The 50,981-nt window shown below is 56.4% G+C and carries 34 protein-coding genes; 15 read left to right on the plus strand and 19 right to left on the minus strand.

Going from position 1 to position 50,981, the window contains the following annotated elements:
* On the plus strand, nucleotides 1–575 hold a 575-nt coding region (locus tag PQR67_RS35590; protein WP_408467475.1), incomplete at its 5' end, for an SOS response-associated peptidase family protein.
* 66 nt (nucleotides 576–641) lie between these two features.
* On the opposite strand, the gene PQR67_RS35595 is transcribed toward PQR67_RS35590, so the two are convergent.
* The gene (locus PQR67_RS35595) at nucleotides 642–1,061 is read right to left on the minus strand and encodes a hypothetical protein (protein ID WP_408467476.1); all 420 of its coding nucleotides are present in this window, start codon (nucleotides 1,059–1,061) and stop codon (nucleotides 642–644) included.
* A gap of 280 nt (nucleotides 1,062–1,341) precedes the next feature.
* Here PQR67_RS35595 and PQR67_RS35600 point away from each other — a divergent pair, with 280 nt between their 5' ends.
* From PQR67_RS35600 to PQR67_RS35625, 6 genes are all read left to right on the plus strand, one after another.
* Nucleotides 1,342–4,110, plus strand: coding sequence for a type VI secretion system Vgr family protein (locus tag PQR67_RS35600; RefSeq protein WP_408467477.1), 2,769 nt, complete (start codon nucleotides 1,342–1,344; stop codon nucleotides 4,108–4,110).
* A gap of 2 nt (nucleotides 4,111–4,112) precedes the next feature.
* The gene (locus PQR67_RS35605; RefSeq protein WP_408467478.1) at nucleotides 4,113–5,669 is read left to right on the plus strand and encodes a hypothetical protein; all 1,557 of its coding nucleotides are present in this window, start codon (nucleotides 4,113–4,115) and stop codon (nucleotides 5,667–5,669) included.
* Complete coding sequence (locus tag PQR67_RS35610; protein WP_408467479.1) at nucleotides 5,666–6,760, plus strand: Imm72 family immunity protein; 1,095 nt, start codon at nucleotides 5,666–5,668, stop codon at nucleotides 6,758–6,760. The genes PQR67_RS35605 and PQR67_RS35610 overlap by 4 nt, the downstream gene beginning before the upstream one ends.
* A gap of 60 nt (nucleotides 6,761–6,820) precedes the next feature.
* Nucleotides 6,821–7,108: a PAAR domain-containing protein gene (locus PQR67_RS35615; RefSeq protein ID WP_408467480.1), complete on the plus strand. Its 288-nt coding sequence runs from the start codon at nucleotides 6,821–6,823 to the stop codon at nucleotides 7,106–7,108.
* Between the two features lie 197 nt (nucleotides 7,109–7,305).
* Entirely contained in the window at nucleotides 7,306–7,785 is a 480-nt protein-coding gene (locus PQR67_RS35620; RefSeq protein WP_408467481.1) for a hypothetical protein, read from the plus strand.
* Nucleotides 7,786–7,918: 133 nt separating this feature from the next.
* A complete protein-coding gene (locus PQR67_RS35625; protein WP_408467482.1) occupies nucleotides 7,919–8,887 on the plus strand; it encodes a DUF6708 domain-containing protein in 969 nt (322 codons plus the stop codon).
* Between the two features lie 152 nt (nucleotides 8,888–9,039).
* Here the strand turns inward: PQR67_RS35625 and PQR67_RS35630 are convergent, their stop codons facing one another.
* Nucleotides 9,040–10,110: a hypothetical protein gene (locus PQR67_RS35630; RefSeq protein ID WP_408467483.1), complete on the minus strand. Its 1,071-nt coding sequence runs from the start codon at nucleotides 10,108–10,110 to the stop codon at nucleotides 9,040–9,042.
* A gap of 653 nt (nucleotides 10,111–10,763) precedes the next feature.
* Here PQR67_RS35630 and PQR67_RS35635 point away from each other — a divergent pair.
* On the plus strand, nucleotides 10,764–11,873 hold the full coding sequence (locus tag PQR67_RS35635) for a hypothetical protein (protein WP_408467484.1): 1,110 nt from the start codon (nucleotides 10,764–10,766) through the stop codon (nucleotides 11,871–11,873).
* A 128-nt stretch (nucleotides 11,874–12,001) separates the two neighbouring features.
* Complete coding sequence (locus tag PQR67_RS35640; protein ID WP_408467485.1) at nucleotides 12,002–13,129, plus strand: hypothetical protein; 1,128 nt, start codon at nucleotides 12,002–12,004, stop codon at nucleotides 13,127–13,129.
* 549 nt (nucleotides 13,130–13,678) lie between these two features.
* Here PQR67_RS35640 and PQR67_RS35645 read toward each other — a convergent pair.
* Entirely contained in the window at nucleotides 13,679–19,879 is a 6,201-nt protein-coding gene (locus PQR67_RS35645) for a hypothetical protein (RefSeq protein ID WP_408467486.1), read from the minus strand.
* A gap of 373 nt (nucleotides 19,880–20,252) precedes the next feature.
* Between PQR67_RS35645 and PQR67_RS35650 the strand changes: the two genes are divergently transcribed.
* Entirely contained in the window at nucleotides 20,253–21,170 is a 918-nt protein-coding gene (locus PQR67_RS35650; RefSeq protein WP_408467487.1) for an H-NS family nucleoid-associated regulatory protein, read from the plus strand.
* Nucleotides 21,171–21,240: 70 nt separating this feature from the next.
* Here PQR67_RS35650 and PQR67_RS35655 read toward each other — a convergent pair whose 3' ends face one another.
* From PQR67_RS35655 to mblB, 9 genes are all read right to left on the minus strand, one after another.
* The gene (locus PQR67_RS35655; protein ID WP_408467509.1) at nucleotides 21,241–21,477 is read right to left on the minus strand and encodes a hypothetical protein; all 237 of its coding nucleotides are present in this window, start codon (nucleotides 21,475–21,477) and stop codon (nucleotides 21,241–21,243) included.
* 53 nt (nucleotides 21,478–21,530) lie between these two features.
* Complete coding sequence (locus PQR67_RS35660; protein ID WP_408467488.1) at nucleotides 21,531–21,824, minus strand: hypothetical protein; 294 nt, start codon at nucleotides 21,822–21,824, stop codon at nucleotides 21,531–21,533.
* Nucleotides 21,825–21,982: 158 nt separating this feature from the next.
* Nucleotides 21,983–23,872, minus strand: a complete 1,890-nt coding sequence (locus PQR67_RS35665) for a UvrD-helicase domain-containing protein (RefSeq protein WP_408467489.1) — start codon at nucleotides 23,870–23,872, stop codon at nucleotides 21,983–21,985.
* Nucleotides 23,869–25,839, minus strand: a complete 1,971-nt coding sequence (locus PQR67_RS35670; protein ID WP_408467490.1) for an ATP-dependent nuclease — start codon at nucleotides 25,837–25,839, stop codon at nucleotides 23,869–23,871. Before PQR67_RS35670 ends, PQR67_RS35665 begins: the two co-directional genes overlap by 4 nt.
* Nucleotides 25,840–26,046: 207 nt before the next feature.
* The gene (locus tag PQR67_RS35675; RefSeq protein WP_408467491.1) at nucleotides 26,047–26,685 is read right to left on the minus strand and encodes an SEL1-like repeat protein; all 639 of its coding nucleotides are present in this window, start codon (nucleotides 26,683–26,685) and stop codon (nucleotides 26,047–26,049) included.
* 142 nt (nucleotides 26,686–26,827) lie between these two features.
* Nucleotides 26,828–27,385, minus strand: coding sequence for a hypothetical protein (locus PQR67_RS35680; RefSeq protein ID WP_408467492.1), 558 nt, complete (start codon nucleotides 27,383–27,385; stop codon nucleotides 26,828–26,830).
* 172 nt (nucleotides 27,386–27,557) lie between these two features.
* A complete protein-coding gene (locus PQR67_RS35685; protein WP_408467493.1) occupies nucleotides 27,558–28,382 on the minus strand; it encodes a hypothetical protein in 825 nt (274 codons plus the stop codon).
* On the minus strand, nucleotides 28,369–30,603 hold the full coding sequence (gene cap2-3 / locus PQR67_RS35690; RefSeq protein WP_408467494.1) for an anti-phage 6A-MBL system cap2_3 protein: 2,235 nt from the start codon (nucleotides 30,601–30,603) through the stop codon (nucleotides 28,369–28,371). The genes PQR67_RS35685 and cap2-3 overlap by 14 nt, the downstream gene beginning before the upstream one ends.
* A gap of 11 nt (nucleotides 30,604–30,614) precedes the next feature.
* Nucleotides 30,615–31,772 carry an anti-phage 6A-MBL system MBL-fold protein gene (mblB, locus tag PQR67_RS35695; RefSeq protein WP_408467495.1) on the minus strand — a complete coding sequence of 386 codons (1,158 nt, stop codon included), beginning with the start codon at nucleotides 31,770–31,772 and terminating at the stop codon, nucleotides 30,615–30,617.
* 228 nt (nucleotides 31,773–32,000) lie between these two features.
* Between mblB and PQR67_RS35700 the strand changes: the two genes are divergently transcribed.
* From PQR67_RS35700 to PQR67_RS35715, 4 genes are all read left to right on the plus strand, one after another.
* Complete coding sequence (locus PQR67_RS35700) at nucleotides 32,001–32,324, plus strand: helix-turn-helix domain-containing protein (protein WP_408467496.1); 324 nt, start codon at nucleotides 32,001–32,003, stop codon at nucleotides 32,322–32,324.
* A 5-nt stretch (nucleotides 32,325–32,329) separates the two neighbouring features.
* Complete coding sequence (locus PQR67_RS35705; protein ID WP_408467497.1) at nucleotides 32,330–33,193, plus strand: ImmA/IrrE family metallo-endopeptidase; 864 nt, start codon at nucleotides 32,330–32,332, stop codon at nucleotides 33,191–33,193.
* Nucleotides 33,194–33,518: 325 nt separating this feature from the next.
* On the plus strand, nucleotides 33,519–34,742 hold the full coding sequence (locus PQR67_RS35710) for a GmrSD restriction endonuclease domain-containing protein (RefSeq protein WP_408467498.1): 1,224 nt from the start codon (nucleotides 33,519–33,521) through the stop codon (nucleotides 34,740–34,742).
* Nucleotides 34,743–34,746: 4 nt separating this feature from the next.
* Nucleotides 34,747–35,322: a HEPN domain-containing protein gene (locus tag PQR67_RS35715; protein ID WP_408467499.1), complete on the plus strand. Its 576-nt coding sequence runs from the start codon at nucleotides 34,747–34,749 to the stop codon at nucleotides 35,320–35,322.
* Between the two features lie 100 nt (nucleotides 35,323–35,422).
* Here the strand turns inward: PQR67_RS35715 and PQR67_RS35720 are convergent, their stop codons facing one another.
* On the minus strand, nucleotides 35,423–36,766 hold the full coding sequence (locus PQR67_RS35720; protein WP_408467500.1) for a PDDEXK-like family protein: 1,344 nt from the start codon (nucleotides 36,764–36,766) through the stop codon (nucleotides 35,423–35,425).
* Nucleotides 36,767–37,444: 678 nt separating this feature from the next.
* Between PQR67_RS35720 and PQR67_RS35725 the strand changes: the two genes are divergently transcribed.
* Nucleotides 37,445–37,864: a very short patch repair endonuclease gene (locus tag PQR67_RS35725; protein WP_408467501.1), complete on the plus strand. Its 420-nt coding sequence runs from the start codon at nucleotides 37,445–37,447 to the stop codon at nucleotides 37,862–37,864.
* Here the strand turns inward: PQR67_RS35725 and PQR67_RS35730 are convergent.
* The 6 genes from PQR67_RS35730 to PQR67_RS35755 form a co-directional block, all read right to left on the minus strand.
* The gene (locus PQR67_RS35730) at nucleotides 37,846–38,472 is read right to left on the minus strand and encodes an MAE_28990/MAE_18760 family HEPN-like nuclease (protein ID WP_408467502.1); all 627 of its coding nucleotides are present in this window, start codon (nucleotides 38,470–38,472) and stop codon (nucleotides 37,846–37,848) included. The two genes, PQR67_RS35725 and PQR67_RS35730, sit on opposite strands and share 19 nt — an antisense overlap.
* Before the next feature lies 1 nt (nucleotide 38,473).
* Entirely contained in the window at nucleotides 38,474–39,568 is a 1,095-nt protein-coding gene (locus PQR67_RS35735; RefSeq protein WP_408467503.1) for a GmrSD restriction endonuclease domain-containing protein, read from the minus strand.
* 187 nt (nucleotides 39,569–39,755) lie between these two features.
* Nucleotides 39,756–40,931 (minus strand): DNA cytosine methyltransferase, encoded by a 1,176-nt coding sequence (locus PQR67_RS35740; protein WP_408467504.1) that lies wholly within the window; start codon nucleotides 40,929–40,931, stop codon nucleotides 39,756–39,758.
* A 368-nt stretch (nucleotides 40,932–41,299) separates the two neighbouring features.
* Entirely contained in the window at nucleotides 41,300–47,149 is a 5,850-nt protein-coding gene (locus PQR67_RS35745) for a DEAD/DEAH box helicase (protein ID WP_408467505.1), read from the minus strand.
* A 14-nt stretch (nucleotides 47,150–47,163) separates the two neighbouring features.
* Nucleotides 47,164–49,257 carry a hypothetical protein gene (locus tag PQR67_RS35750; RefSeq protein WP_408467506.1) on the minus strand — a complete coding sequence of 698 codons (2,094 nt, stop codon included), beginning with the start codon at nucleotides 49,255–49,257 and terminating at the stop codon, nucleotides 47,164–47,166.
* Between the two features lie 20 nt (nucleotides 49,258–49,277).
* Nucleotides 49,278–50,981, minus strand: a 1,704-nt coding sequence (locus PQR67_RS35755; RefSeq protein ID WP_408467508.1) for a hypothetical protein, incomplete at its 5' end; no start/stop codon positions are given.

A 50,981-nucleotide genomic window follows, 5' to 3' on the forward strand; every position in this document is an offset into this window, starting at 1 on the left:
AGGCCCGCGATTCACGCATCTTTCCCGGACACTATGCGCCCGTGATGGTGATGGAAGACGGCCAACGCGTCATTAAACCGATGCGTTATCAATGCCGCATTGCTGGCAAGCCTGCCTCGTACGACATCAAGTATCCCGGCACGTACAACGCTCGGCGCGACAACCTCGAAGGTTTTTGGCGGGCCCTGTTTGGGTACTCACACGGCATCCTCATGGTCAATGCCTTTTATGAGAACGTCAGTCGCGCCAAGATGGAAGGCCGACAACTTGGCGACGGAGAGAAAGACGAGAACGTGGTACTTGAGTTCAAGCCCAACCCAGCTCACGATATGCTCGTCGCCTGCCTGTGGTCCCGATGGTCGGCACCGGGAGAGCCTGCGCTCCTGTCCTTTGCTGCCATTACGGATGAGCCACCACCAGAGGTTGCGGCCGCCGGCCATGACCGATGCATCATTCCAATAAAAGCAGAGAACGTCGATGCATGGCTTAACCCGGACGCTGCGGACCTCTCGACTCAATACGCGATACTTGATGACAGGGACCGGCCGTACTATGAGCATCGACTCGCGGCGTAAGTGCAGCACACAGGGCGAGTCCGCTTGAATTACTTCCTAGCCTGCGCGACCGAAAGTCTTCGGCTCTCATCGCTCGATGTGTTGCCACGGCGACATCTTGTCGCTTTGCGCGAAACGTGCGAGCCGCCTCTGTACTTTCAGCATGGCGCCAACGGGGACGTGCTCCAACTGCCAGTCATGTAGCGCGAGTACATGCTCGATTGCCACTGCGTCAGACTGGTCAATCTTCCAGATGTTCTCCTCCATGCCGCGGGCGCCGCAGCGAGCCAACACCCGTTCAGCTTCCCGGTAGATTTCCAGGTCGGTCGCATGGAACCCCGCCAACTGAAGGTACCAGGTAACGTAGACCACGCGGATGAGGTCGGTCAGTAGTTGGCCGTTTCCACTTCCGGCCTTCAGTGCTTCCAGCGCAAGATGGTGGCGCAATGATTGTGTCCGGGCAGACTTGGCAGTTTGTGGCAACAACGCGACTTTGGTCGCATGCATTCTTCCGGGCGCGTGTCGATTCAACTTTTTTCTATTCATATTGCATAAAACAGAGTTTCCTGATTTTCTGCGCGATTCTATACGGGGCCGCCCAATCTCATTTTTATTTTTTTATGACAAAATTTGCGGCGAAAATCATTAAATCTTCAAATTCATGCCTCTTCGAATAACAAATTCAGGAAGCTACGATGTTTAACATTTCGATGCTGTGAGTTTCATCTGAAATTTTGTAAAATCGCGCGGAGCGCGTCTGCGCTGTCAATCAATAAGAAGAGGCGGTATGGGTGCGCAGGACATAATCACGGCAATTTCCGGGGGGCTCGTTCAACAGAGCCGGCTTTTGAAGCTGGACACACCGTTGGGCAACAATGCCCTGTTGCCACAGCGGGTTGTGGCTCGCGCGCGGCTCGGTCGCCACTACGAATTCACAGTGGATGTCGTTTCGACAACGACGGCTATTGAACTCAAGGAACTGATTGCGCAGCCCGTCACATTATGGGTACAGCAGACCAATGCATCTTATTCGCCGCATCACGGATATGTCCATACCGCGCGCCGTCTTGGTTCGGATGGCGGGCTAACAAGCTTTCAGCTTGGATTTTCGTCATGGATGCACTTCCTGAAATTTCGCAAGGATGCTCGCGTTTTTCAGGACCAAACGGTCGACGAGATTCTCACTGCCGTGTTCAACTGCCATCCTCAGGCCCAAGGCGCGTTCCGCTTTGAACTACAAAAGCCGCTGCCGCAGCGGTCGTTTTGCGTTCAATACGAAGACGACTGGAATTTCTGCCATCGTTTGATGGAATCGGAGGGCCTGTTTGGTTATTTCGAGCAAGGCGACGACGGTAGGTCGCACACGCTAGTTGTAACCGACGATGTGTATTCGCTGAAGCCAATCGAACCGGAAACCGTGCAATTCTCTCGAGCGGGCACGAATACGTCATCTGACGCCTGGGTCCAATGGTCAGGCTCGCGCACGCTGCATAGTTCGTCGTTGTCTACGAAAACGTTCGACTACAAGTCCCCTGGCGACGACAAGTCAACCAACGTACCCACCTTGTCGACACATGGGAATCTTCCCGCCCAGGCTGAGGTGTATGAATACACTGGCGCGTACACGCATCTGACCCAGGACCGCGGCGACCACCTGTCCAAAATCCGGATGGAGGAATGGGAGTCGCGGGCGAAGCGCTTCACGGCCGTCGGTGGCGTGCGAAACATCGATACCGGGAAGTGGTTCGAACTTCAGGGTCATCCCGAACATGACCGGGACGCCCAACAGCAGCGGCAGTTTGCGGTTATTGAGGCTCGCTGGTATATCGAAAACAATCTGCCGGTCTCGGCCACGGCAGATTTGCCGCATAGCCTCAAGACAGAGCTCAAGCAAGTGCGCGCAGCGCATGCAGGCGTCGCAGCCGCGTTCGTTGTGACCCATGTCGACGGGGGCGAAGGTTTTTATCTGGTTGAGGTCGAGACCCAGCGTCGAACGGTTCCATTCCGCAGCCCGCTCAAGCACGTCAAGCCAGTGATGAACCTGCAGACGGCTACGGTCGCCGGACCGACCAATGCCGAGGTTTACACGGATGAGCTGAATCGCATAAAGGTCCAGTTTCACTGGGACCGTCTGAATAGCGGTAATGAAAACGCTTCCTGCTGGGTTCGTGTGGCCTACTCCGACACGGGCGGTGCTTACGGCGGTGTTCATGTACCGCGAGTCGGTGAAGAGGTCATCGTTTCATTCCTCGACGGTGATTGCGACCGGCCCATCGTTACCGGTAGGGTCTTCAATTCTGACAAGTCACCACACTGGCATTCAAACGGACTGTTATCTGGGTACAAGTCGAAAGAGTACGGCGGCGCTGGATACAACCAGATGGTGATGGACGATGCAACCGGCCAGAACCGGGTCCAGTTGTATTCGACCAGTACGAACGCGCATCTGCATCTCGGCTACCTCATAGACCAGGCGGGCAACAACCGTGGGTCGTATCTGGGAAGCGGGTTTGACCTGAAGTCCGACGCTTACGGCGCCGTTCGCGCGGCTCAGGGTTTGTATGTTTCAACGCACCCGGCGAACGGTTCGTCGAGCCAGCCGCTCGATGTTCGTGACACCCAGCAGCAACTCATCAATTCCGAGAGCGTCATGGAGGCGTTGTCAGGCGCCAGCGAGACGCATCAGGCTGAAAGCCTGACGGACGGGCGTGATTCGCTAAAAGCGTTCACCGATGCGACACAAAACAGCGTTTCCGGAACATCGTCAGGAGGAAACACCGCTGGCGGGGGCACTGGCAACGCCAATGCCTTCAAGGAGCCTGTGATGCTGTTCGGGAGCCCGGCAGGCATTGCGCTGTCGACCCCACGCTCTACGCATATTGCGGCCGACCAGCAGGTGAATATCGTCAGCGGGCAAAACACGCATATAGCGATAGGCAAATCATTGGTCGCAAGCGTCGCGCAAGGTATCAGCCTCTTCGTCCAGAACGCCGGCATGAAACTGTTTGCGGCGAAGGGCAAGGTTGAGATTCAGGCGCATTCCGACAACATCGAACTGACAGCACAGAAGACACTTCGATTGCTGTCCGCCACGGAGAAAATCGAGGCAGCAGCGAACCAGGAAATCCTGTTGACCTCGGGCGGCGCATACATTCGTATAGCGGGCGGCAACATTGAAATTCATGCGCCTGGCAACATCGACATAAAAGGCAGCCAGCATTCGTTCAACGGGCCCGCCAGCATCACCTATCCGCTACCAGCGCTGCCAACATCCAAATACGACACTGCTATGCAGTATCTGTATCACGATGATGAGCCGGTCCAGGGCGCGAAATATATAGCAACGCTATCGGACGGCAGCACACGCCAAGGCACCTTGGACGGACAAGGACGGATGAATCTCAAGGATGTCCCGGTGGGGCCGGTCAAGGTTGAACTCGGCCCGGATGCGCGCTCATACGCACGCAAGGACCAGACCAGCAATCCAGACTTCAAAGGCGAGCAACTGTCCGACGCCGACATTGATTCGCTGATTCAAAAGCACGGGGGAGCGTGACAGTGAGCTGGAGCATAGAAGACTTCAAGGCGACCTCGCTGGAGGTTGGACAGTGGTGCTGGGGCACGCTGCAGGGTGCATTCAACGAGAAGCAGACTATTAGCCAGGTCATCACCGACGCTGCAATCGGCATGATTCCCCTGGTGGGTGACGTCACGGCCGTACGCGACCTGTTGTCTGTGGGCATCGGAATGAGTTCGGACCCGCGAAAACGCCAGGAGGTGATGCAGTGGGTCCTGTTCATCGTTCTCATATTCGCGCTGATTCCTGTTGTCGGCGGCGTTATCAAGGGCGTTGGCCGACTAGCATTGCGGGTGGTGGGTGACGCAGCGAAGGATGCTGAACTGCTGCAGGAGGTGGTCCAGTTCCTGAACAGGATGGGACACGGTGATGCGCCCCAGTGGCTGAAGGCTCTCGACGTCGGCAAGTACCAGTCGCAGTTGCTCTCCAAGGTAAAAGATTTTTGTGCGACCGTGCGCCTAGCTATCGAGCGCTCGCTGAAAGCGCGCGTCGGACAGCTTCTGCCCGAGGTCTGGCGGGCGCAACTCGCACGAGTTGGTGATGGGTTTCGCGCTCTGCAGGACCTTGCGGACCAGATGGTTCCGAAGGCTGTCAAGGAACTCGATGCGAAACTGAAGACGCTGCAGAATATGGTCTATCGCGGCGAGATTCATGAAATTGCCACGGGCGGTATGCCGAAGGTGAAGCGCGAGGCCGAGGCGTATCTGGAGGAACGCAAGCTCGCGCGAGAAATTCGCCAGGGGCGCTTCGCTTCGACGGAATGTGCGGCTGATAAGGGTGAGGTCGAAGCGGTAATTCGCAGCAAGTATCAACCAAGAATCGACGAGGGATGGCCGGATATCCTGCAGCGCAGAGGCAAGACCGTCGCGACAGGTGATGCCGAAGTTTTCACGAAACTGGCCACGTTTCATGGTGAAGTTGTCGCAATGGATGCCAATGAATTGGCGGGGAAATCTGTATATCGTGCGTTCGGGAATCCAAGCACGCACGCCCCCGAGGGAAGCATGGCGGCTGGATACAACCAGCCGTCATTTTGGGGTCTGGGCTCAGCGCCTAAGGACGCAGAAGAGTGGCGAGTGCGAGCCGCAGTGCTTGACGAATGGAATGGTAATGGCTTTCTAGCGGTCGTTCATTTTCCCGCTAACCTTGCTCAACGTATGCCTGAGGCGAAGGCATGGGCTGGCCAGATTGCGGAGCAGTTCGGCATCAGGAGGCCTGCTCAATACCTGGAAGGTGGCGGCCGGCAACTCGTCATTGATATGGGAAGATACGCCGAGGAAATTAACACCATTGGAAAACGCGTGAAAGAGACGAACGAAGCGGAGTCGGTGTTGATAGACGGCGTGCGGATGGAATTCTTTCCTACCCATTGGACAAATGTTGAGGACGTGTACGGCTATAGTAAGTTCTCGTCGAGCACTCACAGTGCGGTGAGAACAAGGAGGCTGGCAAGTGATGAAATTCAGACAAAAATGACAAATGCGAAGGCGACAGCGAGCATACGTGTAGATTCCGCGAATGAGGAGCGGCCACAGTGAACTATTCGGTGACGCAGTACGACATGCAGGACGACGGTATCAGACGTCACGTATTCTGGTTGCTAAAGAGGCTGACCAGCCATTCGCTTTGGGCGCGGAAACGCGACGCGTGGGAATTGTTTGCCAACGCCTACGAATCGGCTGTGAAGACGTGGCCGAAGAGCGAGCCCGAACAGATGTCTGCGGACTTGCTCCCGCTCATCTACGAGACGTTAAGCCTGTACAACAAAGGGCTGGAAGAGCTGGCGAAAGGTCGTCGCTTCGTATGGCATGAAGGTCAAGCATTTCGGTTGGCCATTACGAACTACTACACTATCACAAGCTACTTTTATACAAACCCCCGTTACTGGGAACGCGGTCAACAAGAGGCTCCCTATCCGCCGAAGGTGGAGGCCCTAAATCGCCTCATGCGGGCTTCCGAGTATCAAGGCGAGCAATCGGCTCTCGAGGTACCGTATGTTCCGCACCTATCTGCACATTGGCCGTCGCCGGGGGGACTGTTGAACCCAGACGCCTATAGATACGAGTTCTATGAACTCCCTTACCCGGTATTCCCGCATAACTTGCCAGAAGTACCCGTCGGCGCGGGGTTGACTGTGCACTCGGGTCAAGAAATTCCGGTCGATGGCATATGGGAGCCCGTAAAAATTAGTCGCGGCAAGGTGCTAGGACTACTGTCAGTAGGTGAGAAAACGGAAGAAAATAATGGCTGCTTCAACTATTTGGTGAAGGGCACTCACGCGCCCAATATCAAAGGACGGCCTGACCCACTCACCTTGCGGTCTGCCGTCACGAGTACCCATTGGCGTCTATTGTGGGAAGACACGCGATACAAGGATGGTCTGGTTCCGGACGAGTCACAATATTTCCTAGACGCAAGGCGCGAAGAATCGACCGCCGAGCTGGCTGATGTTCCAGATGTCAAGACCGGAGAAATCTGCCCAGTTTCCGGAGTGTGGCGTGCAGAAAAATACGACGATTCGTCTATTCACATAGCCGCAGGAGCGGTGATGCCGGACTTGATGGTCACAGATAACCTGGGTGAGAGGAAAGTGCATTGGGTGACCTGGCACCTGGTCAAGAGAACGTGACAATCTTCCGGGGGGTTAACGCGACGCCGCCAGCAAAGACATTCCTCACGGAGATGAAGCATGGGACGTAGATTTATTGTCCAGGGCGACACGACTGACCGCAACGGGGTCGTGATGGACGGCATCGGTGGGTCATCCCTGGACGGGAAGCCGCTGGCTTACATCGGCGGCGTTGTCAAATGCCATAGCTGCGACAAGGATGGTGTCATCATCACTGACGGTACGCCACATACCGTATCAGTGATGGGTAAGCAGGTTGCGTTGGAAAACGACCTGTGCAAATGCACGTGTAACCCGCTTCCGAAACTCATTGCATCTCAGACACGGGGCTCGCTATCCACTCAATGACGACCGCCGCATCAAAATGACGCATCGGCCTTGTCGGATTGCCAAGACAAAAGGGCCCGGGGCCGTAACCCAGATACCTTCTCGAATAGATGCTCACGGTCCCGCAGAAATATCTGAGAAAAGGACGCTGACCAACTCATCGGTGGTCGCACATAGTTTCAGCCAGGAGAGCCAAAATGTTCAGGATGCTTCCGACTATGAGTCTAGGCCGACGTCTGACTGTATGGTGGTCGTGCCTATGGCGGCAACTGGTGTTCACCTTGCCACTGTGGGGGCTTGGCCTCGGACTTGCCGCCCTATGGGTATTCCAGCGGGACCGAGGGCAGTATCCATCGATTGCATCTGTCCTGATTGCACTGGCTTTGGTTGCGCCAATCTGCTTTGTGGTCTGTCTGCCATTGATTGGTTACACGGTGCGTCGAGGATTTATTGCGCAGAGGCTGACTGCCCCCGACAGTCTGACGTTCTGGCAGTCGGTTATGGTGGGGCTCACGACGACGGGATGGACTATCGTTGCGTCGATACCAGTCAATCTCGCCGTGTCGCCGTTCAGCGGTACGAGCTACGCCCTACCGTGCGAATTGCTGGGACTCGCCGTCGAGGCAGCCGCCGCACTCTACGTTGTTCTTCCGAGGCAAGCGCGCAGGTTGCGCCTGTTGAGTGGTGCGCAGCCGTGAATATGAAGAACAAGTCGCTGCACGGCCTCCCTGCCGGTACCGACAAGAAGGCGTCGATGCAACCGGTACGCACCGTCAGGTCAGGAGACACTTTGTTGCTTCATACGAGCGACTCCATCATTAACGAGGCACCATGGCGTACGATTACCTGACGAATATTCGAATCAACCGTCCACCAACCGAAGACGAGGTCGCGCGGCGGGTTGATGTTCACAAGCCAGTCGTCGAGGAAGCCGCCGACGCATACACCGTGTTCGGGATGAACGATATTTATCTCGAAGTCTGCGACGCTTCTTACTCGCAGATTGGCTGGGGCCTTCTTGCCTTCCTGCTTTGTTTCCCGGCATTTGCTTTCCTCACTGTGGAAGCCGCTCAAAGTGCGATTGTCGATACGCCGGCAATGGTCAGGAACGGCGAACAGGGGATGTTCAGTGCCGGCATGTGGGTCTTCGTTGCAATAACGCTGCTGTGCTGCGTGCTCACCGTCGTGATACTTTTCCGCGATTGTTTCAACTACAGGCACAAGGCCGTGCGCTTCAATCGCCAGACGCGCATGGTGTACGCCTTCCGGCACAACGGGCCGGGCGGAGTAATCGCGGTACCTTGGGACAAGGCGTTTTTCTACCCGCACCGACTGCCGTCCAACGGGCTGGCCGGGGGAGCGCCAACCCTGACGCGCTGCTTTGTGCTTGACGATGCTGGGAAGAGAATCGTCGACACTTTCAGCTTCGGTGCCCGTACGGTCAATGGCGCAGACGAGTCCACTCCAATTGGCAAACAAGTCCTCTATCAGGTTCAGGCCAACTTCGAGTTCATCCGGCGGTATATGGAGCAGGGCACGGGCGCGCTACCGGAGGTCAAGCGGTATCTTCCGCGCGGTCCCTCTCTGCGCGCCTCAATGAGCGTCTGGTTCTACGGCATAGGAGCTGTCGGCAGCGCCGGTGGTGCCATGCGCGTTGTCACCATACTGCTTTCGGGGCCGATATTCCTGCTGTCGATACTGCACTACATCGGGCAACTGACGAGCCGGGAACCAATATGGCCGACCGAGGTAGAGGCCGCCTGCGGCAACTCAGCGTCGGCCGCAATGGCTGAAGCCTGAGGTTGCGTGCGTCGTTTGCTGTCTGAGCGCGCTGCCGCCGTCTCGCCCGGAGTCGCCTGGGTGAACCGCAAGAGCCCGCGTCGTGGCCGCAGTCAGAACGTGAATCCTTGTCATTCGCAGAAACCGAGTGGATTTTCAGCGTTCTGACGGCATTAGCGATTCAGGCAGGCAACCATCTGCGAAATCTTCTCAGCGGTATAGCCAGCCTTCGCTGCAATTTGATTGATGGAGTCGGCCGTAACCTCCGTCCGGATGATTCGGTCATTAGGATTGAATCTGAACGCTGCGTTTCCCAAGACAAGAAAATCGATGGACTCGGTGATACCAGAATAGGCACGTATGTCCGAGTCTGATACGGGGCGCCGGCCGGCAGCGCATCGGTCATTGGAACCGCCGTCAGGTTTAGATACGAACGGTGGCCTCATAGCCGTTTCTTCACCCCGACAGCGTTTGTCCTGGCGTATCGGCCCCGGCTTCTGCGGAATTACGGAGCCATAACGCAGTAATTGGTGCAATGCAATTGACCCTTCGCCGAAGGCTGGCCCCTCGTCGCCGATGACGGCGGTCGTGCCGTGTAAGCCGGAGCCTCCTACCCAAACGAGCTGACCAAGGAGACGTTTGGTCGGTGTGACGGCAATTGGTAAGGCTTCCGAGTCGAGATATTCAGGTGACCCATCAACAAGGTGCCTGAGTGAAGTAGTAGAAACATATGTTTGAATATCTTCTCCAATGACGGACGAGATAATCTTTCCCTTTCTAAGCTGGCCCTTTCCGTTGCCGACAATATGCCCGTCGGGGCACTCAGAGGTCGACCGACCAGTATCCATCGGCAGCACGTCCATCGCAAACACACAAAATTCATCGGTGCCCTTCACGAAACCTGCTGCTTCTGCTTGAAGCAAACCCTTTGTGCACTCTGCATCGCACTTTTCTCGCGCACCATTCTTCCACTTGGCAAGCCCGTTGGCGATATAGGTGAAACCGTGGTTGCCCATAGTATAGGAACTGACACCACCGTCCGGGTTTACAGCAAGCGGGGCGCGAACCGCAATTGACCCGTCCGGAAAATTTCGCGTCGCTAGTTGAACCTTTTGCTCGCCAACCTTCCCGGTTATCGTGCCGGGGACGCCGCAATCCGTTTGCGCGCTCGCGTAGCTTGCGGCGACTGCCAGTGATAGTGTCGCACAGGCCTTCCCCCGCCTCCGGCCACCCCGTGAATTCATAGTTTCCCTCGAAATGATTGGTTACCTGGAATCGGGAGAACAGACCTAACGGGATGACCGATGAAGAAGGTCAGCTTAGAACCAGCTCAACAGACACATTCCTTGATGATAGTCCAACGTCACTCACCACTTTTGCAGAGTCGGGGCTCAATGGCCTTCTTTATGGGAAGGAGAGGTTGCCCCGTTCAGCTACTGCGTTTGCCCATGGGGCCACCGAATGTTTCTTCCGCATTAAACACTTGCTGTGCACGTCTTCGGCTGCGGCAGAATCCAAGTGAAATCACAAGAAAAATATCGTGAGGAGCAAATGCATCGCGGGACCGCATCGCATCGAAAGAAGCTAAGCGTCCGATAAAAATTATCGGAGTATCTACGGCGATGTCAAGCAAAGATTAAACCTATGGCGCATGTTGGCTATGCCCCCTAGTTCATAGAAAATGGTCTGTCTGTCAGCACACAAAAAATAGTCAATAAATACAAGAATAAATGCGCTACGCGAACTAGATTTAACCAGTTGTGCCAGTTTCGTTGCAATGTTCTCCGTGCGACGCGCACCACTCGATTCGCGACTTGCCACCAACCAATTCCGATAGCGGTTCTGATAACACCGCTCGCGCGTTTTCGGGTTCTTTGTCCGACGGAGCCAAAATAGAATGAAAAGAACAATCGTTCTCGCGTGGGCAACTTTGATAGTTACCGGCTGCGCGTCGGATTCATGGCTATATCCGACGTTCAATGCTGACGACCAGCGCACGCTTGTATACGATGGAGCAAAAATTTCCGCTGTCCCGTCTACGGCAGACGATGCTAGAAATATGGTTTTCGGATTGACCGCAAAGCTAAACGAAGCACGCCGACATCGAAGCGACGCCCAAATCGTGGCGCGCGAACTTCTCTTTTACGGAAGTCTCTTGGCAGTGGGCGGGGTAGCCGTCAGCAGCATCGCATTGAGAAACGTTGGCGCCGGCATAGCTGCTGGTAGTGTCGCCCTTAGTAATCACTATGAGCCTGGGGTTCAGGCGACGGCATTCGACCGAGGCGCTCAAAGAATGCGATGTGCCAAAGATTTACTCGACCCAATCGACCCCGCCCTACTGGACGCGCTGCCGGCGGATGCCCGCGATAAAATTCCTGTGCCGACAATGGCACTCTATGCGAGTGTCCCACGCACCGTAAATGTTTATGTTGAACGGGTGAGCCAAGACCTTCGCGTGGCGCTGAATGCCGTGACTCTCAGCGCGCCGTCCCAACAGGATTTGATGTCGTCGGTCAACTCTTATACTGATGCAAAGAAAAAAACTGAGGATGACACAAAGAACCTTAACTCCCTAGTGTCGGCGAAGGTAGAGAGCGCTTTGCTGGCTAACGATACTGCAGCAGTCGCCCTCGCTGCCAGCGCTGCCTCAGCGGCGAAAGCAGCTGCCGACGCCTCGCGTCGGTTGGTCGAGTCTGCATCGATTCAGGGGCAAACGGTCGACAGACAGTCCGATGCTTTCATTCAAGCCACCAAGGCCGCAGACGCCGCGGTGGCCGCTGCTGCGCTGGCCACCTCGGCGACATTGTTGGCGGCGGCTGCAAAGCCTGCAGCATGCGTGCGCCCTCCTCTCAGCGATATTTCACCAACCTCGTCTCTCGAGTATCGAGCATGTGAAATTAGGCGTAAGACACCGGAAGAGCAAGGCGAGTTAGCGCTTGCTTTCGGACAGGCAGTCGGAACACTCTCTGAACAGTTGGAGCTTTGCTTGAAGACCAACCAGCAATAGAAGCCTTCTGTGACTAACAATCATCGAAGAAGACGGTTTTACGTGCGCTAAACGGCGACATATCCCGCCGTTCCTGCCTATGGACTGTTGAACAACTTTAGGTCGTCGTTTAGCGCGAGGAGAACACTGTGAATAGGACTCCAGAAAAGGCAAAAAGAGCAGTCTTTGCGATGGCTGCTATCGTGATAGCGACATCCGTTAACGCGGCTACAGAACAAGGGCTTGGGATTTTGCCGGTGTGCTCGCGGACTTCTCGACCCGTGGGTTTACCGTCTGACGCTCCCCCACCGGCAAAAATGGTGAGTGTCGATTCGCGTTCCGCGCAAGCTACCTCGGTGTTGAACATCACCTACAAAATCGAGGGAGGCGGTATTCACTCATACGATGCTATTACACCCAACTTTGACGGATACGGCTTTTCTTTGGGCCTCGTGCAGTTCAACTTTTCGGGTGAAGCACAGTCCACATTTAAGAAAATTCCCCAGTCAGTGTTCGACGGCACGATGAAAACGTGGGGCAAGACGTTTTACAGCGCGGTCCATGCGAGCTCAACTAAAGCAATCGAGTTGACGAAGACAATGCAGTACCAAGACAAGAAGCATCACAATGCTTGGGTCGTAAAAGACGACGCGCTCATCGAGCTTCGGGCTTTTCTAAACAGCCCTGAATCTCACGACGCGCAGGACGCGTCCATTCACGAGATATACGCTGCCGGATACAGTCGAGCTTTACAGTGGGCCAACGCACGCGGTGAGGTGGCCCCTTCCACGAGAGAGATTGTCTCGTTTGTCGACAATCAGATATTCAGCGGCGGCGACTTGGGCGGCATGTGGCTTCCACAGGCGACGGCGTTTCGCAAGTCATTTCCGGATGATGGGCGGATGGTGGATTTCGTTTCTACTTGGATAGCGTCTTGTCCCCAGAGCGGGGACGCTTTACTGTATGACGCGAAATACGGACAAGCGGACGCTGACGCCTGGAGGAGCAAGGTTCCGGTCGGCGCGTCCCTACCAGATGAACAAGCGTTGCTCTTCGCCGTAGGTTTCTTGAAGGCATTGTCCGCCAATGGGCCCAAACTTAAGCCAAAGGACGCGGGCATTTTCAAATCCCAAGTCCTGCAACGCCGGGGGATGATGGCGTTGGGCGCGGGTACAGCGAACGGCGTCGCTTGGCCTGGCACGGCTCAACAGCTCAAAAGGCACCCGGCGCCACAAGGTCACAATACTTCGAACCAACATTCTGGTGCCGTCCTTTAGCCGCCTTAGTTACCTTGATTGAAAAGATTTGGACCACCGTCCAGCATTGACGCCTGGACGGCATAGCAGCGTATTCGAAGCCGCAGCCGATGTCTCATCGCGCTGGTGATAACGGTTGATTACAAGTTCGACGCATCGTTGGACACAAGGTCTTTCTCAACGCTTATTCTTTGTTACAGCGCTCACCTGAACGCGCCACGCGAGTTTGCGAATGCACAACTTCTTCGTCACCGGACCAGACACGTTTCAGCTACCACTTACTCGAAATGCGTGAGCGCCTCATACGCCGTGACGACATCAGAGCACCAAACCAGCAACCTCTCGCCATAGCTTCGTCGCCGCGGACACTAAGCCACCCATATCGCAAGTCCGTGCCGTCGTCGTTCCGTTTGTGCTTACTGCTGTGCTCTTCGTTATGTGAAAGGTCCCGCTGGCAAAGACTCGAAGGCGGTGCGCGCAACTTGCGCGGCCGACACGCGCCGGGCGTCGACGATGCGAACGAGGTATGGTCAATCGCGTCTTTGTTCCCGCGCCGCCTAGGGCCATGACTCAGGTTTGCGCCCGAAGGCGAACCAGCGCATTCCACACAGCGCCGTTGTCACTTATCCGCGACTCGTCGTATATGGTTTCGAGGGTCCTGCAAATTGTCACCCTCGCGGTCCTCCAGACCGCTGCTACGCCCGTGAACAGCTCAGCAATACTGGCGTAGGCCAGAGCGGTTTCATCGCTGCGACTGAACGTGATGCAAGCCTCTAGCAGTTCGTTGAGCTTTCGTGCACGTTCGTCTACCCCATCAACATTAACGGCTGTCCCATTACCCTTAAAACGGTCGCCGAGCGCTTCGGCAAGCTGTAACAATTGCGCTGTGAAGGCTGCTTGAGTATCACCATTGCCTAGTAGCCTTACGCAACCGGCAAAGCAACGCCAAGCGATGAGGACGTCCGTTCCGAGTTCAGCAAGAGAAATTAGCCGAGCGTTCGCCACTATCTCGACGAAGCGCTGCCGGTTAGCCGCGCTCAGCCCCATCCGAGCCAACGTGTACAGGTGAACCCACAGCATCGGATTGTCGGTTGAAGTCTCGAATGCCTGAATTAGTTCGTTTTCAAAGTCGTCAGAGAGCGTTGACGGCAAGTCAAACGACTCCACGCGAACCGTCGAATCGACGCGCAAGAACGATTCAAGGCAATTCGGAGACAACTCGCGTGATGCAATGAGCCAGGGATTGGCATGGTTGTTGACTCGAGTCAACGTAAAAGCCTGCTCCCGTTGCTCCGCCGAAAGCAGCGAGCCGCCTTGTGCGCCTTGCAACACGTAGTTCATGCCGCCGTAAAACAACACTACGCCAACAAAATTATTGGGAGACGCACAATCCAAGGACCGAGTGAGCCCGCCGAAAGCGGTATCCGCCGACATTGCGCCGCGCGTCTTCGCAAAGTGCTCGCGAATTTGCGTTTCCATGTCGAGATTGCGGTTGAGTATGCACATCAGGCGCGCCGCATGGTACCAAGTCGTGACCAACTGCTCTTCGACGGTCTTGCTTCGCCACTCCTGCATCTCATGCGCGTGAGTCTCCGACCACATTAACAATGGGCCCATTGCGTCGGCCAAGCCGTTCCAGCGGGACAGCACGTCGGTTGCCATACGTGAGCCCAGCGCTCTAACGTCGGCGGGCAAACCTTCGCATTTCAGCAATGCGAATGCGTGAAGAAAATGCAGTGGAGAGCGTGCAGCGAGTTCGGCGAAACCTGCGTATGCAGACCTCTGCGTTTCGGGCGGACTTGCCCCAAAACGCTCGACAAAAACGTGCGGCAATGGCACGGGAAGACAGCCCAAGCGAAGGAACGCTTCCTCAAGCCCGCAGTCCGTCAGCAGAGCGTCCGCTGCTATAGCCAACCTGTCCGAAAACCGCGCGCTGCCTGCCTCGAGGCGTAGGTGTCTGAATACTTGCTCCGGCCGGGGGGGGGCGCATTTTGCGAGGGGAACGCTGTGGTTCTCGTCGAGTTGGTCTTCAATTTCCTTGTAGCGGAATGGAAGACCCTGCCTTCTAACTTCGTCGAGCGCCTCGTATCGCTTAGCCTCGGACTTGATTTCAACAATCGCTTCCATGGCTGCTTCACGCTCTGCCTGGCTGCGGTCGAACCAAGCGAGGTGTTCGTTCAGAAACGAGCGGATTTCGCTTTCATTCCTGCACTCAAAAAGAAGAAAGGCACGGTCGTTGATTTGAGCGGTCTTTTCCTTGCACTTGATTGCGACGGCTCCTGGGGGTTCCATAGGTTGGAACGTGACTATATCGGTTGATTCGTGCGCCTTTGCTCGGGACATGCCATGTTGGATGGCTCGGCGAACCGCCGGGATAAAGCGGTCCTGCTGTAGTTGGATTTCACCTATATGGACGACTTTGACGATTTTGGTCATCAGGCTCCGCCGCAAGCTGGGGTCAGCGAGCAGTCGGTCACGGAGTTCCTCGGGCAGGAGGTCGAGCGCCTGACGAAGATAGGCGGCGACAATTTCGTTCGAATACTGCTTGTCTTTCGGTGGTGCATCGTGGGCAAGGACACCGACGAGCAAAATCGTGAATTGTGCGACGAGATGATTGGCCAGCAGTTGGTCAGCGTGAAATCGGTTCTTGATAGCACAGTCACTGAGCCACTGCGAGTATGCCTTTTTTCGCGATTCCGAATGTCCAATCGCGAGCTGTATGATGGTACTCAAGGCAGCACTGAAAGTGACCGCAGTGAACGTTGCCAATGAATCTTGGTCCCCCTTGATTGATGGATGGTCCCCCAACGGACGTTCCATCCGAAGCTGTGACCAAATCCACGTAGCCCAAGCTATGCATTGCTCGTCGGTATGCGTTTTCGACGACCACACCTTTGTTAGGCACTCGTCCGTGAGACGACGGGTCGCAATGAAGACATTTATTTCATCGGGCCGGTCGCTTTTGATAGCCGGAAAGTCGCCAACTTTCAGGCGGGATTCCTGAAGCGCAACGCGAGCGAAGTACCGTCTGAGGACAGACAACGCATGGGTTTCTACAACCAGGCCATTGACGATGGCTGCCCGCTCAAGATGGAAAAGGACCTCCTCCGCCTCTATCGGCAGGAACATTGCGTTGGCACTGCGCAGGTGAAGCAGCTTCGCGAAGTAGTCGGAGTCCGAAAATGCGCGCGACTTTCTGAGCTCTCGTAGGAGTTCATAGATGCCGACCACTGGGGCCACGCCAAACCTTGGATATCCCGAAACAAATCGGTCATCGCAGCAAAACACTGCGTTGATATCAGGCTCACAACGGAGGAACTCGAGTAGCCCGCGAATCTGCATGGAATAGCTTGCGTACGTTTCCTCGTTGTTCTCGGCGTGTCCTGCGCGCCCTTTCGCCGTCTGGTAGCTGCCGTCCAGGAATCGATTTGCTATGTGGGCTCGGAGCTCGTTAACTACTTTCAGTACTTCTCGCCGCTCATGCGCGGCACGAACGTTTTGCGCGAGCACAGTCGCGAATTCGGCGTCAACCAGGACCGCGAAGGTCTTCAGAACCGCCTGTAGCGAACACTTGAATGCAAGTGTACCGAGCGTGCCCGCGCGAAAGTGCAACCGGGCGCCTGATGGCGGAACCGGCAACTCGGCCTCGACCGGACCAGCGTCAAAAACTGCATCCTCGAATTCCGCTGCGTCAATCTGACCGGCTTGCCGGAGCCCTTCCAAGACGCTCGTGAGTGTGGCGCGATGACTGTCCTCCGGCACGGATTCTGAGTCGTCCGCAACGACAGTCCACGCCCTAAAATCATCATCGGAGGGTAGCAACTTGGAGCCAGTATTCTGGGGCTGCGTCCAAATGCCGATAGAGTCAGTTTTCAGGGCTTCAGCGATGGCCGTCTCGACTTCAAGCCTCTTGGGTTGAGGATGCTCCAGCGAATCGGCGAAGGTCAAAAGCTGTCTCTGAACGCACTGCGGGACAATCACCGCGGCGACCGCAGAGTCAATAGCCTCCAAAACCCCTAGCTGCTTCGCCAGCAGCAAAGACGAGACGTCGATATAGAGGTGCCAATCCTTAAATGCTACCCCGGTATCGAAATCGACAGTCCGCGCGCCGTGCCGAATCATTAACGGCGGCCGCTCATCGTTGTCTTGCGAGGCCACCGAGCCGATGTAATACCGCCCACTGAAATCAATGTCGGCGGGCTGCGCCGCGACATGAAATGGCATTGCGCCATCAAGATAGGCGTTCCATAGGTTGACCTGAGTCTGAGCGCGCGCAGTTTGGAGTTGTCGAAATTCCTCGAAGGTCATCATCCGAAACCGACCGTCGTTCGACTTGGCCATCAGCGTGGCGATTGCGGACTCGAAGACAGTGGCCTCTCTATCCATTCCGAGTCGAATAGCCTGGACGTGAGCCTCAATGGCGAATTCTTCGGGCACGCCCATCGCTCCAGCATGTTTCAGCAGCTTACGGGCTAAGTCCCTGTCTTCGAGCGCTACTACGCGAGCCCAGCGAAGAGCATCACTGGGCGGCAATTCGTTCTTCGATATCTCATCACGGATGACTGGAAGGGCACCGCGTATATCGCCAAATCTCAGCCGGATATCCGCGGGCAACATACGCTCCCGGATTCCGTCGAATTCCGAGGACAACGTTTCTGCCGCCTTCAGGGCCTGTCGGTGCTGACCTTGTTCAGCAAGGGAATGAGCTTCGATAGTGGCCAGATTTCGGGGAAACTTCCGATGAGGGAAAGCTGCCCGATTCGTTTTCAGTACAGTTAGTGCCAACGCAGCGTTTCCCGTATTGAACGCTGCGTGTGCTGCAATTTCAATGGCTGATGCCGTCTCAAACTTGATGAGCAGTTGGACGTAACGACCGAGAAATTCCCAGCGACTCGCAGCAGCAAGTCGTGACGCCGCTGCGAGCAACGCGACTGAACGTGCATCCCGGGTCGCCAGACTGGAAAACAGCGATTCAAGCTCTTCCCAGGCTAAACCGTCCGATACATCGCTGACCATTGCAAAGATTCGGCGCTCAACGCTGGCATTGTCTTGGCCCGATGTAGTGCCTGAATCGGTCGAGGACGGCTCGAGAAACCCTACGCGCGCGCCGTATGCTGCTCGTTGCGCTTCATTCTTGAAGAGCTCGCGGTTTGACTGCAACACTTCCTTTGCGCCAAGGTCGTCCGAATCAAGTGTCAAAAGCCAACTGTAGGCCAGCACATGAGCAGCATCTTTGTGGGTTCCCTCCGCGACAACACGTAACGCCTCACGACTACGTTTCTGGTCAAATTTCAGGCCACGCGTGAGAGCCCAACTGATGACCTCAGGGCTTCCTGGGTGAGCGTCGAGCAGTCGGTCGCAACGTGCTTGCGCCGACAAGAAACCTTCGACCAGATTGCATTCACACGCCAATGCCCACAATTCATCGTAGGAGCCAACAGGTGACTCCCGCCGCTCGATGGCGAGACTGTCAAACGTTGCCAACGCTTCGCTTAGGAGCGCTTGGTTCGCGTCGTCTTGGCGCACAAGTTCGGCTGCTATGGGCGCTGGGTTGGCGAAGTGCTCATCCCCCACGACCTTTGACAACGCATTCGCGTAGCGAATAATCGCACCGGCGCGTCTCACAATGAACCAGCGAGGCGCACGCGCTTCCGCTCGCCGTATCTCTGCCAGAGCGGCAGTGCGTTTCCCACGGAACAGTAATAGAAACGCACGTAACCTCGACGCTTCGATTGTAGGCATGCCGTCAACGGGTGGGAGCCGGTCGAGGATGTGCTCAGCGTCACCCAGACGCCCTGCCTCGAGCAACAGTGCAACCTTCATCTCCTGAGCGTCTGATACAGATACGTGCTCGAGAAGCTGAAGCGCTTGTTCATGGTCCCCTTGGTGGGCCGTCAAAAGCGCCTTGAACGTCACGGCGCCCTCGCTGGAAATGGCGTCGGCCTCCCTTGCGAACACAGTCGCCGCGCCGATATCTCCTTCCTGGAGCTTTGCAGACGCCAGATACCGCAAGCATTTGCTTCTGACATGTGGCGCGATGCTCGACCAATGGGTGCTGGTCCTCATCTTTTCGAGCTCAAGGACAATGCCGCCCGGGTTTTCTTCGCGCAGTCGCGCCTTTAGCGAATCAAGTTTGCTATCCACCTCAGAGCTCAAAGCAGAAGCAAGCGGTGCTACGGTGTTCGTGACCAGGTCAAGGACCGCACTCTGGTCGGCAGCGACCGCATTGGCGCCTACGGGAACGTCACCACAGAGGACGTTGGCCCAATAACCGCCGAGAAACTGCGTGACGATTCCGCGTTGGAATCTGAGCTTTTCTTGGAATTGCCGCGGCCCCCAAACCTCGTATTCCATTCCCAAGGCGTGGAAGAGCTTTTTCTGCGTAAAGACGGCGTCGGAGGTGCCGCGCCCATGAACGGGCGACGCAACGGCGAGAATGAAACGTCGGACATTCCGTTCTTTCCAGAACGATTCATGATACTTGAGGAAGTCGTTCGACCAATCCTTAATCTGGCTCGCGATGATTTTTCCGTAGCATTTCGATGAAGCGACGGCTATCGCGAATTCGCCCCGAAGGTCGCCGTACGAATCCGCACCAAACTGCTTCTCGCCGTCGTCATGAAACAAATCCGCGGTTTTGATGTCGGGTTCATGACCCAGTACGGCACATGTCAACTCTTCAAACTGCTTCGATTCCATCTTCGAGAAGTCTGGTGGGTCTCCACGGTTTGTGCTCGGGACGATTGTGGTGCGGGAGGAGTCTTCGGTCATCCTGGTGTCAGGGCGGGTTGTCTTTCTTCGAAGGATATTAAACGACACCGGCGTTTTTTAGCGCGACGGGCCGTCGAAAGCACTGAAAAAACTAGGACTTCTGTCGTATATTCAACCGCGCCAGAGCCTTCCACAGAAAGACGCCCCTAGCGGGGCATATCGAAGCAAGCTGCGCGCTAGCTCGAATCGCCGTACTCGTCTGGCGTCCACCGGTTGTCACCCGGGCACAGCGTAAAGAGCTTATGCCACAGCGCTTCGTTCACCCCTGCCACGAGCAGGTTGCGCCACGCCTGCGCGCACGTGCTGGCGTAGGTTTAGCCTTTTTCCTTTCGTTCGTGGCATATTGCGACCACATTTATGAGGAGGCCACTTTATGGCAACGACTTTGGAAGCAATCACTGCGCGAATGAAGAAGCTGCAAGCACAGGCCGACGCGTTGGCGACAAAAGAAACCGCAAAGGTCTTGAAAACCATTCATGAGTTGATGGCAAAGCACGGCCTGACGGCGGCGGACATTGATGTGCAAGCTGGCGGCACGCAACGTACGAAGAAGGTCGGAGCGAAGTCTGTCGGCAAGAGCGGTGTTGTTGCGGCCAAGTATCGCGACCCAAAAAGTGGCGCGACTTGGACCGGACAGGGCCGCGCTCCCCAGTGGATTGCAAGCGCGAAGAACCGAGACAGATTCCTGGTTGTGGGAGATACGGCGACAACGAAACCGGCGTCTGTTAGCAAAGCGAAGGCTGCTGGCAACTATGTCCGTGGCCCGCAGCCTGCGATGTACCAGGACCCAAAGTCGGGCGCAACGTGGAGCGGGCGCGGACGCGCACCGGCGTGGATTGCAGGTGCAAAGGATAGGACCAAGTTTTTGATTGCAGGTGCCGCTGAAGCGACTGCTGCGACGACCACGGGTGCTGTGAGCAAGGCGAAGGCTGCGGTCAAGAAGACATCGAAAGCTGTTGGCGCGACCGGTAGTAAGAGCCAACACAAAGGTCCGCAGCCGGCGATGTACCTTGACCCTAAGAGCGGGGCGACATGGAGCGGTCGCGGGCGCGCGCCGGCTTGGCTTGCTGGAGCCAAAGACCGGTCCAAGTTTTTGATTGGCGGCGCTGCGGCGGTGGGCGATGCGAAACCGGCGGTCAAGAAGGCTGTTGCGAAGAAGACCGCTGCCAAGAAGGCCGTGAGCGCGAAGGTTCCGACTAAGAAGGCACCGACGAAAAATGCGCTGCGCAAGAGCGTAGCTGTGCCCGCTTCGGTGGCCACAGTCGAGCCGAGCGCCGAGTTGACGACCTAAACGTAGTTGTCAGGTGCCCGGTGGACCAGCATTCTTCTGGTTTCACCGGGTACACCGAGCCGACGATGTCTTATTGCGCCTGTGTTGCCTGGCGCTGCGCGGCCTGCTGTTGAGCTTGCTGCTTAGCAACGTGCCTACCGACCATGCAACCTCCGACCGCACCGATGACTGCGTGGTGCCCCGCGTAATGCCCAGCGACCCCGCCTACCGCTGCGCCTTTGAGACAGCCCGCGGCATTTGCCGTGCCGGCTGTTGCGAAAGCCAGCGCCGTTGCAATCAAGGCGGTTCTTATCAAGCTTGCGTTCATTTGAAAATACTCAGAGGTTGAATTTTTCGGACGTGGCGCCGTCCGGTGTCGTTTCAATACCCGCGCCACTCGTGCTCACGCCATTCCTGGCGGCGCCATTCACGTTCACGCCACTCGCGGCGTTCGCGCCATTCACGGGCTCGCCAGTCGTCGTCACCGCCGTACGCGACGGCGACCGGTGCGGGAGCATACACGACGGGAGGTGGCGGTGCGTACACCGGTTCTGCGGGCGCATACACAGCCCCGGGAATGCCTAATCCAATGGCGACGTCGACGTGTGCCGATGCTGCCGTTGATGCTGCGAGTACCGCCAGACCGAGCGCTGCGCCGAGAATTTTCTTGTTCATCTTCGCTACTCCTCACACATTGAGTGCAATGTCAGTGACTACGGCTCGGAGTGTAAGGAGCGATGTCGGACACATGTGAAACGGCGGTGCGAGATTCGTAACATGGGATTACTCCAGGAGGCGTCCCGCGAATCAAAGGTCGGCACAAGGTCTCCGCATCACGTCACGTCTATGATTGACCACCCTCGGTCCGCCAGCTGACTTCGTTTGTCATCGGGAAGGCGGCTGCTCTGAATGGCAAATGCAAGGTAATGCCGTGGACGGGTCGCTGCGACAAAGAGGTTATGCAATGACTTGAGTATTTGCGCATCTTTCACGCCAAGGCTCGATTCGGTCCCGCACAGAAATGGAAGCACGTCGGGTATGTCGTATCGCTTGTTGAAGAACGACTGGAGTACAAGGGTCGCCGCGTGCGTCTCACCTTTGACAGATGCTATCGTCGCGACCTCAATGTCGCCAGCAGGCGCACCGCTTGACGTCGAAGCAGCAGGCGCCACTGGCCCGGTAAAGACGGCGACGGCATGACAGAGCAGTTCAGCGGCGTCGACGGGACGCTCGATGAGCGCAGTAAGCTCAACCGCGAGGGAGTGGAGCACGGCCTCCCAAGCGCTTGCTGTGTCGCATGAAACCGGTGTTCGAAGGAGCATCTCGCAAATCGAATTTGCCTTCTGGACAACACGAGCGTCACCGTCGATTGCGAGTTGGCGCCAGGACTTGACGCCATCCACTGCTGGCCATTGAAGGTCTTGCAGCAGAGACAGGATGGCTGTCCGCATTCCATTAACGGCGTTCGCGAGATTTCGCGACTCTGCGCGGGCGACAGAAGCCGCCTGCAGCGCGCTATGCAGATTCGTAAGTCGTTCCAACGTGGATGTGGTTCGATATGCTCCGGCGGCCGCATAGTCACCTAGGAACCGACCGCATCCCTTGGCCGTGACCGGTTCCTTCCGTGCGCAAACGGCCTTCACTCCGTACTTGGCAATCTCGTCCGCCGGAACCAGTTGCCTTGCACTGTCCAGAAAGGTGGGTATCACCTTCTTTACGCTCTCGTCCGTGAAAGTAAAGAGCGATATCGGAATGTTGCTCTCGGGGTTGTCGCCCACAATTTCCGGGCCGAATACCCGGAGGCTGTTCGCGACGGATGCAATGGGCGCCCCGAATCGCTTGCTCGTCGAGATTGGGAGCGGCGAGCCAGTCGGGAAAGCCGCAGCTGTCTCATCGCCAGCTCTCAGAATACGCTGGTTCACGTCGCCGAATCGCTGACAGATGCAATCGCTACCCATCGCGTTTCGCAGCAACTCAACCTGTGCATCGCTTGTGTCCTGCATCTCGTCGATGAACACTATTGGAAAGCGATGGCGCAAAGCCTCGCCGAGGGCCGGAAAGTTAGCAAATGCATGTTGCGCGAAAGCGAACATGTCGTCGTACCGGAAAATGCCATCTGTCAACAGACCGGCCTTGAGGTCCTTGATGTCCGGGTAGCTTTTGGCAGATAAGCCCGGCAATTTGCCTTTCGCGCACGACAGTTCCAGTGACGGCCCCTCATAGCGTAACGTCACCAGTGCCGGAGCATAGTCGTGCGGCTTCGCCTTAGCGAGAGCTCGCAACATCCAATTGGATTCGACGCGACGGTGGGAGATGCGGGCATGTTCATCGTCATCTATGACTCGGACCCGGATTCCCGAGCTTCTCAGTAGCGGGAGCGAGATGAACGTGTGAATGAACGACTGAATGGTGCCAATGAAATGAGGATGGGTGAACAGCCGAGAGCCGAAGCGACTTTCCTGAAGTCGGGCTTCGATTTCGTCCCGCGCAACGTTCGTATGCGAGAGGACGCAGATGCCGCGCTTCTCATACGACCACCTCCTTGCCAGTATCGACAGCTTCGCCGCAAGGAGCGTTGTCTTGCCGCTGCCGGGCGCCGCCTGGACATCGACGGTGCCGCACGCGGACAAAACCGCCCGGCGTTCGGGGTGCGCAAAGTCGAGCGTTGGATATTCGAGTTGCAGCTCGTCGATGTCCGCCTGGGCTACTGATGGCACGCTCATTTTGCAGTCGCTGCCGCAGCGGGCGCCGCTGGCCCCGCAGGTGCCGGCGGCGGGGCCGCAGTAAGCCGTTCACTCGTCACGTACAGCAGGGCCTTCTTCAGGTATGCCGGGAGCGAATCCTGCAGCGCCTTCCCCTTACCGTACTTGCCCGTCTTGAGTAGGTAGGCGCAGAACTGAGCTGTCACAACTTTAGACGCGTCTTTCTCTGAAAGCGGTTTGTAGATGTCTGCTGCTATGAGGTGCGAGGCGGTCTTACTGGTCGTGTATTTGCCCCATCTGTCGGTGGCGAGTTTCAGTTCAGCTTCAATCTCGGCTGCGCTCAGGTAGCCGTCGTCGCCCGCTTTCACAGACAGAGCGACGGCATCGTGCATCAGTCTCGCACACCCGGAGTGCGCAATGTCGTATTCGAGAGTCCAGCCGTCGGAAACGAAAACCTTGGTTGACCCTCCCTCGGCACGCTTTTCTTTCCGACTGACGTGTTCTTCCTTCTGCGCAGCGGTGAACTGGTCCTCAAAGCGCTTCTTGTTAGCCGGCCGCTCCACGTAGTCGATGTGATTCGGGACAATGTCACGGTCGGTGATGCACGCAACTGGTAGTGGAAGCACATCGCCGTTCTCGCGTTGAAGGATTCGTGCGTACCGGAACAGGCCAACCGTTCCGACGTTCACGATTGAGACCCCATATTCGGAGAACGACAGTCCGCATTGGGTAGCAAGTGTGGGAAGCAGGATTGCCTCAGCCGGCCCTTCGACAATGACGACAGAGCGGGCGAAAAACAGGTTCGCTTTCGTCGCATCCAGAAAGCGCTGCAGGTAGGCATAGTCCTCGTCCTTGAGCTTGGTCAGCCCCTTTCGGAGCGGATAGGGCTTGCCTTTCACCATCAGAATAGTGCTCTCGACAGGAGCTGCGGATGCAAGTGTCGGACTGTGCGTGCTTATGAGAACCTGGACAGGGTGCTCCTTCCTCTCTGCGTGCTCTCTGAACAAGTCGAGCACGCGGCCCTGCAACTGCGGATGAATGTGGGCTTCCGGCTCTTCGATGAGAAGCAGCGCCAGTTCTTCTCCCTCGCTTAACAGGACCAGCTCTGCCGACATAAAGAGGACGTTGTTGTAGCCAAGGCCGCGGGCGCATTGCTCAAGCTCGGAAACGCTGGAAGGTGGCAGGAGCGATAGCTCCAGTTTCTCGAGTATCTGGAGCAGCGACATTTTCGATGAGATGCCGATGCGTGAGGAGAGCTGGTCGCCTGAAAACGAGACACGCGCCAGGTGCTTGTCGTTCACTTCCTCCTGGACGGCTTTGATGACCTCGCTCGATGAGATTCGGTGCTGTGCCTGCTGCATGAAGCCGACGAGGGTGGCCGGCACCTTGGATGGGTCGTCTCGGTCGAAGTCGTCGATATCCTGGCCATCAATCTTTTTGTGCGCCTGAAGTATCTGGGAGAGGCGCGACTGGCGCCCGGCTCGTAGCTCCGCTTCGGCGTCGCGCAGTGGCCGGAGATACGTTGCCCGAATCAGGTCGCGTACCGCACTCCCGATTTCAATGCCGGAGCCACCTTCGCCCGACATGAAGGACGTGATTACGCTGCCTCGGTTGCGGCCAATCGGCTTCCCGATTTTCGCTGTGACGTGCACGACCAAATATGGGTCGCCGCCATCGTCGGGATAGGTGAGCCACTCAAGTACCGTCGCGCGTTGCTCCTTGCTCAAGTCGCGGAATTCTGCCTGCAACCAGAGCGTATTTGCCCGCGAACTGCCTTCGACGTGGAAATCCTGTTCCTGAATTCTGAGAAACTCGTAGCTGGTTGTCAGCAAGATATGCCGAATGGCGTCAATGACCGAGGTCTTGCCCGTATCGTTTTCGCCCACCAGCACATTCAGGCCAGGAGCGAACTCAAGGTCGAGGTGCGCCACTTTATCTTTCGGGCCGAAAACACGAAAGTTCTCTCCGCTTATGCGTTTTAGATACACTTCGTCTCCCTGCACATTGTTGATTTCTAAGAGACGTCTACTTTAATGCAGCGCACGGCGCTTGCGCCGCCGGAAGCGAATCGGGGGCTGCAATCCGTGTCAACGAATATCTGACGAGCCTCGCGAAGCCATGGCTGCGTAATCGACTGTGTAAGCAAGCACTCAGAGCTCGCTTTTTGTTGCGTCGGCACGCGCGATTGGAGTGGCTTACCTCGCGCGGGTCCGCAATGCGTCCAGACGGGCGGCGCATTTTGCGTGCGAACCACCACGCTTGTAGGCCTGTACCGCCTTTGTGCTGTCTGGGACGATGTCGCCGGGAGCACTTCTGTCCCAGTGCCCCTCCCAGTACAAACCAAGGTTGTACGCGGCCGACCGGTGTCCGAGCTCCAGTGCCGTGGCATACATGTCCTTGGCCATATCGAGGTCGGGGTCCATGCCGCGACCAAGCCGCGCACTGTCCGCGAGAGCCGCTGCCGCCATTCCGCGCAGCGGCTCGCTCGCCGTATCGTCCTTCAGCACGTCGCCCAGAATGACATGCCCTCCCTCGTAGTCCGCAGGCCCGCCTGTCTCTGTGACGAGAGACAGTGCAAGCGCGACCCGAAGCGACGGATGACGGTCAGGGCCAACCCGCTCAAGCAGCCGCCGGCCGAGATAAGGTGCGCCCGGCAGCGGGCTGGTGAGCAGGCCATTCGCAATGGCCGCGATGGATTCAAGTGAAAGAAAGCCAACCTTGTTTGCCGACACAACGTGCCGGAAGAACCTCTCCACGTCGAGTGAAGGGTCGCCTTGGCGAAGTTGTGCCCATTCGTGTTCAATCTGGCTAAACCAGCTGGAATCTACGGACATCAGGTTTGGGCGTCCTTTGGTGAGTGATGAGAACGATGATACCTCACCGTAGCTATTACTTCGACGGTCCGCAGAGCAACCTTCACTTGACAGCCACCAGAGTATCTTTTCCTCAACGTTTCGGGATGTATGGCCACGCGACTTAGATAACGCTCAGCAGACCAAAAATAAATGCGGCGATGCTCGCTGCCATGGCGAACTGGCGACGTCGATTGTCGGCGTTGTGTTTGAATAGCGCAGAAAGCCTACGCGCCCTCTGTGCTCCCAAATTGCGATAAATCGCGGCACAGACGTAGAGGACCAGCGTGCCCATCAAGGCGGTCAGTATCAGCCTAAGGTCGTGACTTTGCTTCGCGATAACAAGAAGTATTAGAACGGAGCCAAGCGTGAATAAATATCCGGAAAAAAGCCAGTAGACCATTACGTCACCCGCCAAGATTGTCGCATCAATAAGCGGACGCGGAGGGCGGTCCTCCCTGTAACCCATCATACGGTTCAAAGAGGCTTCAACGCGCTTGGTCGCGTTCCACACTGCCTTTCCGGTCTTGGCCCAACTACGGGCCGAATTGCGCAAAACCCGATGGGTCTTGTTGATTTGAAGCGCGAGTTGGCTGAGAACAAAAATGGCAACGACTGCTTGAATCCAAGCACTCGAGAGATATACCTTGGCGAGATTCAACAAAGGAATGAACGATTGCATTGAAGGGCTCCGCAGAAGATGGTTGGCGAACAAACGAAGTGCTACGCGTCAAAATCAATAGGGTCGCGCACGCAGCGCCTCGAAATTGATGCCATCGGGCGCCAGTACAACTTGGTTATCGGGAGTTCACGGCGCGCGTCGACTTGCGACAGCCACATCGGAATAGTTGTCGCTACTCTGACTTAACGACGCGAATCGGCGCACCGCTATCGCCCTTGGGCCTGCGGCTGCTACTCGGCGCCGCAATGACTTCGCAACAGCGAAGCAACTCGTGCGCATAAGTGAAGGCAGCGTCACGAACCATCGGCTCGCGGAAATACACCAGCCAGACCAGAGCGAAGACAAGGCACAAAACAAGTTGAATCGCCGTTCTCGGCTCGACCAGCGACAAAAGAACTGATACGTCCGCATGCAATGCTGCAGCGCCCAACGACCACGATGCTGCAGCAACGCATATCGTAAAACCAATCCAGCGCACACCGTAGCCGTTGCGCCGGAAGCCATAGGTTGCGTTCTCAGCCGACAGCAACGGAAATCGTTTCTTGTCACGCGTATGTTGCAGGAGCCATTTCAGCGCAGAGCTATATCTCTCATCGGCGTCTATCGGGTCTGCCGCCTCCTCCGAGGCACTCGGAAACTTCACCTTCGCCTTTGACTGCAAGCAGGCGTGGTACCGAGCCTTCGTATGCGCGTCAAGGAGCGGGTCGGAGTGTCGTATCAACTGCAAGCTTGGCATCCCGCCCCACCGAGCGAACAGCTTACGCTCCTTCGCCCTTCCGAGTCCCCGGCTCATATCAGCTAACAGCCATAAGCCTCCAATTGCGATGAGGAGCGTCGCGAGTCGCCCCAACAGGGTGACATTGTCGAAACTCAGCACCGCCGCTGTGAGCAAAGGCGCCACCGCAAGCAAAGCTGGAGCGAGTCGCGCCTTCCGGTCGTACGCATCAAATAATATCTGTCCACCGAAGAGCATGATGTTTTCCTTACTGGTGGCCATCTCGCACGAGTGCCGAATAACCATCTGGTCGGCGGATAAGCAAGACAACGGCGCCGGCCAGGGTTCCCTCGAGTCGATTCGCGGTTGCCACGTCGGTCGCTGAGGGACCAGCAGGCTGCAGATGACTATGCCAGGTACCCAAACACCACAAGACGCGCCGCCCAGACTCGTCGTATGCTGCAATCCGTTCCGTCAGACCTTCAGTGCCGAGGACGAAGGTGCCCGCCGAGCGTCTGCTGTCTGGCGGGGCATCGAGGACATCAGCAATCGTGATTTCGCGAAGTGTCGGTGATACGCGACCGACAACTACGCCGCCGGTTTCGACCGTCGGATAGTTGGCGACATCAGCACATATCTTGCGATGTGCCGGGCCAAGAACCCGGACAGTCCATCCCGCCTTGTCGCTCACCGGCACAACATGCGTTGCGGCTATATCCTCGCCGCTCCATGCAACCGACATACCGTCCGTCGATACCTGCGCAAGCGATATCGTTCCGTGTTCGGAGAGTCCGTCGCGCTGCAAATTCAACGCGAACTGCCCTGCGCCAGCGGCAATTAGCGAGATTCGCGCGTCCGTCATCGGAAGGGTGACCGAGTTGCATCCGACACCAACTCCGACCACACTCTTGTGCTCACTCTGGGGCGCTCGGAGAATTCCTTCCCGACGCATTCGCTCGTACGCGTAGACGACAAGGTCGGCAGTGGTCGGGTTCCTGCCGGCGCCTTCGACGGTCAACAATCCCACTTCGCCGAGGTTTAGAGCGCATGCTTCCATGACTCGCGCTCCGAATGGAGCGTGAGCGAGAAAGTGGCGCACGGACGGTGAGCCGGTGGTGTTCACAAGTACAGACCTACTACTGTCGAAGAATTCGTTGAATGACTTGTCGGCGAAAGGCATCACCATAACGTCACCTTCGAATACGGCTGGCTTGCGTCCGCCAGAGAAAGGAGCGAGAACCGACGCCAACTGCCTGCTCTTGCTTACCACCGAATTGAGTTGTGCTGGGAATAAGGCGTGCCGCGCCGCGTTGTGCGGCGAGAAGCGGTCATGGTCGACTAGCAGTTTGGGCTGGACGCCCGCGCGAGCGATATGCAGCGCTACCTTGGAGCCGAGACTGCCACACCCGACAAAGCCGAAGTCGACCGTCGGCACGGCGTCACCGAGACCAGACGTGCGTCGCAGAAGGCCCACTGACAACGGCGTGGTGAAGAGCACCGGCGCAACCGGAATGGCGTCGGGTGAGCGGAGCGCCTCCGGCACCCGCAAGTCAAACCTGTAAGCCAAGAGTTCATATTCAGTCGCCAGACCGATTAGATGGGCAGGCCGTCGAATTGCGAGCACAACGTACACCGGCAGCGCAACAGGCCCTTTAAGCTGTCGCGCGACCGCATCGAGGTTCGCCGTGAAGCGTTCGAACGCCTGTGCGCAACCAACCTCATCAGCTCGTCGTTTTATGTCGCTGAGTGTCTGAACCGTGTCGGGCTGGTAGTGGCCAATCGCCGGCGGCGCTCCATCGCCGCCGATACCCGGCCAGCAAATCGCCAGCACCGTTTCGCCGAATCGCAGGTCGTCCTCCGAACGTACATTGCGATAGAGCTTCAACAATTCGCCCTTATCCAGGGTCGGCCGTGCCGTACGTTGATTCCATCCATACGACCCGCGAACTGCCATGGACCAGACCGTCGAGACCCGGTACAACTTTGCGTTTCCGAACAAATGCTGGTCCGTGACCAACGCGTCGACGTCGATTTCCAGCATATCCTGGCAGTTGTCTCGCCGCGTCGGCTCCCAGCCTTGCCCGTAATCAATAAGTTTGTTTTCTGCAGCTTTCTCGAGCCATACAGCCATCTGGCCGAACAAGCGGCCGACGCCCTCGCTGTGCAACACATCGAGCGTGCTTCCGAAAACAAGGCACGGTGGCACCCGGTCGCCGCGGCGATGCGGATTGATATGCGGCAGCGTAGCGTTGAAATCAGGCCGCAGGGTGGGATGCGGCGCGCGCCGGGGATACTCCGCAGGGAAGCGGAACTCCACGGTTTCAACTGGGCGAACGCCCGTCGGACTCGCGCCAATGGCCCGCCAAGTCGACGGCAGATTGGTGTCGAAGTCGGCGGTGACGACGACCATGCCGTCCGCCGCTTCCTCCACTCGAACGTCACTGACTGACGGGTGCGCGCGCAGTACCGTCAATGCGTCGTCGATTGCCATGGTCAGCGGCACGCTTCGCCTCCTTAACCATGCGCCAACGGCTCGGCGCCAAGACCACCGACCGCCGCGACTTTTGCGGCGTTGGCAGACTGCTTCTTGACCCGCTTAAGGCCGCCCTCCGATACCTCGAAGGTCAGGGGCTCCGGATTGTCTTCTGACAGGTACGCCGAGGTGTTCCAGAATTCCCCCTTCGCGCCCTTTGCAATCGCCACGTACTCTTCCTTCGCGCGAATGCAGGGCGGGTCGACGTCATCGTCCTTGATAATATTTGAACTGGCGACAATGGTCGCACCCAGCAGCGCTTGGCTCAAAGCCGATAGTGCGTCCTCACTTACTTCGGCATCGCGTCCGCACTCGCTCCAACTGTCGTAGGACAGCGAATGCCACGAACAATGGTGCGGTGTCGACAGCAGGTTGTACTCAAGGGCTTCGAGCTCCTCCTTGTGTCGGGCCCACTGTCGCTCCCAAATCGCAACTTCGGCGTCGCCGCCTGACAGGAATTTGACTGCTTCCGGTGTACCGCCCGCGCCAATCGAGTAGTTCATGATGACGCTCGACTCGTTCTTGCTGAGCACCTCTTCTTCCTCATCGTCGTCCGCGAGGAGCGGCGCTAGCAGCAAGGCGCTAAAGTTGTTCTGATGGGCGCCGCATACGCGCTGGATGGATTCCCCCTCTTTCACCAGAATTCCGCCGAGAGTGTCCGTTTTCCCGTTTTGGTCTTCGCCGAGAATCAGAATGCGGTCGCCGTCCGTGTCAATACCGCTCTTTTCATAGAGCTTGACCCGGCGCTTGGCCTCCCGATTCCATGCCTTCGCGTCTTCACACAGGCAGTGATTCTTGGCGTGTGAACGCCGGAAAATCAGCGGCGATGACCACATTTCGCGGATGACGATTTTCTTCGGGTCATCCTTATCGCAATAGTCAGCGAGCGGGGCCAGGTGAAAGTGCTCTTCGAGGCCGCGGCAATGGTCCTGGTCAGGATGACTCAGAACCATCACGTCGACGTACGGGCGACCCTGCTCATCCGTCTTCAGCGCGTCGCGCAGGTCTTTGGCAACGTCCCGGATGCTGTCGTCAGGCTGCCGAATGTTCACGTCAATAAGGATAGTCCGACCACTCTCCAGTTTGATGAGCGTCATGTCGCCGTTGCCGACGGGGTAAAAAGTGATTTGCGGAGTCATATTCGCCTTTCCAAAGTTGCGCCGCATGGCGTCTGTCAAAGGGTTGCTTGTTGGCATCCCGATACGCTCGCGCCCCATTTTTGTTTCTGCCGACTTTCGGAAGTCGCGAATCAAAAGTTCGGAAAAGCGAACTTACAGCCAATCTATAGCCGTATTCCGCCATTGTCAACGAAAAAGTTCGGAATCGTGGTAGTCTATGCTCGGTGTAGTTGTGTTCAGGAGTTCGACATGCCAACCCGGCTCGGCGATAAATTGAGAGAATTGAGAAAAGAGAAGAGTCTTACGCTCGAAAAATTGGCTGACATGGCCAATATGAGCAAGAGCTATCTATGGGAGCTTGAAAATCGGGAGTCCCAGAGACCCTCGGCCGAGAAATTGACGCAGTTGGCGGACGTTCTTGGTGTAGCCGCAAGCTATTTCATTGAGGAGGATGTCCGAAAGCCGGAGGAGCGGCACCTCGATGAAGCGTTTTACCGGAACTACCAGAAGTTGGACACTACCGCTAAAGAACAACTTCGCAGAATCCTCGACACATTCAAAGACAAGCCTTAAGGCCTATGAAGCTGTCTCCCGCGAAGGAAGCGAATCGCTTATCGCAAATCCTTGACCTCTTTCACCAGACGCATGGAGACGCGAGGTTTCCCGTCGACGTTGCGAAGCTCGCGCTGGAGTGTGGAGAACTCTTCAATCTGGCGGACCGCATCGTAGGAATTGAACCAGCCCCTATAAGGGGATTCGAGGGAGGGCTGTTTCGCACCGGCCAGTCGGAGTGGAGGATTCTCTATAACGACACGCTGTCGTCCGAAGGGCGCATTCGGTTCACACAAGCTCATGAACTCGGTCATTACATTCTGCACCGTGCGGCACAAGACGCGTTCGAATGTACAACTCGCGATATGCTGGAATGGTCTGCGACCGAAAGGGTCATCGAGTCCGAAGCAGATAAGTTCGCTTCGTATCTACTGATGCCTCTTCATGACTTCCGGTCGCAGGCTGCGGGCGACGTCGACTTGAACTTGCTGGGGCGCTGTGCGGGCAGGTACGGTGTTTCTCTAACTGCGGCAATTTTGCAGTGGCTCTCCCACACTGATGAAAAGGCCGTGGTTGTGCTTTCGCGTGACGGCTTTATGGACTGGTCGTTCGCCAGTGAACCGGCGTTCAAATCCGGCGCTTTCTTTCCAACGCGCAAGAAGGTCATCGAGATTCCCGGGAGTACGTTGGCGGCCGATGCACGAGTCCTGCACGACAAACAGGGACTATCGATTGCTGGGAGAGCCTGGTTCCCGCACGCAGAGCAGGCCATGCGGTTGCGAGAGATGAAGTTGTCGGCAGAGCAGTACGATTGCACCTTAACGCTACTCGTATTGCCGAAGGCGGCGGACGTCTGGGCGCCGCGAGAGCGAACGTGGGAACGAGACTAGCGCTATTAAAGGTCCTTTATGTAGTGACGCCCGTGAGTCGGATGAGCCTGCGATGGGCGGCCTCAATGTGACAGCCACAGATGGGGTAACGCCCTTAGGACCTAGGGCGGCAGGTACCGCAATCCTTGGAAGAACTGAGTCCCGTCCGGCTTGACAGCCTCGACCGTTTCCCGTGGAAACCTACGACGGAGTTTTGGGTTGTTGCAGTTCCCGACTCGAGAGATTGTGCGGGTCCAAACCGCATACACCGCATCGGCCGCAACTGCCCGCCCGTGGCAATATCGTCCTTCACTGCTTGCAGACAGGGCGCGGTGCATGTTGCAAAATGATGGATTCGATTAAGCACGAACGCTCGGAAAATTTCGCGATGAATAATGTTCAGGATTTGGAGCTGTTTACCCCCGAAGATGGGGAGAGCGAAGAGGATTTGCGGGAGTTTGATGCGTCCATCTTGGCCACGACTGTCGTCGGGGATACAGATTGGACTGCGGAGACCATCCTCAGCCAATTGAAGAAAGGGAATATTCTCCTGGACCCGGTGTTCCAGCGGCGCGACGCTTGGAGCGACGAGCGGAAAAGTAGGTTCATCGAATCTCTTTTTCTGGGGCTTCCTATTCCGCAGTTGGTCTTTGCGGAAAGCAAGACCTCGCGCGGCAAGTACATCGTGATTGATGGAAAGCAACGGTTGCTGGCACTTCTGCGTTTCGGCCTTGATGAAGACAGACCGCTACGATTGAAAGGGTTGGAATTGAGAGACGAACTCAACGGGAAGACGCTCGCGGATTTGCGGACTTCCCCGAAATTCCTAGATGATTTGGCAGCCTTTGAAAACCAGCCTATCCGAACAACAATCGTTCGCGGTTGGGAGCGCGAAGAAGTTCTGTATCTGATTTTCCACCGATTGAACAGTGGTAGCGTACCGCTGTCGCCGCAGGAACTACGTCACGTACTCCACCCGGGTCCCTTTATTGATTTCGCGTTCAGCTTTTCGGGGCAGAGCGGAGCTCTCATTCAACTTTTGGGGAAGGATGGTCAGCCTGATTTTAGAATGAGAGACGTGGAGTTATTCATCCGCTACATCGGTCTCAAGTTCTATCTTCGTGAGTACAGTGGCGACCTGAAGCGGTTCTTGGACATGACCACTCTTCGTCTGAACAAGGAATGGGGCGAGCGGGAAGAAGAAGTGCACGTTTCCGCCGCACAGCTTGAGAAAGCCATCGACGCAACTTTCAAAATATTCGACGAAAATGCTTTTCGCAAATGGACGGGTGCTGGATTTGAACGGCGATTTAACCGGGCAGTGTTCGATTGTATGACCTACACCTTGTCTCATGCCGATTTGCGAGCAGCGGCACTCAGCCAGCCGGAAGTCGTCATCGGAGCTTTCCAGGAACTCTGCGAGGGGAACGACGATTTCCGGCGGTTCTTGGAGACGACGACTAAAAGCACGCAAGCGACATTCGGGCGCTTATTGATTTGGTCGGATACCATCATCGAACAGTTGGGGCTAGACAAACAAGGCTTCGGGTCGCTGCTGCGCGTGAGCTAAGTTAATGGCGTACACATCCTACTTTCTTGCTCTCAAGGCGCGCATAGCCCAATTGGAGTTTTTGCTTCCGAATCAGCCGCCAAATGACGAAACGGAAGAACAGCAACAACAAGACAACATCAGAGCATTTCTTCTCCTGTGCCACGCAGAAGTTGAAACTTTTGTAGAGGACCTTGCAAAGATTCTAGGGGAAAGTTTAGTGGCAGAGCTAAGAAACTTCCGTCTAGGTACGCGATTTAGCCGAAGTCACGCAGAAGCAGCGGAACGTAGATATGTAGACGCTATTTCAAGCAATCACGGAGTGAAGGAATCCAATTTGCTGACAATGTTTGGTCTATTCGGGTTTTCCGAGAAGACGTTTGTGGACATTGACCCAGGTTTCCTGTCCGAATTCAACAGCTATGGTTCGACACGGGGAGATTCCGCGCATAAAGGCGCCGCTCGAGCCACACGGCGGCTATATGGACGTTCGCAAAAGATAAAAATCGAGCGTCTTCTTACCATGCTTGCAGGACTGGAATCCGAGGTACGTCGGGCCTGTTTAAACGGCTTGCTAGCCCCTAACTCACGGGATATCTGAGCAATCGGTCAAAACTCGAGCAATGTGAGTGGAGGCGGGAATCGCTGGTCCAGAATGCCGAGCGCGCCATCAAGCCGATACGCGCCGCTGTCTCTGGTGGCTAGACTCCTTGCAACGCGGAGGAAAGCAGCCGAAACCGGCGCTGCAATTCGAAAGTAAGATTGCTCTCCCGGATGAACTCCTTCATCAGCCTGCGCACGTTCGCCTTCTGTCGCCCACCCGCGAGTTCCGGGAACGCCTCGACCATAGCGGCATGGATACGTTCGGACTTGTCCTTGCGCAGGAGCAGTTCACGGTACACGATGCTCACGGCGTACAGGTTTTCCGGGCTTTCATCCAGTTCCTCTTGCGTCAAGAGATTGGGCGGAACAAACCGGACGCGTAAATAGAATGGCCACCAGACCACATCGTTTTCATCGGTCAACGCGTATTGACACCAGGTTTCGTCGAAGATTTGGACCCAGTTGTCCGAGGTCTCGTACTCAAATTTCGCGCCCTTAGTCGCTGCTTCGAACTCTGCGGTCACGAAAGACATGTTCTTGAGTCGCGTAAGCCTCTCCACCAGTTCGGGGTGGTGATTTGCGAACAGCCAGATGTCACTCGCCGGGTCCCCCAGGGTCAGGGCCTGGCCCTTGCCGAGTGGGGTGCTGAGGGCTTCAGCAAGTGGTTTAAGCAATGGACGGTAGAGGCGGGTCAGTCGCGAGAGAATGTTGTCGACCTCCTTCTCGGGGCCCGACTCATAGTCCGACTGACGCTGGCAGTAGGAGATGAGCAGGCTCGAGGACTGATTGCCACGACGAAGCTGAGCTTCTGCGCGGCTCGCTCCTGCGTCCAGCCAGGTGTAATCGAGATACACCCAATATTTCAACAGCTCACGCAATTGCAACTGGCGAGAACGTCCCTTGTCCAACGCGATGAGTGCAACATGGAAATTCTGAAAGCTGGGATAACGGTCAACGAGTTGCTTTACGGAGCGACGATACCGGCTGAGCTGTTGGTTGCCGTGCTGGGCCCTGTACTTGTTCTCAACGACGATGACAAACTCGTTGACCGGGTCAACGATGAAGAAGTCGAGTTGACTATCAGCCGAGATTCGATACTCTCGCAGCAGCAGAATCGAGTGAAATCCCGTCAGGCTGATGCGTGCCGGCGTCCAGTAAGCAAAGAATTCAGCGTTCGGACCATCCCCCACTTCGCAGTTGGACCATGCCGCAGTCAGAAAGTCCTTGAATATCGCATCGCCCTGACCATGCCCTTCTCGGGGGTTCAGCAGCCACTGGAGAATCTGAGAATGTTGTGTCTCCAGTGGCTCGATGATGTCGAATATGTCGTTAGCGCGCTTGAGGGCCTCAATGGCCTGCCCCAGGTCGGGGTCACTGATGAATCGTTGAAACAGTCCTACATCGTAAGCGGGCTCGGCGGCCCGACGTGTTCTCACTGGCATAAGTTTCCCCAGACTGTCCCATGAAAAAAGCCGGTGCGATGCCCGGAGAATCTCGATATGTTTCCGGAAGTCTTTCGGCCGAATGCACTTTTATGCGCGGTGCACACGAACAAGCACCTTGCTGCTCCGAAGGCGGCCGTTCGGCCCCTTGTAACGACGACACGCAGAGAGTTGTAGCGTGGCCACGGCACTAAACCAGAACCGCTGAAGCGACGTTGAGAACTGTCGAATGATGACGCCCCCCGGACCAACAGGTTGCCGAGCGCCAGAATGCGCGATGCGAGTCAAACCAGCCCATATCCGGCGACATCGAGTACTGTCTGCATAGACGGCACGATTCCTGTCTTCTTACGCGATATCGCCAGTATTTCGGCAGCCTCTCAAAATACTTGAGGTTCTGCAGTGAACTTAGGTGGAGGCGCCGAGGCCATGCAGCCGCACGCAGCGAAGACGTCACCGAGCACACGCTGATGCGAGCCTACCCCGACGCGCCGAGGTAACGTGGCCGCACAGCAAAGAGCGTACTCAGCCTGTAGTCGCTCGCGCCAACGAACCCAGAGACAACTTTCCAATGACTGGCCCCCAACCCGTAGCGGCGCCTCAACAGTAAACGTCCAAGAGATTCGCGCTCGGCTAGCATAACTGCCAAGTAGTGACGAAAGAAGGCGGTCGCACAATATGACTGACATCCTCACCCCAGACGAACGCAGCGTGCGCATGAGCCGTGTGCGCCAGGCAGGTACGGACGTTGAATTGAGGTTACGGAAGGCGCTCTGGAACGCGGGCTTTCGTTATCATCTTCGCACAGCGAACAAGCTACCTGGTCGACCCGATATTGTTTTCGTCAACCGAAAAGTGGCAATCTTCGTCGACGGATGCTTTTGGCATGGATGCCCGATACATGGTACGAAACCAAAGACCAACGCTCAGTTTTGGGATGAAAAGATAAAACGAAACCGTGAGCGCGACCAAGAAGTCGACGGCAAACTTGTAGAGGCTGGCTGGCGCGTGATACGCCTATGGGAGCACGAAGTGCGCAAGGAGCTTCCGGCCTGCGTCCGGCGCATCGCCTGCGTTCTTCAGGTGACGCCGAGATAATGTCGCTGACCGATGTACGACTCAAAGTCGTTCAAAGCGTAGGTAAGCAGCCCCTTAACGCGCTCGTAATCTTCGAGTAGCTGAGGAGCCGTCAAGTCCTTACCGTAGTCACCAAACGATTCGGCACCGTGCGCAAGCCGGTTTCGAGCGACCATGATGTCGTGAAGGCGTTCCTCATCATAGGCATGGGTCTTTCTTACGCCAAAATCTTTCAAGATGTCACGGATTTTCTTCGAGTCCACGTTGCCGTTGAAGACCTTTGCCTTGTCAAAACTGCTGCTAATAATGTCCGTTGTAATTGCAACAAGTTTTGGTGTCAACTTGTCTGCAGCACAATTCTTCACGTTACCAAGAACAGCTGACTTGAACTCCGGGCTTAACAGGTCGAACGATACTTTTCGCTGCTGTAACTCGTCGAATACAGCCTCGACGACGTTCGTCATGGTCGATTCGACCACGTTATACAGCAACAGCATGGCGGCAGCTTTCATGGTTGACGGAAGTCCGCCGGGGATGCCCCAGGTACTCTTTTCCATTTCGGCGAGCCAGTCAAGATAGACCTTGATTTCGTCGCATCGTTTTTCAAAGTCAGCGCGTACCGTAAGCATTTCATGCGCCCAAAAGTTTGTCTCGGACAAATTCAATACGAGCCTTCACTTTGGGACGCGAATTGCTCGCGTCCGATACCGTATGGTTCATGAATTCGTTCGACGTCAACCAGTCAGTAATGGTCTGCTTTGATGCGGTCAGGTCGGGTTTGGCTTGTAGCGCCAAACTCACTCCCACGGAGATTGCTTCAAACCGGACACGCGGCACGGACGAATTGCTTGGCGACTTTCGGAAGCCGAACGGAAAGTTATCGCGAACGAAGTTCAACATCGACGTGAAGCGGCCGAACAGCACATCCCTGTCAAATTTGGTCTGATGTTCCTTGAGATAGCCATCCAGGAAGCTTCGTACGCTATGGTTGAACTGTTCATACCGGTCGGCATAAGCGAAGTAGCGCAACACCATTTCCTCGGCCTCTTCTCGACGCTGCTTGCGGTACGAAATCGGACACACTTCATTAAACAGAGGAAGTGCAGCACATTCTGCGATGAAATCGTAGAAGGGTCCGGTGTAGATACCCTTCCGCTTCTCCATTGCTTTCAACTCGTCACTACCTGTGTTGATACGCTCGAATATATCGCGCCTCACGGTTTCTGTCGCCTTCTCGGACAACTCGATTACACGTATGGGCCGGCGCTTGAACTTCCTTTGACGAGACAGTTCGATGTCGGTGAAACGGAAACCGTTGAGACGGGAGAGTTTTTCCAATCCGTCTAGAATCAAGTCGTCGCTTACGAAAGCGGCAAGAGTTCGAACTCGCTGCGAGCCATCGACGATTTCAACTCGCCCTTCGTCTGAATGGATATCTTTTTCCAAGGATGCCGTGAAAACGTAAGGTATTGGTAGACCCAACATAACCGACTCGATGAACTTGCTCTGCCGTTCGGTACTCCACACGAAGTCGCGCTGATAGGTAGGAACGAACAGTTCGTTCGCGTCCTCGTCTTTGCCATCCAAATACTTCTGCACGATAAGCTCGACCGTATATTCCTTTGTCTCGTAATCTACATCCGTCTGAAGCTCACGAACCTGTGCCTCGGCCGCGATTTTGTCTTCATCGGTTACAAATCGTAGTTGACGTCCTGTTGTCGCCATAATCAAAGTTCCCGTTATGCTGTGTCTACGCGGTGCAGTTCCCGCAACACCGTGGTCGTCGACGTATCTCTTTGAGCGTCCAGCCGCCCGCCGCGGATGCATCCATCGCCCCGAGTGTGATGCACCCTACTCATCGAACGGAAAGGCAGCTGGCGCACCCTCGATGCCAAGCTCGCACCTTGTCGCGTTATGCAGCTTTCAGAACTGTTTGCCTTGGTATCCGTTCGGGAACATCTCCGCCAAGAAGCACGATATGCCTCTCGACTGCCGCTATGAATGCCTCGTCGAATTTAAGCTTGGCACGTCGAGTGCGACTTAAAAATCCGTGCGCAGCTCTGAGTGAAAGCTGGTCTCCATCGTCGAGCAAAAAATCCGCCAACGGTATTGGTCGACGGCCGATTGGGTCTGTTCCCGCCGATACCGTATGCCGGCGTTTGCCGTCGAAACGCGCCGCGCGCGGAATTTTCCCGGCCGAAGGAAAAATGCTATCAAGGTCCTTGCTGTAGGTTCCGGGGGCCATTAGCCGCTCCCCCAACCATTGAGCGACCGGAACGCTAACCGCACTACCCACCAAGCTCCAGCGAAACGACCGTCGAACGACCTGTTCGGCCGGTTCCGTCCATCCCTGAGCAAATCCCTGCAACCTCTCTGCGTCGCCTATGCTCGGCTTCACGATTTTCCCGTTCGGGAGCAATACGGCTGGTGGGGACGGGATGCCAATCGTCGAGCCGTTCTTCAATGTGGGAATACTGTCGACAGCCCACCCGAGCCCTGTCAGCCCCTCGGTCCAATAAAATCCATGTGCAACTTCGCCGACGGCACTCTTGGGTCGTTCCAACCTGTTTTCATCAGCAAAGAGAACACTGGCGGGGTCGAACTCGCGCGATGCCACAAAAAAAACTCGCTCACGCCGCTGTGGCAGTCCAAAAGAGAATGTGTCCACTACGCGATATGCCCACCGGTACCCGCGTCTCTCGAACTCCTCAGCGATGGCCCGCATCGCCGAGCCACCGCTCAACTGAAGCATAAACGGCACGTTTTCGATGACAATCGTAGGTATTCTCCGCCGGGACAGCAAACGGAACACCTCCGAGATAAGTCCAGACTTTTCCCCGTCCAGCCCCGCGCCGCGGCCTGCCTGACTTAGGTCTTGGCATGGAAATCCAGCGCAAATCGCATCCACGCTAGACGGGAGCGACCTCAGCTTCTTGATGTCGGAATGGTATGCAATCCCGTCAAAATGGCACTTCAACACCGCCTCGGCCGCTGGATTCACGTCGCACAGCAACTCCGTGCTGTGCCCGGCGCGGCCCAGTCCAAGTTCGAAACCACCGATTCCGGCGAAGAGCCCTGCAAATTTCATTGCTTAGATAAGTTGTAGACATCTGCCTTTGCAGGCAGATGTCGTATTACCACGTAGGAGGATGCCGGCTTGATGCACGCGCGCTCGCTAAGCACGCGCCGTTGGCTCAGCCTGAAGCATACTCGAGTTCCTGCTGAAGTTGCTTTATATCAGCGGACGGCCATCGCGGGCGTTGGGCGGCCCTAGCGGCTCAAGGCCCAGTGCTGGCAAACACAGCTACGCTGACAGTACACGGGGATTGAGGACCCAGATGCGAAGCGAATAACGGTCGCCCGCTGGCCCGCATTTTAACTGACAGGTACTGGTCTTGCGGCGAACCTCACCAATCCCGCGTAAGGGCGGCTACACGCCGCCCCGACCGGCTGTTGCTAAATCCAGCCTTGTCGCAGCGCGTAGTCTTGAGCTGCGTGCAGCACGCGTTGCGGCCGTCGCACAGCCTGAAAGGTATCGACGAGAAGCGTCGTGCCACGAAAACCGTCATCAACAACCTTCATCGCCGCAGCTCTCGCCCAAAAAGGATGAACAACAACAAACCGACGCGTCGAATTTCGCACCTGTATCGACGGTAGCTGCAAACGACCAGCTGGCACAAGTTGATATAAGTCTGGACTGAGCGCCACGATGTCCTCCGCCGAGCGCCACGCTAATATTGGCCAGTCTGCAAGCTCTGGTGCTTGATTCCAATCGCCATCGAGGCCAACCTTCCATGAAGCATCGAGGAACACCCGTAGCATCGAAATCCCCAAGCGCCAGTCCAGTAGGCCATGGTACGAACGGTTGCCATACCGCTGCATACACTCGTAGCAGGCTTGAGAGCACCCCCCACGATGCCTTTCGTTGAAGAAGGGAGCCACCAGAGGGTCCTCGGTGGGCCGCTCAACCATCGACCGTGCCAGTTCGACAATCATCGGTGGCGTTCCATCAGCCAACCGGTTCGAAAAACCAGCGCCGTTAACCAGGAAATCGGCGATTTGCAGCAGAGGTTTTCCGTTACGGAGCCGGGGTTCGAGGGCTTCAAACTCCTCGGGCGCAATATCAAGTTCAAGCGAGGCCCGCTGCATTAGGAGATGCGTGGAGCTGATAAGCGCCGCGCGAACAGACGTATCATTGAAGTCACGACCAACACGGGCAATGTCGAGCTCGTCGATAACTTTAGACGGTGTAAGGTATATCGCGTCAGTTTTCTTTCGCGCCATAAGGCGCACGGGTTCATCGACGTGGTCGGAATCTCGTTTCACGCGTCCGCGTAAATCCAATTCCGCAAACTTCGCCGCCGTAATCCGCTGACCAGGTAATATCCATTTGCGGTTGCGGGGTACTGACACACGGTGCTCTGCGACGGGAATCATCTGGAACGGCTGGGCGACACCATTGTCATCTACTTGACCGTCGTTCAGTCGCAGCACGCGCGCTTCGCTGGTCCGGCCTACGGACATGTTTGAACCCAACACTTCTGCGAGAGAAACCAAGGAAGCTTCCGTAGTTGTCACTCTTTTGAAGACTGGTGTCATCTCGCCTTCTTCGACGGACTTTGGCTGGAAGTCTGTCGTGAAGGCAACAGGACTGGTATAGCGCGAGAACCGCTCACTCGGGATGTTGCTGTCGCAGTCAACACATTTAATTGCCTCAACCGGCTCCTCTCCACGACTTGAGACCGCGCCACAACACTCGCAGAAACCGATGTACCGGTGTTCGGAACTCCATGAACCGAAGCTAATTGCCCGGCTTGAGGGGGCGTCTGGCTCCCGTAGTGCCGGAGAAAATCCAATCGATTCATGCTTTTGCTTGTCGCGAATAAGCGAACGACCAGGAGCGAACTCGTAGACCGCGATATCCAAGTCGCGGTCAATGCTCGCGAAGCTGAGGCCGTTCTCCTCGTTTTCCTCTGTCCCGACATACAGGTCGCGGACTCTGGTCGGCATACCGTACATCGGAAGCAATCCCTGCTCCGCAAGAAACTGACCCAGCGGTAAGGGGCTGCTCGCGCCCTCAGTTGCGAAAGACCAAATGTGCCCCGTGAGGCTTAGAGGCGTCATCGCCGACTTCATCTGTTGTGCCACCGCGACTTGGCCGTCGGTTAGAGCTCCAATCACTCTATCTCGGGCGGCTGTCGTAGCCTCCAATGCCTGTTCCAATCGTCGCCGCCAAGGGGCACTGGGTGCGAAAATATCTGATGCTCCTGGGAATTCTCCGTGCGTATCAGTAAGGTCGTCGCCCGGATAGTTTGGCCCGTCCTCATCTCTCAGCATGGAGAAAGCCTCGGCCAGCCAAGCTTTCCTGACGATTCGTTCACCAATGACCGAATGTCCAATTGTCAGGAATGGCGGCGGCGGGACATCACCCGTAATCTTTCGAGGGTTTCGAAAATAGTGCAGGTCGTGACTTCGGCTGCGACACAGTGTCAATACCATCGAAAATGCCTGACCACGGCGACCGGCGCGGCCTACGCGCTGTTGGTAATTGAAACGCTGCGGTGGCATGTTAGCCTGATACACCGCCTGCAACGCCCCAATGTCGATTCCCACTTCCATGGTCGTTGTGACCGACAGTAAGTCGATTTCATTGACGCGCTTAGCCAAGTCAAATTCAGCAGATTTTTCCGCCCCGACGAAAATCCCTTTAAAAGCGCGCAAGCGCCCTGCAGGCGAACCCGTCTGTCCTGTCAGCTCTTCGCAATGAAGGCGAAATGCCGATTCACCAGCCTGTTCGGAACGCATAGCCCGGCGTGCCAAGAAATTGGAGGCCCAGAGCTCCTCAACCTGGCCCTCCCGGTCCGGCGGCAACGGGTCAAAGCATCGGGTACAGATACCAGTACCTCGATGAAGGTGTACGCGACCGCAGTTTGAGCATCGATAGTACGGGTCACCGGGCTGGCTAAGTCTGATGTGCAGTTTGCTCAGCTCAACTATGCCTTGTGCGTGCTCGTGGGCCCGAAACCGTTCGAGCACATCGTCAAGCTCCGCAATCGGCGCAGCCGGAGCGCTAGCCTGCGCGAATCGGGAAATGCGACTTCTTTGCCCAAGTTCATGAGCGCTACCGACATGCGCAGCCTCATCTGCCCAGCGGTTGCCCGCCACCCTGTATGCGTCGGCAAACACCCGTAAGTAGGCATCAAGCCTGTCAGAACTGGGGGTCTGTGTTGGCGTTATGGAAGGATAGCCGATACCCGTTTCCTCAAGCGCAAAGTAGGTCTTCGAGAAAAGAACCTCGTAGGCCAGAGGCCGTTGTTCCTCGCGTATATAAGCACGAGCTTCTCCTTCATCCCCGCTGTCGCTATGTGCTGGCCATTCCGGATTGCCGCTCGCTCCCTCCGGCACAATCCACTCGTTCCATGCCCGCTTGCCGATATGAGCGATTCCCGCTGGGTCGGTCGGGTGAATACCCAACTCAACGTGCCGACGCAGATACGACCTTAATTCGCTTGAGGCCAACAAGACAGGCTCGATAACTTCCGTCAACGGAACGCGGGAAGGGTCCGTCGAACGTTGAGCTTTTGCGAGTTCGGCGGACAGCTTCTCCAACTTGGCGAACTCTCGCCTTGCAACTGCCTCATCGAAGCGCCTATTCAGGTCATCGATTGCCTCGGTAGTCGGGCGAGAGGCGACTACGGACTTCAACGCCTCGATGAGCATCTGACGACGCGTGTCCTGATGATGCCGCCGTTCGATATCGAGCGCTGCCCGAGCCGCGTCCTGTCGGCTATCGGAAAAGACGACAGATTTCGCGCTTCGCCCACTTACGCGAAGTACGGAAAAAAGTTCCGTGGCCAACAACTGCGAGGTCTTCGCAAAACCTGTTCGGAAACTTCGAAGCGGCGACAGAGCGCCCATCCCCGGCTTGCGCCGGCTGTAGTCGGTTCCACAGGCGGGACAACAACGTGGGGAGGCAGAACCAGGTTTCTTGACCCAATCGTTCGACGGATTCACATAGAACAACCGTCCCATCAGATGAGTCGGGTCTTCGTGACCGGCGGGGGACACGACAGCGTTTCGCGTATCGAGGGAGGCGTGTGCCCACTCTTCCCCTTTCGCTTCGCCATCCTTGGGTTCGCCGGCGCGAGGCCAGAAGATTGCGTACTCGTTGTAGCTGAGGCTCTCATAGCTTGTGTTTGCCGCGGCTTCGGGTAGCTGCTCAAGATTAGGTGCGGTGGTCAGCAGCTCGGTCGCGCGGGAGTTACTGTCAGCGTTTCGGCGGCCGCCGATAAACAATTCGCCGCAAGCTTCGCAATAGACCAGCTCAAACAGTCGTCTGGACACTCCGTCATCGCATGAGGCATGCGTGTGCCCACGCTCGACCGACAGTCCATCAAACCGTAATTTGCCACCACTGTCCCGATACGGCGCGGCGAACATACCTTCAATGCTTCGAAAAAAGGCATGGAGTCGAACGCTGGGGAGTCCCTCGGCGACCTTTACGCCATATGTCTCGGGGCTCGATACAGAATCGGCCAATCCACGCAAGATACACAGACCTCGAACCGCTTTCTGGGACTCAGAGTCACGGCCACCGAACAATCGTTCAGCGATGTCTGCAACCGAGGTCGCACGCAGCGTGGAAGCGTCGCCGTCGCCCGTCGAGCAGCCATGGACTATTGCGGCAGAAGCAGTAGCAATTGAACGCGCTAGCGTCGTCGGCAGAAGCTCCGGCGAAACTGCGTTTTCGCCCAACGCCCGCGCCACCTTAACAATCGCTGCGTCCACAGCTACGCTTCGCTTTGAGAACTGAGCTGCGAAGTCAGAACCTTCAACTTCCAACGCTGACGTCAACTCAGTGAAAGGAAGCGTCTCAAGAGGTAACGTTCCCGCGAATTTTTGGCTGATTTGTCGGCCGCGTACAATGGAATTCCGCCAATCAGACGGAGAGGTGAAACCCATGTCACCTTTCCCTTGCGACGTCCCGAAACTACCAAAGAAGTCGAAAAGATAGTCCAAGCTTTCCGACGCGGCGGGACCGTTATCCGGCAACGACGCACTCGACGCAAGTATTCGAATCTTGTGTCGATGTTCCGGGCGGTCCAGCCCGAGCTTTGCAAACAAGCTTCTCAGTAACCCAACGACCTCCATCCCCGCTGACCCGCGAATCAAGTGAAGCTCGTCTAGAACAAGAAAGAAGTATGAGTCGTCGTTTTCCTCAAGCCATTTCCGCGTCGAGGCGAAGATAGGTTCATCCACTTCTCGGACGAGCATCGTTGCCAACATTGACGTGTTGGTAATGAGGATGTCGGGAGGAGTCGCTTGCATGTCCCATCGCGTTACCACTTCGCCACCGTCGACCGATGGGAACAAAAACCTGGTCAGCTCTGGCTCCTCGCCTCCCGTCGCAGCCGCTTCAGCTTGCTCGCGGGCATCATGTTCCCGAGCAAGTATTTGCATTTCCGACATCTCAGTCATCCGGGTCCGCATAAGCTCCATTCTTCGAGCTCGTTTCCGCTTTTCTTTTTGCGTGCCGGCTCTTCTTGGATGGTTCAGATAACCAGTCACCGGCGTCGCGCCTGTATATCGGCCAAAAAAAATTCGATTTCCTCCAAAGCGTTCCGCCATTACCGCAGCTGCTTCATCGGAGTCCAGTGCACGGCGCAGACGCGTCATTTGGTCTTCCACCAACGCGTTCATCGGATAGATTAGTAGCGCCCGAACCGCTTGGGGTCGCCGACTACTTTCCGCTGCGCGTTGGGCGATGAACTCTTCGTTCTGGTCGAGATACCATTTATTTCCTCGCTCCACACTGTTGAGTGAAGGCCAAAGCACGGCCTCACGAGCTATCGTGGCGAGGATTGGTAGCATGAACGACTCGGTCTTGCCTGAGCCGGTTCCGGACGTGACTATCCCAGGGGCGCCCGAACGAACGCCGCGACCGAGCATTTCCCATTGGTGAACATACGGCCGAAATAGGCTGCGTCGCCGAACGTCATCGTTATTGGAAGCAGCGCCCGGAAAGAGGCCCGACAATGCCAATTCTATGAACGCTCGTTTTGCCGCTTGACTGAAGTGCTGAAGCGGACTTCCGTCTTCGAGGTCGATGAGTTCTTCCAACGTATGCGGTACCTGCTCATACCGAGGGACAGGCTCAAGGAATGCTTCCGTAGTCAACGTTCCATGCTTGTTCAACAGCTCGCGCCGAGCTGCAGCGACATTTTTGTCGCGAATGCGGAAGGCAGTGTCCAAGTAGGCGAGGAAAAATTCGCGAATTCGGTGAGTTGCGCCAATAGGGTCAAGCATAGGTTCGCGTCCGGTTAGCTTTGATACAGCAATTTATTCAACACTGCATAGCCATCTTTGATGCAGGATGGCAACTTAGTCTGGTCAGGCAAAAAAAGAAATCGCCCCCATTCATGCAAACTTTCCATCATCGCGTCGGCGTCGGCTCCAGTCAGCGCATCCCCGAGCCTTGCCAGACGGGACAATGAGTGCGGCCCCGTTTTCATTGAGCTGATACGTGCCAACCAACCGTTGGTCGTCGAGTCGGCCGGCGCATCCTCAAGAGATAAACGTACGCGACTCGGAGGCATGACAGGCGAGACGATTGAACCTAACACTGACGTTGAACCCTGCTCGTGCACGCCAGGACAAACCGGCACCAGATATTCCCCCACGCGGTGGTCACTGGCGACGCCAGCCGAATGCGCTTCTTCTCGTGCGGTGGTCGTCGCAAGTACAAGCAAGTTTTTTGGTCGTGAATTCGAAGAGAGAACTGCTTGGAGCGACGCGAGCCAAAGGCTGAACGGAGCCGCGTCGAGGTTCCTTAGGCAAACAATGTGCAACGAGTCCGGCTCACAAACAGCGGTGTGCCATGCGTTAGCCAAAACAGTAGGCGCTTGAGTTCCCGGCGCTCGCCACAGGTCGTCGAGTCCGATAATGCTTGGGTCCAACGCCATTGTTCGATATGCTCCGCCGGTCACGCATCGAGCATACGCACGCAGAGCAAGCTCAGCCTGAGTTCCGCATATCAGAACGAGTTCACCGGCTCGACTGAAAACGTCAATTAGCCTTAAAGAATCTTTTTCTACCGCATGAAGTTCAGCTTCTTCGGCAAACCGAGCCTGCAGCGCGTCGCGCTGAATGTCCCGGGTTCCGACGTCCATCGCGGGAAGCCCCCAAGAGGGAACGGGAGACGGAATGAGACCCGGCCCTCGATAGCCACTCTGCTCCAACGCGCCTTCGATGCGTTCGGCGACGAGTTTGAACGCCGCTTGTTCTTGATGGGAACCATGAGCGTTACCTGCGCGGAGGTCGCCGGCAACGCTGCGCAAATTGTCCGAAAGGATTTGCCGCTCTTTGCGCCCCTCGGCACACTGATTTTCAAGCTCGGTCAACTCTTGTGCGACTACTACACGACGCTGTGCAAGGGAGTCGACCTCCAGAGACAGTTCATCGCGCCTACTGAGCATCTGCGCGAGCGTGACTTCGACTTCCTCACGTACCTTGCGTTCGAACTCTGGACGCGCCGCCTCCATTGCGTGCTGAGCTGCGCTCTCAGCAGCCGCGCTTATTTTGTCCTTATTGGCTTTTAGACCAAGAAGAAGCGCGCTGAGACTCTCGGACGCCTCAAAGCGAGCTTCGAGGATGGGCCACTGAGCTTCTAGTCGCTCCAAGTTCAACTCGACGTCGTTTTCGTCTCCCGGCATCAGGTCCGCCTGCTGAAGAGCGCGCGCGATATATTTCACACTCTCCTTTGAAGGCCGTGCATATGACGTGTCGCCGACGTGTTGAGTGAACTTGCGGAATCGTTCAATTACGCGCTCAACAAAGTCTTGGTCGCTACACCAATTCACACTCTCAATTATCGGAGCTAGCGGAATCGACTGCGACGGCAGTACCCGTAGACCTTCAAATGGGCGAACGCCATTCCACGTCTGAGGAGCCTCTCGCAACGATACGTTGCGGAATACTGGATTAGCTTTCCACAATCCATCGGCGGAGCGTGAGAGAGTAATTTCGCAAAACATGTCGTCCGAAAGAAGAACGACTGCTGTCGAAGAATTCCCCTCAATTTTTAGGTCGACTCCCTGCCCGAACAAGCGTTGACGAGCTTGTTCGACTGACATCTCCGATAGGTCGACAAGTGGCGTCGCCTTGACAATCTCCTCCGCGAGCAGAAGGTCGGCCCCCTCCCGTCGCTCGTTTGTTCGTCGTTTGAAAGTCCAAAGGCTGTTTAACGGCGCGTTAAGCAAAGGGCGTTTCGAAAATACCTTTCCTTCGCTCGGAAACATCTGGATTGTGTCGTCGATTTCTATCCAGCGTCCGTCACGTCTGACTGCCAATGGCTCCATCCGCGCCCACGTCATTTCGTTTTTGAGCACCTTGCCAAGGAACAACTCATCTTCCATCTACAGCTCCGTAATTCGATTTAGTGGCTGCGGGTCCACACAAACGCCGGCCCGCATCCATGGACGCGAAATAAATTCCTGTTGCGCAAATAGCCGAACGTTTCGGCCGGTAGATGCCCGCCTTCTTTCGGCGACTCAAGGCGACCGCCGACGAAGAACCTGCCCATCACGGCGCGAACGGACTGGACCCATGACGTATCTGCCGGATAAACGTAAGTCCAGCGACCATCAACCAAGGCTGGGCCAGGGCTGCGGCAGGTCAGCACCAATGCCATCGCTGCAAGCGAGTCGGGCAGATGGCCATCGCGTGGCATCCTGACGAGATTGGCACCGTCCAGCTGGAACAGCGGAACTTGCGCGCGGCGATACGCTTCAGCAATGGCACGCGTGCGCGAGGTCGTCGCATACCTTGTTGCGCCGTTTGGTCCGCTTACTACGAACAAGTCATCCCGGTCGCCACGTTCACGCCTGAAACGTTCTAGCCCCACAGAGTCACTTTGAATCTGTTCTCGACTGGTGAAACAGCCTGCTTTCCAGTTCCATCTAGCCACTCGCCGGTGGCGAGACTCGTCAACGTTCTCCAGTGGCCAGCAGTCTGGTGCGGCCGATGACGGCACAGTGAATTCTTCTACTACTGACCATTGCAACTCGTCGACGACAGACTGGATAGCGGCACCCTTCGCCAGCAACATCGAAGCAGCGAATTCGCTCGGCCCCTCTCGCTCTTCAACGACGCACCCAGCTGCCGCTGCGGTCTCCGTAAAGCGTTTTCGTATCATCGCCGGCGTGCTCCCAATCAGAAGCAATCCCTCTGTTCCGTCCACAAGGCTAAGCTTGACCAAAGAGGGAGGACGAATCCACCAACGTCGAACGCGCCACCTAACATTCGAGGTGACCATCAGCCACCCGCACTCCGTCAACCCACGAAGAATGTCCCAGACAGCTGGGATATCCGCACCTAGGAGGCGGCGGATACTGGTAACAAGCTCCTGTTCCGACCATCCTAGACGACCTTCCGCATAGATAGCCTCCAGCAAATCGTGGAAGCGTTCGGACGAATCGGGGGACCATTCGGACCGGCGTTCGGCAAATGGGGCAAACTCAATTGCTGTCCGGACTGTCTTTCTCGTGCTGGTCTCGGGCGCTTGATGCCAAAGCGTTTGGTCGATTGCGGCGAGTTCAACGTGTTCAAGAGCATCCGGGAAAAAGACAACCGATTTTTCTACAGCCAGCGGTTCAATCCCTGGAACTATGTCTTCCTCAAGCCGAATCTTGTAAGCGCCCGAGAGAGACTCCTTTGCATCTATCGAATAAATTCGTGACACCTCAGCTCGGAGCGCGTACGCCGGTCCATTGATGTCGGTACCCGTAAGCACAGCGGTACCCGGGCCTGCGATTTCAATCTTTGGCAGTAAGGATGCTCGTCCGAGGAATCCCGAACCCGATTTGAATCCCCCGGTTAGCATCAAGGCTTGAGATATCGACGGTAACGAGTCTTCACCGCCGAGGCCAAGGTATTGATACAAAGACTGCGCATCTCGGGCTGCGACGGGCCCAGCCAACAGCCAGTCTTCTCCAATAGGCTCGGCTTCTACTCCCCACTTTCGAGCTAAATCCTTGTTTTTTCTTGATAGCAAAATGAGGCAGGAAACAGGCGGTGTCGGAACACGTAGGTTCGAATACCAGATGCCAAAATGAGCCTCGATAAGTGGAAGAATTCCGTT

This window comes from Paraburkholderia fungorum, assembly GCF_046026025.1.
Classification (GTDB): Bacteria; Pseudomonadota; Gammaproteobacteria; order Burkholderiales; family Burkholderiaceae; genus Paraburkholderia; species Paraburkholderia fungorum_E.

Coding starts and splice junctions, on each gene's coding strand:
- PQR67_RS35735 (WP_408467503.1), bottom strand. CDS start 39,568: ATGGCGACAACAGGACGTCAACTACGATTTGTAACCGATGAAGACAAA.
- PQR67_RS35620 (WP_408467481.1), top strand. CDS start 7,306: ATGAGTCTAGGCCGACGTCTGACTGTATGGTGGTCGTGCCTATGGCGG.
- PQR67_RS35645 (WP_408467486.1), bottom strand. CDS start 19,879: ATGACCGAAGACTCCTCCCGCACCACAATCGTCCCGAGCACAAACCGT.
- PQR67_RS35715 (WP_408467499.1), top strand. CDS start 34,747: ATGGCGTACACATCCTACTTTCTTGCTCTCAAGGCGCGCATAGCCCAA.
- PQR67_RS35700 (WP_408467496.1), top strand. CDS start 32,001: ATGCCAACCCGGCTCGGCGATAAATTGAGAGAATTGAGAAAAGAGAAG.
- PQR67_RS35600 (WP_408467477.1), top strand. CDS start 1,342: ATGGGTGCGCAGGACATAATCACGGCAATTTCCGGGGGGCTCGTTCAA.
- PQR67_RS35740 (WP_408467504.1), bottom strand. CDS start 40,931: ATGAAATTTGCAGGGCTCTTCGCCGGAATCGGTGGTTTCGAACTTGGA.
- PQR67_RS35635 (WP_408467484.1), top strand. CDS start 10,764: ATGAAAAGAACAATCGTTCTCGCGTGGGCAACTTTGATAGTTACCGGC.
- PQR67_RS35655 (WP_408467509.1), bottom strand. CDS start 21,477: ATGAACGCAAGCTTGATAAGAACCGCCTTGATTGCAACGGCGCTGGCT.
- PQR67_RS35660 (WP_408467488.1), bottom strand. CDS start 21,824: ATGAACAAGAAAATTCTCGGCGCAGCGCTCGGTCTGGCGGTACTCGCA.
- PQR67_RS35650 (WP_408467487.1), top strand. CDS start 20,253: ATGGCAACGACTTTGGAAGCAATCACTGCGCGAATGAAGAAGCTGCAA.
- PQR67_RS35685 (WP_408467493.1), bottom strand. CDS start 28,382: ATGGCCACCAGTAAGGAAAACATCATGCTCTTCGGTGGACAGATATTA.
- PQR67_RS35630 (WP_408467483.1), bottom strand. CDS start 10,110: ATGAATTCACGGGGTGGCCGGAGGCGGGGGAAGGCCTGTGCGACACTA.
- PQR67_RS35680 (WP_408467492.1), bottom strand. CDS start 27,385: ATGCAATCGTTCATTCCTTTGTTGAATCTCGCCAAGGTATATCTCTCG.
- PQR67_RS35675 (WP_408467491.1), bottom strand. CDS start 26,685: ATGTCCGTAGATTCCAGCTGGTTTAGCCAGATTGAACACGAATGGGCA.
- PQR67_RS35710 (WP_408467498.1), top strand. CDS start 33,519: ATGATGGATTCGATTAAGCACGAACGCTCGGAAAATTTCGCGATGAAT.
- PQR67_RS35665 (WP_408467489.1), bottom strand. CDS start 23,872: ATGAGCGTGCCATCAGTAGCCCAGGCGGACATCGACGAGCTGCAACTC.
- PQR67_RS35720 (WP_408467500.1), bottom strand. CDS start 36,766: ATGCCAGTGAGAACACGTCGGGCCGCCGAGCCCGCTTACGATGTAGGA.
- PQR67_RS35615 (WP_408467480.1), top strand. CDS start 6,821: ATGGGACGTAGATTTATTGTCCAGGGCGACACGACTGACCGCAACGGG.
- PQR67_RS35705 (WP_408467497.1), top strand. CDS start 32,330: ATGAAGCTGTCTCCCGCGAAGGAAGCGAATCGCTTATCGCAAATCCTT.
- PQR67_RS35725 (WP_408467501.1), top strand. CDS start 37,445: ATGACTGACATCCTCACCCCAGACGAACGCAGCGTGCGCATGAGCCGT.
- PQR67_RS35730 (WP_408467502.1), bottom strand. CDS start 38,472: ATGCTTACGGTACGCGCTGACTTTGAAAAACGATGCGACGAAATCAAG.
- PQR67_RS35745 (WP_408467505.1), bottom strand. CDS start 47,149: ATGCTTGACCCTATTGGCGCAACTCACCGAATTCGCGAATTTTTCCTC.
- PQR67_RS35625 (WP_408467482.1), top strand. CDS start 7,919: ATGGCGTACGATTACCTGACGAATATTCGAATCAACCGTCCACCAACC.
- PQR67_RS35595 (WP_408467476.1), bottom strand. CDS start 1,061: ATGCATGCGACCAAAGTCGCGTTGTTGCCACAAACTGCCAAGTCTGCC.
- mblB (WP_408467495.1), bottom strand. CDS start 31,772: ATGACTCCGCAAATCACTTTTTACCCCGTCGGCAACGGCGACATGACG.
- PQR67_RS35750 (WP_408467506.1), bottom strand. CDS start 49,257: ATGGAAGATGAGTTGTTCCTTGGCAAGGTGCTCAAAAACGAAATGACG.